Genomic DNA, 57,346 nt, shown 5'->3' with positions numbered 1-57,346 from the left:
CCGGCACACCCCGCACATGCGCTAGGACCCCACCCGTCGGACACCCCCGACCCCCTCCCCCACCTCCCGCAAATCCTGTTCATGAACACCCCATCAGAGCTGGTAGGGTTCTACCCGTCGCCGCACAAACAGCGGCAACGCCCCCGTAGCTCAGGGGATAGAGCAACGGCCTCCGGAGCCGTGTGCGCAGGTTCGAATCCTGCCGGGGGCACTCGCCACATCACCTACGAAAATCCGTATGTGACCAGGGCGGATGCCGAAAGAAAAGGGCGGGAGTCAGTCTCACTGACTCCCGCCCTTTCTCGTTGCCGGTCGCCTTTCACTTAATTGCCGGCCTGGAATACGAAGATCCACTGCCTGGCCTGGCGCCACCTGCCGACCTCTTTCCGACGGCGTCGGGTGATTCGGGATCTCGTCCCACTCGCCATGGAGTTCCGCGGTGAGCCTTGGGGCGTTGCCGACGCCCTACCGGCTGCCCAGGGCGCGGTGAGCGGCGAGGGCCCGCTTGGGGTGTGCACGCAAGAGCGAGGGCGGCCCAAGTCGTCCACCGCCTGGTCGAGTTGATCCCGACCGGCGGGACGATGGGGACGTCAGGCATCGGGGATGTCCGGCTTCGCGGCGGTGAGCAGGGGGCCGGGCCTCCAGGTTTCCACTGTCACGGAATGCCACCGGCGCGATACCGTGCGAGATCGGGCGCGGGGATTCTGCATGCGCGCCGCCCGCGGACGACGGGCAGGACGCGCCGCCGCGGCCGCCCGCGGGCGGCCGTCGAGAGCGGGCGGTGAACGGTCGGGAGGGCGGCGGCCGGGTACCCGGACCGCGGTCGTTGGCGCCGGCCCGGTTCGGTCCGGGCCGAGGGGGCGGGCCCGGGCGTCAGCCGTCCGATCCGGGCGTCAGCCGTCCAGGCGGACCGGGAGCGACTCGATGCCGTAGACGATCGACAGCTTGCGGAAGGCCAGGTCCTCCGGCTTGGCGGCAAGGCGCATGTGCGGGAAGCGGCGGACCAGGGCGGGGTAGGCGGCGCGGAGTTCCATCCGGGCGAGTTCGGCGCCCACGCAGCGGTGGATTCCGTAGCCGAAGGCCAGGTGGGACGGGACGTTGCGCGAGGGGTCGAACTGCTCCATGTCCGGACCCAGTTTGCCGTCCCGGTCGGCGCCGCTCAGGGAGCACAGCACGACGTCTCCCGCGGCGATCTGCACGCCGCCGATCTCCAGGTCCTCGCGGGCGAAGCGCGGGAAGGCGACCTGCACGACGGTCAGGTAGCGCAGCAGCTCCTCGACATAGCGGTCGACGACGTCGTCGCCGTCGTGGAGGGCCGCGAAGTGCTTCGGGTCCTGGAGGAGCACCAGGGCGCCGAGCGCCAGCATGCTGGCGGTGGTCTCGAAGCCCCCGGTCAGCACGCCGTCGGCCAGGCCCGCCAGTTCCTCGTCGCTGACCGAGTCGCCGTGCTCCTTGACGATCATGCCGAGCAGGCCGTCACCCGGATTCTCCCGCTGCTTCTTGACGATGTCCCGGAAATAGGAGAGCGATTCGGATATGGCGCCGAAGGACGCGTTCGCCCCGCTGAAAAGGTCGAAGCGGGCCGCGCTGAGGCGTTCGAAGTCGTCGCGGTCCTCGTAAGGGACGCCCAGCAGTTCGCAAATGACGAGGGAGGGGATGGGCAGGGCGAAAGAGTGGACGATGTCGACCGGGTCGCCGTTTTTCCCCGCCGCTTCCATGGCGTCGAGGCGCTCCTCGACGATCTCGTGGATGCGCGGGGTGAGCCGGCCGAGGCGGCGCATGGTGAATTCGGGGGTCAGGAGCCGGCGGAGCCGGGTGTGCACCGGCGGGTCGGCGAATCCGAGGCCCCCGGGGTTCTGTTCGACGCCGGCGCCGGCCTTGCCGACGAGGTTGGTGAAGTCCGAGCTGAAGGCATTGGCCTTTCCCAGCACCGCCTTCACCTCGTCGTATCCGGTGACCAGCCAGACGTTGGCGGCTATCGGCACCGGGAGCTTGCTGATCGGCTCCTTCTCCCGGACGGTCGCCAAATCGCCTACGGGGTCGAGCCCCTCGCGACGCAAGGGCATCAGGACAGACTCGGGCAAGAAAGACATTCGAGACAGGTCGAAGCCTTTCTTCTGTGTTCTCGCCAGATACATACGGCCGGCCCAGGCGATGATCCGGGAACGGAGAGTCGTCATGACGCTCATACTGCCTTTCGTCGAGGGGGACGGTCACCCGCACTCGGCGTCCCAAGGCGGCCGGGACAGCACGGGACCCACTCGGCGCGGACGGGTGTGTCGTACGCCATAGCCCCTCGCTTGCGGTGGTCATGGCGCGGGTCCATGCCATCAACCGGTGCCTTAGGTCGTCCGCATCAGCGTGACGAGTTCGGCCTTCTTCTATTCGGTCGGGAAGAGTTTACAAACTGCCATTGACCGCGTTCACGGAACAACCCGGGTCGCCCCTGGGAGACCCCTGAGGCGACCCTGATTCCTCCCTTGGTCCGGCGCGGAGGGCCGGGCGGCGCCCGACCCGACCGCGCTGCGCGCGCGGAGCGCGTGACGGTGCCCGACGGCCGCGCCGGATGCGGGCGGTGACCACCGTTCGTATCCGACGGGCCCGGACGTGCGCACCCGGGCGGGGGTCCGGACCGCGGGCCGGAGGGCGATCCGGACGGCGGGCCGGGCCGCGGACCGGACGGCGGGCCGAACGGCCGTGGGCGCGCTCCGCCTGCCGGGAGAGAGGTGTGTGAAGGCCACGCGGCGCTTCCGGCGGCCGGACGCACGCCGGGCCCGGTGAGTCAACCGGGCGCCCCCACGGGCGGGTTGACGCCGGGAGCGGGGGCGCTACCCCCGAGTGCGACTGCTACGTACCGTGACAAGTTGCGGACCCTTCGGAGTCTCTTTAGCGTGAGATGAGTGCGAGGTAGGCGACAGGACGCGGCGCGCGACAGAGGTCCGCAGGCACCCATCCGTCCGTCCCGTTGACGCCCGGTAAACCCCACTCGTTTTCGACTCCCCCTTTTCGCAGGACTCTCCCTTTCGCAGGAGGAAGCGCATGTTTCCGAAGCGCATGATTTTGAGGTCGAAGTCCGGCAGCTTCGCTCTGTGTGCCCTTTCCGGGGCGCTGGCCGGCGCCCTCACGGCAGGACCGGCACTGGCGGCGGGCTCCGACGGGGGTGACGGCGAGGGCTCCACCGTCCCCATGCGCATGGGTCGGGTCGTCGCCAAGGAGGGCCTCGTGGTGCGGACGGGCCCGAGCACCCATTACCGCGTCATCGGCTCGAAGCGGTACGGGGCGGTCGTGGAGATCGCCTGCCGGGTCAACGGACAGCGCGTCAAGGGCAACCCCGTCTGGTACAAGCTCGGCGACTCCTCGTACGCCTGGTCCTCGGAGCGCGACATCGTGCACGACGGGCACGAGCCCCGCTGGTGCTGAAGCGGGGCGGCCCGGCGTCGACGCCCCGAACGCCGTATCCGGCATAACGGAAATAGCGGCCGCCGCTTGCTACGTTGCCAGACATGACGGCAACGGCAGGGGCGGCCGCCACGGCGCGCCCGGCGGACACTCCCCCACCCTTGCCGCCACCGCCCGGACGGCGGGGAATCGAACTGGCCCTCCTCGTAGGCGCCGTGCTGATCAGCGTCTGCGGCTACGCCGTGGTGGGACTGGCCAGGGGGCACGCGCTCCCGGGCGGTGCGCTCCGCTACGGCGCCGGGCTCAGCGGACTCGCCCTGCTCGCGCACCTCGCGGTACGCCTGCGCGCCCCGTACGCCGACCCGCTGCTGCTGCCCACCGCCGTGCTCCTCAACGGGCTCGGGCTGGTGCTGATCTTCCGGCTCGATCTGGAGACGCCGGCCGATCACGCCGCGCCCACCCAGCTGATGTGGTCGACGGTGGGGGTCCTGCTGTTCATGGCGGTGGTGGTGCTGCTGCGCGACCACCGCACGCTGCAGCGGTACGCCTACCACTGCGCGGCGCTGGCGCTGCTCCTGATGGTCGCGCCGATCGCCTTCCCCGCCGTCAACGGGGCGAAGATCTGGATCCGTGTCGCCGGATTCTCGATTCAGCCCGGCGAGTTCGCGAAGGTGCTGATCACGGTCTTCTTCGCGGCCTATCTCGCCGCCAACCGCGGGGCGCTGGCGCGCGCCGGCCGACGGGTGGCCCGGCTCCAGCTCCCCGCCGGCCGGGTGCTCGGGCCGATCGCCGCGATCTGGCTGATCAGCGTGGCCGTGCTGGTCCTGGAGCGCGATCTGGGCACCTCGCTGCTGTTCTTCGGGATCTTCGTGGTGCTGCTGTACGTGGCGACCGGGCGGACCGGCTGGATCGCGCTCGGGCTGCTGCTGGCCGGGATCGGGGCGGCGGCCGTCGGCACGCTGGAGCCGCATGTGCACGGGCGGGTCGAGGACTGGCAGCACCCGTTCGCCGGCATCGATGCGGGCGAGGGGCCCGGTCAGCTCGCCCAGTCGCTCTTCGCCTTCGCCGCGGGCGGGATGCTCGGCACCGGCCTGGGCCAGGGCCACTCGTCCCTGATCGGCTTCGCCATGAAGTCCGACTTCATCCTCGCGACCTTCGGCGAGGAGCTGGGCCTGGCCGGGCTCACCGCGCTGTTCCTGCTGTACGCCCTGCTGGTGGCGTGCGGCTACCGGGCCGCGCTGGGGCTGGGCGACGCGTTCGGCAGCCTGCTGGCCGTCGGACTCGCGGCGCTGCCGGCCCTGCAGGTCTTCGTCATCGCGGGCGGGGTGATGGGGCTGATCCCGCTGACCGGCATGGCGATGCCGTTCCTCGCGCAGGGCGGGTCGTCCGTCGTCACGAACTGGATCATCGTCGCGCTGCTGCTGCGGATCAGCGACCGGGCACGGGCGCCCCGTCCGGAGGGGAGCGAGGTGGCGAGCGGCAGCGGCGACGGGGAGGCCGTGGGTTGAACCGCTGCATCCGGCACACCGCCGCGTTCTGCCTGCTGCTCCTGCTCGCCCTGCTGGTCAACGCCGCACGGGTGCAGATCGTCGAGGCGGAGCACTACGGCGCCAGCCCGGCCAACCGGCGGCTGCCGATCGCCCGTTACGAGAAGCCGCGCGGTGAGCTGCTCGTCGACGGCAGGCCGGTCACCGGATCCCGGGACAGCAGGGGCCGGCTGCGCTACGAGCGCACCTACACCGACGGCCCGCTCTACGCCCCGGTCACCGGCTACTCCTCGCAGACCTACGGGACCTCGCTGCTGGAGCAGGCCGAGGACGGCATCCTCTCCGGCGCCGACGCACGGCTCGCCGCCTTCCCCTGGTGGGACCAGCTGACCCGCAGCCGCCACCGGGGCGGCGATGTGCACACCACCATCAACCCCCGGATGCAGCGCGCCGCCTACGCCGGGCTGGGCGGCAAGAAGGGCGCGGTGGCCGCGATCGAACCGCGCACGGGGCGCGTCCTGGCGCTGGTCAGTACGCCGTCGTACGAACCGGGTGAGCTGTCCGGCAACGGGGCGCCGGTCAGCGAGGCCTGGCGCCGGCTCAACGCCGCCGCGCAGCGGCCGATGCTCAACCGGGCGCTGCAGCAGACCTATCCGCCCGGCTCCACCTTCAAGGTCGTCACCGCGGCGGCCGCGCTGGAGAGCGGCCTGGTCACCGACATCGAAGCCCCTACGGACTCCCCCGATCCCTATCCGCTGCCCGGCAGCTCCACGCTGCTCGGCAACGCCGCAGAGGACTGCGAGGACGCCCCCCTCGTCTACGCCTTCCGGGCCTCGTGCAACACCGTCTTCGCGCGGCTGGGGACCGCGGTCGGGCTGCGCACCATGGCGGCGACGGCCCACCGGTTCGGCTTCAACGACCGGCGGCTGCGCATCCCCTCGCCGGTCGCGCCGAGCACCTTCGACACGCGGATGGACCCCGCGCAGCTCGCGCTCTCCGCCATCGGGCAGTACGACACCGCCGCCACCCCGCTCCAGATGGCGATGGTCGCGGCGGTGGTCGCCAACGGGGGGCAGCTGACGCCGCCGTACCTCGTCGACAAGGTGACCGACGCCGGCGGTGTCATGGTCTCGGCCGGTCCGCAGCGGCCCACCCGCCAGGTGGTCGGCCCGGCCACCGCGCAGCAGCTCCAGGAGATGATGATCGACGTCGTCGAGCACGGCAGCGGCCGGCGCGCCGCCGTGGAGGGCCTGACGGTCGGCGGCAAGACGGGCACCGCCCAGCACGGTGCGCACAACGAGGGCACGCCGTACGCCTGGTTCATCTCCTGGGCGCGCGAGCGGGACAGCTACGAGCCGACGGTGGCGGTGGCCGTGGTCGTCGAGGACGCGGCCGCCGATCGCGCGGACATCAGCGGCGGGGGGAGCGCGGCGCCGATCGCCCGGGCGGTGATGGCGGCGGCGCGCTGAGGCGCGGCCCGGCTGCGGCACGGCCGCGGCGGCCGGGTCACAATGGCCGTATGGCCGACGCTCCCCCGCCCTCCTCCTCCGCCGCCGCACCGGGCCCCGTCCCGCTGCTGTCCCTGGCCGAAGTGGAGGCGCTGGCCCGGCGGGCGCACTCGGGGCAGACCGACAAGGCCGGCCGCCCGTACGCCGAGCATCTGGCGGCGGTCGCGGCGGGCGTGCGGGCGCGCGGCGGCAGCGACGAGCAGATCGCCGCGGCCTGGCTGCACGACGCGGTCGAGGACGGCGCGCTGAGCGGTGAGTGGCTGGCCGGCGCGGCGCTCGGCGAGGCGACCAAGGCGATGGTCCTGGCGGTCACCAAGCGGGCCGGTGAGCCGGTCGAGGAGTACACCGCGCGGATTCTGGCCACGCCCGGTGCGCTGCTGGTCAAGGAGTCCGATCTCGCGCACAACGCCGATCCGGCCCGGCTGGCCGTATTGGACGCGCCGACGCGGGAGCGGCTGACGGCGAAGTACGCGCGGCTGCGGGACCTGTTGGGGCTTCGCTGAGGCAGCCGCCCTCCGGGCCGCGGGTCCGCACAGCGGACGCCCGCCCGGAAGGATGCCGGGGCGTTGCTCGACGCGAACGGCGTGGGCAAGACCACCGTCCTGCGCCTCGTCGGCGCGCTGATGTTCCCCACCGTCGGCACCGTCGAGGTGCTCGGCCACCGGCTCGGCTCGGTGGACGTCCGCGAGCTGCGCGCCGTCATCGGCCTGGTCTCCGGCACGCAGAAGGTGCCGCAGGACGCGACCGGCCACACCGTCGTACCGACCGGCGCGACCGGCACCGTGCAGCCGCTGTGGCGCAAGTACGACGCCGCCACCCGCGAGCGCGCGCACGAACTGCTCGCCGAACAGGACTGCAAGGAGCCGGCGGGCCGCCCCTGCCTGCTTCGGCCGCCCGATCGAGGTGTCCCGCCACGAGGGGCGGTGGCTGGCGCGGTCGGGGCGGCGAGGCTTCGCGGACACGCCCCAGGGACAATTCCCGGTAACCGGCTCGGGCTGTGGCAACCGGCCCGTCGAGCAGGCCGGGCAGTGAGCAGGGAGGACCGCATGACCCGACCGGAGCTCCCCGATATGGGCGATCCGATCCCGCGAGAGGGGCTGCCGCCCTGGAAGCAGCGCTTCTACGAGCACGCGCTGGTGGTCATCGGGCTGCTGGCCCCGTGGGGCTTCCTCTGGGTCGCGGCGGCGAGGAATGCGGGGCTGCTGTGGATTCCGGTGCTGAATCTGCTCGGTACGTATGCGGGGCTGTACGTCATGGTCCGGGGATGGCGGGGCCGGTCCCGCCGGATGTTCGCGGTGCTGGCCGGTGTGCTGGTGTGCTGGATCGTCTGCACGGAGTTGTTCCGGCGGCTGAACTGAGGGGCCGGAAAACGGGGCGTCGTCGTCGAGGCGGGGCGTCGAAAGGGCGCGCCCCGGTCCCGGCCCCGGCCGTTCAGTCCTCCGCCTCGCCCCGCGCGATCGCCTCCGCGACCTCCGCCGTGCGGGCCTCCTCCTCGGCGGCGAAGCGCTCCGCGTCCAGCTTGTCGGCGAGCTCCTCGTCCTGGGCCATCAGCAGATCGAGGTTGGCGTCGCCCAGGTCGAAGACGCCCAGGTCCACATAGGCGCGCTGCAGGCGTTCGCCCCACAGCCCGATGTCCTTCACACAGGGCACGATCCGGCTGAAGAGCAGCTTCCGGAAGAGGTGCAGGAATTCGGAGCGCTCGGTGAATTCCGCGGCCTCCTTGGGGGGAATGCCGAAGTTCTCCAGGACTTCCAGGCCGCGCAGCCGGTCGCGCATCAAATAGCAGCCCTCGATGACGAATTCCTCGCGTTCGCGGAGTTCGGCGTCGGTGAGCTGCTTGTAGTAGTCGCGCAGGGCCATCCGGCCGAAGGCGACATGGCGGGCCTCGTCCTGCATGACGTAGGCGAGGATCTGCTTCGGCAGCGGCTTGTCGGTGGTGTCGCGGATCATCCCGAAGGCGGCCAGCGCCAGGCCCTCGATCAGCACCTGCATGCCGAGGTACGGCATGTCCCAGCGGGAGTCCTCGAGGGTGTCGGTAAGCAGCGTCTGGAGGCTGTCGTTGACCGGGTAGAGCATCCCGATCTTCTCCTGGAGGAAGCGGCTGTAGATCTCGGCGTGCCGCGCCTCGTCCATGGTCTGGGTGGCGGAGTAGAACTTCGCGTCGAGGTCGGGGACGGATTCCACGATCCGCGCCGCGCAGACCATGGCGCCCTGCTCGCCGTGCAGAAACTGGCTGAACTGCCAGGCGGTGTAGTGCCGGCGCAGATCGCCGCGGTCCTTCTCGGTCATTTTGCCCCAGTACTTGGTGCCGTACAGGGACATGGACTCGTCGGGCGTACCGAGCGGGTCCTGGGGGTCCACCTCCAGGTCCCAGTCGATCCGCAGCGTGGCGTCCCACTGCTTGTCCTTGCCCTTCTGGTACAGCGCGAGCAGCCGGTCGCGACCCTCGTCGTACTCCCAGCTGAAGCGGGCCGCACCGGAGGCGGGGACCTGCCACAGCGGGTCGCCGGGGTCCTGCACGTAGAGCTCTCGGGTCGACACGGACGCCTCCTCGGCTCGCCGAACGCCTTGCCCTGGACGGTGGTTGGCAGGCTCACACGTTTCTTACTCACGGGTCAATAACTCGCGCACAGGGGATTGACGCCCTTGCTGACAAGCAGTCTCATAAGAGCCGACCGCCGGTAACCCACTAGCGAGGTAGCCAGATGACGAGCGCGCCCACCGCCATGACCGTGACGGACACCGAAGTCCTGCGGGACGCCCTCGGCCTGCTCAAGGACCGGGAACAGGTCGCCGAGCGCCTGCTCGACTCCTCCGCCAGGCACTCCTTCGACCCCGACACCGAACTCGACTGGGAGGCGCCCCTCGAAGAGGGCAAGTGGTTCTGGCCGCCGGAGCTGGTCTCGCTCTACGACACCCCGCTGTGGCGCAAGATGTCGCTGGAGCAGCAGCAGGACCTCTCCCGGCACGAGGCCGCCTCGCTCGCCTCGTTGGGCATCTGGTTCGAGATCATCCTGATGCAGCTGCTCGTACGGCACATCTACGACAAGCCGGTCACCAGCGCGCATGTCCGCTACGCGCTCACCGAGATCGCCGACGAATGCCGGCACTCCAAGATGTTCGCCCGCATGATCCAGCGGGGCGGTGCGCCCACGTACCCCGTCTCGCGCCTCAACCACAACCTCGCCCGGATCCTCAAGACGGTCTCCACCACCCCGGGCTCGTTCGCCTGCACCCTGCTCGGCGAGGAGATCCTGGACTGGATGCAGCGGCTGACCTTCCCGGACGAGCGGGTGCAGACCCTCGTGCGCGGGGTGACCCGGATCCATGTCGTCGAAGAGGCCCGCCATGTCCGCTACGCACGCGAGGAGCTGCGCCGCCAGATGGTCACCGCGCCGCGCTGGGAGCGGGAGTTGACCCGGATCAGCTCCGGCGAGGCGGCCCGGGTCTTCTCCGTCGCCTTCGTCAACCCGGACGTCTACACCAACGTCGGACTGGACCGGCGGGAGGCCGTCGCCCAGGTGAAGGCCAGTGGCCACCGCCGCGAGGTGATGCAGTCCGGCGCCCGGCGGCTGACCGACTTCCTCGACGAGATCGGCGTGCTGCGCGGTGTGGGCCGCCGGTTGTGGCGCAGCTCGGGCCTGCTGGCCTGAAGCGCTCGGCATGCCCTGTCCGCGACCCGAGCACGTGTACGAGCCGACCCCCGGGCCGGTTACGCTGCTGTTCATGAACGGCAGCGGCACCGCCCCAGCAGTACCCCGACCCGCCTATCGCAGGCTGAGCGTCGAGCAGCGCCGCAGCCAACTGCTCGCCGCCGCGCTCGGGCTGTTCGCCCAGCGCGCGCCCGAGGACGTCTCGTTGGACGACGTCGCCACCGCCGCCGAGGTCTCGCGGCCGCTGGTCTACCGCTACTTCCCCGGCGGCAAGCAGCAGTTGTACGAGGCCGCGCTGCGCAGTGCGGCCGACATCCTGGAGCGCTGCTTCGCCGAGCCCGAGACCGGGCCGCTCACCCGGCGGCTGTCCCGCGCACTCGACCGCTACCTGGCGTTCGTCGACGAGCACGACGCCGGTTTCAGCGCGCTGCTCCAGGGCGGCAGCGTCGTGGAGACCTCCCGTACGTCCGCGATCGTCGACGAGGTGCGGCGGGCCGCGGCCGACCAGATCCTGCGGCATCTGGGCGAGCCGGAGCCGGGCGTCAGGCTGCGGATGACCGTGCGCATGTGGATCACCGCCGTCGAGGGCGCCTCGCTGATCTGGCTCGACGAGCACAAGCAGCCCGCCCTCGACGAGCTGCGGGACTGGCTGGTGGACCACTTCATCGCACTGCTGACCGCGACCGCGGCCCGCGACCCGCAGACCGCGCGGGTGACCCGGGCGGCGCTGAAGCTGGAGAGCTCCGACGGCCCGGTCGGTGATCTGTCCCGGCGCGTCCTGCCGGTCGTCAGCGACGCCGCGCACCTGCTGTGACCTGCGGTTCCGCTCCGGGGATGGAAGACTGAGGGGCGTGCGAAGCGAGAACACGCCCTTCGTCGGCGGACCCTTGGACGGCCGGGTGCTGCCGGTGCTGGTCGGGATGACCGGCCAGCCGCCGAAGACCTATGAGATCCCGGTGCCCAACGACGACGGGCGGCCGCCGACGCTGCACGTCTACCGGCGCGTCCCCGCCCGCGTGAGCCGCCTGGGCCTGCCGAGCGGCTGGAAGTACGAGTACGTCCCCGAGGGGCGGCGGGAGGTCCAGGGCCGCCGGAAGTGGCCCTGGACCAAGTAGGGCCCGCCGACGTCACCCGTGCGAGGCGAGGTACGCCCGTGCGGCGTCCGGCTCGTAGAGGAAGTTCTCGAAGTCGGACGGGTCGTCGAAGCCGTTGGCGAAGCGGTCGGCGACGGGCTGGATCTGGCCGGCCGCGCCGATGATGTCCAGTACGTGCTCCGGCGGCGGGGCCAGCATCGCGTTGGTCCACTTGGTGACGTGCCGGGCGGTGTCCCAGTAGCGGTCGAAGGTGGCGCGCATCCAGTCCTCGTCGAACGGCTCCTCGCCGCGCTCCTCGATGGCGGCGAGGTAGGACGCGGCGCACTTGGAGGCCGAGTTGGAGCCCTGGCCGGTGATCGGGTCGTTGGCGACGACCACGTCGGCGACGCCGAGGACCAGGCCGCCGGAGGGGAGCCGGCCGACGGGGTTGCGCACGGTCGGGGCGTAGCGGCCGGCCAGTGTGCCGTTGGCGTCGGTCAGTTCGACCTTGGTGGCGCGGGCGTACTCCCAGGGCAGGAACTTCTCCATCAGCTCCAGCGTCGTGGCCAGGTGCTCGTCGGGGTCCTTGACGGACTGGAAGACGTCCAGCGGGCCGCCGGGGATGCCCTCCCAGAACAGGATGTCGGCGCGGCCGGAGGTGGTGAGCGTCGGCATGACGAAGAGCTCGCCGACTCCGGGGACGAGGTTGCAGCGCACCGCGTCGAAGTGGGGGTGCTCGGGGCGCGGGCCCAGGCCGTGGACGTAGGCGACGGCCAGTGCGCGCTGGGGGGCGTCGTAGGGGGAACGCGCCGCGTCCCGGCCGAACATGGACACCAGCTCGCCCTTGCCGGCCGAGACCAGCGTCAGGTCGTAGCGGCCGGCGAAGAAGTCCAGGTCGGAGACGGCCGCGCCGTGGATGACGAGTTGGCCGCCGCGCTGCGCGAAGGTCTCCATCCAGCCGGCCATCTTGACCCGCTGGTCGACGGACTGGGCGTAGCCCTCCAGGGTGCCGACCCAGTCGACGGCGCGCTGCGAGCCGCCGGGCTCGGCGTGGCTGCCGGGCGCGGCGACCGAGACGCCCAGGCCCTCGATGCGCGGCGCCTGGCTCTCCCAGAAGTTGATCTCCAGGTCGCGCTCGTGCTGCAGGGCGGTGTCGAACATGCACTGGGTCGACATGACCCGGCCGGAGCGGATCTCGTCGGCGGTGCGGTTGGACATCAGGGTGACGTCGTAGCCCTTGGACTGGAGGCCGAGGGCGAGCTGGAGTCCGGACTGGCCGGCTCCGACGACGAGTATTTTCCGCATGGCGGCACTCTTCTCTGTTACTGCGGTGTTCGGGGGGGGAGGCGTGGGGGGTGGGGCGGGCCCGGCCCCTCGGGGGCGGGTTCCGGTCGGGCCCGGCTACTGCGGCGCTTCCTCCAGCGCATGGCCGACCAGCGCGAGCAGCGCGGCGACCACCGTGGGCCGCCGGCGCGCGTCCATGATCACGACGGGTACCCGGGGCGGCACGGTCAGCGCCTCGCGGACGTCCTCGACGGCGTACTCCTCGGTGCCCTCGAAGTGGTTGACCGCGACGATGTACGGCAGTCCGCAGCTCTCGAAGTAGTCCAGCGCCGGGAAGCAGTCCTCCAGGCGCCGGGTGTCGGCCATCACGATCGCACCGATCGCGCCGCGCACCAGGTCGTCCCACATGAACCAGAACCGCTGCTGTCCGGGCGTGCCGAACAGATACAGCACCAGGTCCTGGTCGAGGGTGATCCGGCCGAAGTCCATCGCGACCGTGGTCGTGGTCTTCTCGGGGGTGGCGGTCAGATCGTCGGTGTCCTCGCTGGCCCGGGTCATCACCGCCTCGGTCTGCAGCGGGGTGATCTCCGAGACCGAGCCGACGAAGGTGGTCTTGCCGACGCCGAAGCCGCCCGCCACCACGATCTTGGTGGCGACCGGCGCCCGCGAGCGGTCGGCCTGCCAGCTGTGCAGCCCCGCCTCGTCGGCACTCGCCACGGGCTCGGGCCGGTCCGCGGAAGGGACCGTCGCCGTCGAACCGGCCGGTGTCGTGTCAGAGCCTGTGAAGTCCACCCAGCACCCTCTCCAGCAGCTTGCGGTCGGGCCGGCCGGTGGGGTGCCCGGTGCCGTAGACGCGAATCCTTCCCTGGTCGGCGAGGTCGCTGAGCAGGACCCGGACCACGCCCAGCGGCATCTTCAAAAGCGCGGAGATCTCCGCGACCGAGCGCATCCGGCGGCACAGTTCGACGATCGCCCGCATCTCGGGCATCACCCGCTCGGCCCAGCCGCCGCCGGTCAGCTCGCGCCGTCCTTCGGGGGCCTCCAGTGCGGCCACGAACGTCTCGACGAGCAGCACGTGGCCGAAGCGGGTCCGCCCGCCGGTGAGCGAGTAGGGCCGCACCCGCGCGGGTTTGCGGTCCCCGCCGCGTATGGGGAGTTTGGGGTTGCTCACAGGGCGCTCTCCATCGACTTGCGCAGTTCGCTGCGGAGTTCGGGGGTGAGGACATGGCCGGCCCGGCCGACGAACAGCGCCATGTGGTAGGCGATGACGTTCATGTCGCAGTCCGGGGCGGCGTGCACACCGAGCAGCGAGCCGTCGCTGATCGACATGACGAACACGCTGCCCTCGTCCATGGTGATCACCGTCTGCTTGACGGCACCGCCGTCCATCAGCTTCGCGGCGCCATGGGTGAGGCTGCCGAGCCCGGACACGATGGTGGCCAGGTCCGCGCTGGACCCCCTGGGCCCGTCACCGCCGTCCGGCTGCGCCTTGGCGGCCGCGCGGTCCGGGTCGGAGCTGAGCAGCAGCAGGCCGTCGGAGGAGACCACCGCGACCGAGCGGATGCCCGGCACCTCGTCGACCAGGTTCGTCAGCAGCCAGTGCAGGTTCTGTGCCTGGCTGCTGAGTCCTTTTCCGTGAGCAGTCGGCGCTTGCGCCATCAATCGTGTGCCTCCTCGGCAATCCGGCTCTCCCCCGGGGCCCCCGCTCCGTCGGTGTCGGTCTGTGGGATGGTCTGCTCCGCCGTGCGCTCCGCGATCTCGGTCTCGACCTCGCGCCGGCCGTCCCTCGCCCCCTGCTGGAATCCGCCCAGCCGGCGCCGCAGCGCCTCGGCTCCGGCCGCGCCGCTCTTGCGCGGGGCGGCGGGCGCCGGGCGCTGCGCCACGATGTGCGGTGTGCGCTTGGGCAGTCCCTTGGCCGTCCGCGGCTTCTCCGGCGCCGCGGCGGGTGCCGGGTCGTCGGCGTCGGCTGCCGCGTCGTCGGCCTCGGGTCCCGGGGCGCTGGCTTCTGCGTCTTCGGCCGCCGCGTCCGTCGCGGGGCCGGTGTGCTGGTCCGGGCCGATGGCGTACGGATCGGCGGCCGCGGCCTCGGCGACCGGCGCCTCGGACGGTGCCGGCGGCTCGGCGGCCGGGCTCGCGTCGTCCTCGGTCCGGGTGTGCTCGTCGTCGCCGGCGCTGCCCTCGGCCGCGTCGACGGCCCGCTCGGCGGCGGCGACCAGCGGGTCGATGTCCGGGGCGGCGTCCGGGTCCTCGGTGTCCGGGTCCTCGGTGTCCGCGTCGGCGGCGGGCGCGCCGGCCGCCGGGTCCTTGCGCGGCGCCCTGGTCTGCAGGGTGTTGGAGTTCGCCTCGGCGACCGAGCCGGGCAGCGCGGGGGTGTGCACCGCCTCGTGCGGCGCCGTCGTGGAGGGCGACGGGGCCGGGCGGGTGGGCAGTATCGAGCCGGGCAGTACGACGACGGCCGTGACGCCGCCCTGCTTGGCGTCCCGCAGCTGGACCCGTACGCCGTGCCGGGCGGCCAGCCGCACCACCACGTACAGGCCCAGTCCCAGGGCCTCGTCGACGGTCTCGGAGGACGAGGCGGCCTCGGCGTCCGCGAGCCGCTCGTTGAGCTCGGCCAGCCGCTCCCCGGTCATCCCTATGCCCTCGTCCTGGACCGAGAGCATCAGCTCGCCGCTCTCCAGCAGCCAGCCGGACAGCTCGACATGGGCGTCCGGCGGTGAGAACGCGGTGGCGTTCTCCAGGAGTTCGGCGACCAGATGGCTGAGGTCGTCCGCGGCGAAGCCGGCGACCTGCGAGTGCGGCGGCAGCGACTCGATGCGTACCCGGTCGTACCGCTCGATCTCGCTGACCGCGGCACGCAGTACGTCCAGCAGCGGTACCGGGCCCTGGTGGCCGCCGCCGTGCTGTTCCGCGCCCGCCAGCACCAGCAGGTTCTCGCTGTTGCGGCGCATCCGCGCGGCGAAGTGGTCCAGTTTGAACAGCGTCTCCAGCCGCTCCGGGTCCCGCTCGCCCTCCTCCAGCGACTCGATGACGGCGAGCTGGCGCTCCACGAGGGCGAGGGTGCGCAGCGAGAGGTTGACGAACCGGCCGTGCACCCCGGTCTGCGCGGTGGCCAGCCGCTCGGTGAGATCGGCGACCTCCGCCTTGAGCGAGGCGCTCTGCTCCTGAAGCACCTCGCGCTCGGCGACCAGCCGCTGCCGGCCGCCGACCAGCCGCTTGCGCTCGCCCTCCAGCTCTGCGGTGCGCCGCGCCATGTCGCCCACCTGGGCGTGCAGTGCGTTGACGGACCCGACGACGGCGGCGAACTCGTCGTTGCGGCCCTTGTAGTCGATGGGCTCCTCCTGCGCGGGGTCACCGGCCACCCGCCTGGCGCCGATCCGCAGCGCCGCCAGGGGCTGGGTCAGGGTGCGGGCGGCCCAGACGCCGGCGCCGACGGCCAGCAGCAGGCAGAGCGCCTCCAGGCCGATGCGGATCTCCAGCTCGGTCACGTCGTCGTCGCGCAGGGCACCGAGCCGCTCGATGTCGGCGGTGGCCATGGCCGACTCCACGCCCCGCATCAGCCCGATGCGGGTGGTGAGGGTGTCGGCCACCTTCTGACGGCTGAGCCGCAGGTCCGCGGCGTCCAGGCGGGGCTGGTCGGTCAGCCGGGTCAGATAGCGCTCGGCGGCGTCGACGTCGGCGCCGGTGACGGTGCGCTCGAAGCGGTCCCGGGCGCCCTGGCCGGCGGTCTGCCGGAAGTCGCCCAGCGCGCCCTGGGCGCGGAGGTGCGCGACCTGGGCGAGGGCGGTCAGCCGGGGCTGGCCGCCGCCCGCGTTCAGCCCGGCCAGCAGCAGGGCGCGGGTGCCGGCGGCCTGGTCGGTGAGGCGGCCCAGGGCGGGCAGCGCGCGGGTGTCGGCGTCGGCGGAGTCCGCGCGGGCGGGGAGGTGGCGGGCGATAGTGTCGCCGATCGCGGCGAGCGCCTGGATGACCTCGGTATAGGCGTGGTAGACCCGCTCGGCCGATTCGGTACCGGACAGCGCCCTTTGACGGGTTTGCGGGAGGGCGGCCAGGAGCTTGGCGGCCGCCGCGTAGACCTCGGTGTCGCCCGAGGCGTCCTGGGCCTCGGTGCGCAGCTCGCCGATCTGCCGGTCGACACGGGCGCGCTGGGGCCCGGTGGCGGCGGAGGCGTCGGCGGACACGGCGGCGTCGGCTGCGGCGGTGCCGGCGGCAGCGGTGTGGGGAACGGCGGCGGTCCCCGTGCCGTTGGTGGCGGCGGCGCCGTTCCCGGTGCCGCCGACTCCCGTGCCGTCGGCTCTCGCGCCGCCGCTTCGCGCGCCGTTGGGCTGCGTGCGGTCGGCTCCGCCGGTCCGGCTGCCGTTGGCGCCGGACGCGCCGGGCTTGGCACCCGCGCGGCCGGCCGGTCGGGCGGCGCCTGCGGTCAGCGCGTCGCGCTCGTCGGCGAGGGAGTGCGCGAGGGCGATCGCCCGGGCGTTCAACTCGGCGAGGTCGACCAGCTGCTGGCTGTCGTGGGCGTTGTCGGCCGTGGTGGCGAGGCCGGGGGCACCGGCGCCCAGGACCGCGGCGGCGACCACGGCCACCGCCCCGACGAGCCGGTTGCGCACCCGCGCGGGACGCCGCCCCGAGAGGCCCTCCCCGCCCGTCGTGCCCGGACCCCTGCCCGGACCCGGGACCGAACCGGCCGGTGAACCCGGCTTCCCTGCGCCGCCCCGAAGCCGCATCTTCCGCACCGCTGCTCGCATTCCTGTCTCGCCTGCCCACGCCGTATGGCGTCGCGGACCCGGTTCGCTCGCCGCTCGCGGGGCGGACCTGCGCGCACACCGCAGCAGCACACACTTCCGCGAGGGTAAACAGTCCGGCTCTGCGCGTCGCGATGGATGTCCTGGTCCCGCCCCTTGACCGGGCAACGACCCTTCCACCGGCGTCGCACAGTGGCCCGGCAACACATGCCTGGCCACCTGAACGAGTGAACATCACTCGGAGTTTGACCATCAACTTCCCGGCGCCACCGATTTTCGCGGCAGACCCGCGCACCGCCCGGACGGGTTTGGAGATGCGTGCCGGTCCTGGAAAGATGCCCGCCCGCACACCGCTGGCCCGGTGGTCCATACCTTCTGTACGCCGCTGACCTGCCCGTACGCCGACGCCGCCGGCAGCGCCCGGTCAGCGGGGCGCCGACGGGGCCTCCGGCAGACTTGCGGCCATGCGCATCGAACTCGCCACCGAGCCGGGCGACCCCCAACGCCCAAACGAGGACTACGCATCGGTCGCCCTGCCGGCCTTTGGCCAGGGCGGAGTCCTGGTCCTGCTGGACGGTGTGACGCCGCCCGCCGAGGACTACGGATGCGTGCACACGGTGCCGTGGTTCACCGCGCGGCTCGGTGGCGCATTGCTCGAACTGTCGGTTTCACGCCGGGATATGACACTCGCTGAGGTGTTGGCCGCCGCCATCTCACGGACGGCCGAAGACCACCGCGACACCTGTGACCTTTCTCACGTCCGCACTCCGCAGGCAACCGTGGTGGCCGCGCGGTGGTCCGAGGACACCGTCGAGCATCTCGTCCTCTCCGATTCGGTCCTGCTGCTGGAGCGGGCGGACGGCTCGGTGCACCCGGTGCTGGATCCGCGGCTGGACGAACTGCCGCCCGCGGTCCGCGCCCAGCGCGCCGCCGTGCGGGCGCTGCCCCGCGGCTCGGCGGAACGGGCCGCGGCGGGCCGCGCGTACGCCCGCGCGGTCGAGGCGCTGCGCAACGCCGAGGGCGGCTTCTTCACCGCGGCCGCCGATCCGTCGGTGGCCGCCCGCGCGGTGACCGGCAGCACCCCGCGCGCCGAGGTCCGCTCACTGACCGCGCTCACCGACGGCGCGGGCCGCTGGGTGGAGGTCTTCCGGCTGGGTTCCTGGACGGACTGCGTCGAGATGGTGGCCGAGCGGGGCCCGCAGTCCCTCATCGACCGGGTCCGGGCGGCCGAGGCTGCGGACCCGGAGTGCGGGACCCATCCACGCGGCAAGGCCCGGGACGACGCAGCGGTGATCCACGTGGCGCCCTGAGCGGGGACGCCCTGGACCACGACGTCCCGAGCGGGGGCGCCCTGAGCAGGGACACCCTGCACCGCGACGTCCCGAGCAGTGCCACCCTGCACCGCGGTGCCTGCCCTGGGGAGACGTCCGGGAACAGCCCTCGCCCGCACCGCGTCCCGGAATTCCCCCACCGTCTACCCGACGCCCGGGAATACCCCCCGCCCCCACCACGTTGTGGCCCCGCAGGGGGCGTTCGCATCCCCTAAGGAATGCGTTCGACCACCCCTACCCCTCGGCCCCACACCCCTCCCCCCGCCCTACCCCTCCTCGCCCTCCTGCTCCGTGTTCAAGCGGTGCAGCAGCCGCGCCAGTTCGGCGACCTCCGCGCGGTCCCACGAGGCGAGCCGGCGCGCGTACTGGGCGCGGCGCCCGTTGCGGACGCGGGTGAAGCGGGCGCGGCCCTCGTCCGTGATGCGGACGAGGACGGCGCGGCCGTCGGCCGGGTCCGGCTCGCGGGCGACCAGCCCCAGCTTCTCCAGGGCGTGCAGCTGGCGGCTCATCGTGGCCTTGCCGACGCCGAAGAAGCCGGCGAGGTCGGTGGCGCGCTGCGCGCCGGCGTCGGCCAGCCGGAGCAGGAGCCCGTACGCGGACGGCTCCAGATCGGGATGCACCTCGCGGGCCAATTCGCCGGACGAGGCCCGGGCGCGGCGGAGGAATACCGCCAATTCCCTTTCCAGGGCGAGGAATACGTGGTCCACACCAGTCGGCTCGCCGTCCGCCGGGGTGCCGCCGGCTCCGGTGTTGTGCACGTCAGCGCCCATTCCCGCTTTCCTCATCTGAAAGTTTCCGCCCTCGGCGGCCGAAGCCGCAGCTCGGCCAGTATTTCGCAGGATTAGACCAACGGCAGCCCGGCAACCCTCTTTTGCCCCGTCGGTCTACGCGCGTATCGTTATTTATGGCATGGCCATACCAAGCGGTCCGGTCGGCGACAAAGGTTCCGCCACACGTCATGCACACCGCACCTCCGTGTCATCGCGTCTGCGTCATGCCGTCAGATCATCCCCCCTCAGGTCACCCACCGAGATCTCCGGAGACACGTATGACCGTGCTCAGATCCGGCCTCCCCCACCGCCCCGCACGCTCCCTCGCGACCATGGTCGGGGCCCTTCTCGCGATCCTCGCCCTCCTCCTCGGCCTGCCGTCCGCCGCCGGCGCCCAGGCCCCGCGGCGCGCACCCGAACCCACCCATCCCGGACAGGACTGGGCCGGTTCGCAGATCGCCAAGCACGAAGGCACCGCGGCCGGCACCGCCCCGCCGGCGTCCTCGCTCGCGGCGTCCGTCGAGGGCGTGGACGTCAGCAGCCACAACGGCAACGTCGCCTGGTCGACGCTCTGGAACAGTGGCGTCCGCTTCGCCTACGTCAAGGCGACGGAGTCCACCAGCTACACCAACCCGTACTTCGCGCAGCAGTACAACGGCTCCTACAACGTGGGCATGATCCGTGGCGCGTACCACTTCGCCACGCCCAACACCTCCAGCGGCGCCGCCCAGGCCAACTACTTCGTCGACCACGGCGGCGGCTGGTCCAGGGACGGCAGGACGCTGCCCGGCGCGCTCGACATGGAGTACAACCCCTACGGCGCGACCTGCTACGGGCTGAGCGCGGCCGGCCTGGTCAACTGGATGAAGGACTGGTTCGCCACCTACAAGGCGCGCACCGGCCGGGACGCGGTCGTCTACACCTCCACCAGTTGGTGGAAGCAGTGCACCGGCAATTCGTCCGCCTTCGGGGCCGTCAACCCGCTGTGGATTCCGCGCTACGGCTCCTCGGCCGGCGAACTCCCGGCCGGCTGGGGCTTCCACACCATCTGGCAGTACACCTCGACCGGCCCGACGGTCGGTGACCACAACCGCTTCAACGGCGCCTACGACCGGCTCCAGGCGCTGGCGAACGGCTGAGCGCACCGGGCCGACGGGTCGGGCGAGGGCGGGTAGCGCCCCGCCCACGCCCGGGCCGTACGCGCGAACGGGCCCCTGCCGCACGGTCCGTGCGGCAGGGGTCCGTCCCGTTTGCCGTCCCCGCGCGGCTCAGGCCGCGAGGGGGACCTCCGGCACGGCGCCGTGGGACGCCGGCGTCAGCGCCAGCTGGAGGACCTGGCGGACGTCCGCGACGGGGTGGACCTCAAGAGAGTCGAGGACCTCGGCCGGGACGTCGTCCAGGTCCGGCTCGTTGCGCTTGGGGATGATCACCGTCGTGATCCCGGCCCGGTGCGCCGCGAGCAGCTTCTGCTTGACGCCGCCGATCGGCAGCACCCGCCCGGTCAGCGAGATCTCCCCGGTCATCGCCACGTCCGGCCGGACCTGCCGGCCCGACAGCAGCGAGGCCAGCGCCGTCGTCATCGTCACGCCCGCGCTCGGTCCGTCCTTGGGGACGGCGCCCGCCGGTACGTGCAGATGCACTCCGCGCTCCTTGAGGTCGGCGACCGGCAGTTCCAGCTCCGCGCCATGGGAGCGCAGGAACGACAGCGCGATGTGCGCGGACTCCTTCATCACGTCGCCGAGCTGGCCGGTCAGCTGGAGCCCGGACGCACCGGTCTCCGGGTCGGCGAGCGAGGCCTCCACGTAGAGGACGTCGCCGCCGGCGCCGGTGACCGCGAGGCCGGTGACCACACCGGGTACGGCCGTCCGCCGCTCGGCCGGGTCCTGGGCGGACTCGGGGGTGTGGTGCGGCCGCCCCAGCAGCGGGCGCAGCTGGTCCACGCCGACCGTGAACGGCAGCTCCCGTTCGCCGAGTTCGTGCTGGGCGGCGACCTTGCGCAGCATCCGGGCGATGGCGCGCTCCAGATTCCGTACGCCCGCCTCGCGGGTGTACTCGCCCGCCAGCTTGCGCAGCGCGTCGTCCTGCAGCGTCACCTCGTCCTGCTCCAGGCCGGCCCGCTCCAGCTGGCGCGGCAGCAGGTGGTCCCGGGCGATGACGACCTTCTCGTCCTCGGTGTAGCCGTCGAGCCGGACCAGCTCCATCCGGTCGAGCAGCGGCTCGGGGATGGCTTCGAGGACGTTGGCGGTGGCCAGGAAGACCACGTCGCTGAGGTCGAGTTCGACCTCCAGGTAGTGGTCGCGGAAGGTGTGGTTCTGCGCCGGGTCCAGGACCTCCAGGAGGGCGGCGGCCGGGTCGCCCCGGAAGTCGGACCCCACCTTGTCGATCTCGTCGAGGAGGACGACCGGGTTCATCGAGCCGGCCTCCTTGATGGCGCGGACGATGCGGCCGGGCAGCGCGCCGACGTACGTACGGCGGTGGCCGCGGATCTCCGCCTCGTCGCGGACGCCGCCGAGCGCGACCCGGACGAAGGAGCGGCCCATGGCGCGGGCGACGGACTCGCCCAGCGAGGTCTTGCCCACACCGGGCGGGCCGACGAGCGCGAGCACGGCGCCGCCCGCCCGTCGTCCGCCGCCGCCCTTGCCGGAACCATCGTGCGAGGCCCCCTTCGCCCCGCCGCCGACCAGCCCCAGGCCGCGCTCGGCCCGCCGCTTCCTGACGGCCAGGTATTCGGTGATCCGCTCCTTGACCTCCTCCAGGCCGGAGTGGTCGGCGTCCAGCACCTGCTTGGCACCGGCGATGTCGTAGGCGTCCTCGGTCCGTTCGTTCCACGGCAGTTCGAGGACGGTGTCCAGCCAGGTGCGGATCCACGATCCCTCGGGGCTCTGGTCGCTGGCCCGCTCCAGCTTGTCGACCTCCTTGAGGGCGGCCTTGCGGACGTCGGCGGGCAGATCGGCGGCCTCGACCCGGGCGCGGTAGTCGTCGCCCTCGTCCTCCGGATCGCCGTTGAGCCCGGCGAGTTCCTTGCGGACCGCCTCCAGCTGCCGCCGCAGCAGGAACTCGCGCTGCTGCTTGTCGACACCCTCCTGGACGTCCTTGGCGATGGACTCGGCGACGTCCTGTTCGGCGAGGTGGTCGCGCAGCGCCTCGGTGGCGAACTTCAGGCGGGCGACCGGGTCGGTGGTCTCCAGCAGCCGGACCTTCTGCTCGGTGGTCAGGAAGGGCGAGTAGCCGGAGTTGTCGGCCAGCGCCGGCACGTCCTCGATCTGCTGGACGCGGTCGACGACCTGCCAGGCGCCGCGCTTGCGCAGCCAGCTGGTGGCCAGCGCCTTGTACTCCGTGACGAGTTCGGCGACGGCCCCGGGCAGCGGATCGGGGACCTGTTCGTCGACGGTCGTGCCCTCCACCCACAGCGCGGCGCCGGGCCCGGTCGTGCCGGAACCGATCCGCACCCGGCCCAGGCCCCGGATCAGCGCTCCGGGGTCGCCGTCGGACAGCCGCCCGACCTGCTCGATCCGCCCGAGCGTGCCGATTCCCGCGTAGGTGCCGTCGATGCGGGGCACAAGCAGCACCCGCGGTTTGTTACCCGAAGTGGCGGCGGCCTGTGCGGCCTCCACCGCGGCGCGGACGTCCGCGTCGGACAGGTCCAGCGGCACCACCATGCCGGGGAGCACGACCTCATCGTCGAGCGGCAGCACGGGCAGGGTGAGCGATGTGGACGTCGAAGCCATGATCTCCCCTTCGGCAATCAAGTTGAGCTTTACCCACTCAATGCAGGGGGGCGGGGAGTTGTTCCCCCGCGCGCGTTCGCTGTGAGCGATCGGGACGGGGGTGCCGGGGAGCGCCCGTCGCCGGTCGATGCGCGGGACGGGGTGCCCGGGGAGCGCCCGGCTACCAGTGCGCGGGGCGGGTCAGCGTCTCGGGCAGCTTGGTGGCGGCGTTCCCCCGGGCCGCGTTCAGCTGGGACTGGGTCAGGAAGAGGGCGCCGGTGAGGTCGGCACCGCTCAGGTCGGCGTCGCGCAGATCGGCGCCGATCACATCCGCCCGGCGCAGATCGGCGCCCTTGAGGTCGGCGGCGATGAGGTAGGCGCCGCGGAGGTTGGCGCCCTGGAGGTCGGCGCCCTTGAGGCGGGCCCCCATGAGGTCGGCGCCCCGCCGCTCCTTCTTGCGGCCCGGGACCTTGGCCCGTACGAGCTCGCTGGTGCGCAGCAGCAGGGCGTTGACCTCGCCCCGGTGGGCCGGCACGTCCAGCGCGGCGAGGTCCTCGGCGCTGCCGCGGGTGAGGCGTTCGGTCTTCTCCAGCGCGGCCCGCAGGTCGGCGTGCAGGGGGCGGGCGGCCCGCAGGGTGAGCGCCTCGGCCAGGTACCAGAGCAGTTCGTGCAGCTGCCGCATGACGGGGAACACGTCGAACATCTGCCGGGCGGTGCCCGGAGCCTGCCGCCAGTCCCGCCCGCCGAAGGTGACCTGGGAGACCTTCTGCCCGGCGCCGAAGCAGTCGAAGACGGTGCAGCCGGAGAAGCCGCGCTTGCGCAGATCGGTGTGGATGCCGCAGCGGAAGTCGGTCTGCAGGTTGGGGCAGGGCCGGCCGGCCTCCTTGTCGAGGGCGAAGTCCGCGGAGGCCGCGAACGGCAGCGCGACGCAGCACAGCCCGAAGCAGCTGCCGCAGTCGGACTGCAGGCCCAGCTCGACAGTGTCCGGATTCGATTGCTTGCGCTCGGGCGCGCGGTCTGGGGACACGGTGCGGATACTCCTGCGGCCGGTGCGCGCCGCACGGGGCGGCGCCTGGAAAGGACGTCCATTCTCCCAGGCCCGGACGGGTGGCGCGGCCGGCCGGTTTCGCTCGCCGCGAGCGGCCGGCGGACCGTCAACGCGGCGCCGGCCGCCGGGCGTTGTCAGTGGTCGCCCCTAGCCTCGGGTCCATGAGCATGATCGGACAGTACGCATGTGTCACACCCGCCGAATTCGACCGCGCCCTCGGCGACCCGGAGTGGGCGTTGAAGCTGGTCATCGGGCGGATGGAAGCGGAGGCCGGACAGCCGGCGGAGCCGGCCGCCGCGCGCTGCCTGGACGTCGACAAGGCCTGGGACGCCCTCGGGTTCCTGCTGCGCCGGGCGGCCTTCCCGGTGGACATCGTGCACGGCGAGGGGGACATCCCGGCGGCGGAGGACTGGGGCTACGGCCCGCCTCGCTACCTCACCGCCGAGCGGGTGCGGGTCGCCGCCGAGGTGCTCGCGGGGATATCCGGCGCGGATCTGACGGCCGGTGTCGGCCCCGAGGACCTCGCCGAGGCGGAGGTGTATCCGTCGATCGTGTGGGAGCGCGGCGAGTCCCTGGACTACGTGCGCGAGCACTACGACGCGCTGCGCCCGTTCTTCCGTGCGGCGGCGGACCGGGGGGAGGCGGTGCTGGTCTGGCTCGGCTAGGGCAGGGCCTTTCCGACCCTGACTCATCGGACAGGCCCTGGCCCGGCGCGCCGGGGGTCAGTAGGTACGCACGCCCCGCAGCGCCGGATGCCCCAGGTCGCCGAGGAGCGGCCGGGGGCCGGTGCGGCGGGCGCGCCAGCGGCGCAGCAGGGGCCAGCAGGCCACACCCAGGGCGAGGGACAGCAGATGCCCCCAGTCGGTCATCGGGTCCAGGTAGGCGAGCAGATCGGTCAGCGCCAGGTAGCCGACCCCGGTCAGCAGGGGCAAGCGCGCCCAGGTCGGCAGCAGGCCCGCGAGGGCTCCGGTGCAGGTCATGACGCCGAAGCTGATGCCGTAGTCGAGGCGGTGCAGGGAGCTCTCGGGCAGCTGTCCGGCGGCGACGGAGAAGGCCACCGGCACCTCGGTGGCGAGGGTGGCCAGCGCATGGCCGCCGAAGAAGACCGCGGCGGTGCGCAGGCCGCCGATGCGCCGCTCCAGTGCCGTCAGGACCAGGAGGAAGGCGAGGGCGTAGCCGGAGGTCACTCCGCCGGCTATCCACAGCGCGCTGGCGGCCAGGACCAGCAGCGGGGCCTTGGTCAGGTGGACGACGTCCGTGCTGGAGCCCCGCAGCAGTTCAGAGACCAGCCGCGGGTCGGCATGTTCGGCGAAGAGGGAGGTGGCGACGAGCAGGAGGGCGTAGCCGAAGGTGAAGGGGGTGGCAGTGGGGGTGGGGAAGAGCCGCCACACCCGTCGGCGCAGCCGCTCGAAGGCCGGTCCGGTGCTCGCTGTGCGCAGCCGCTCGGCGGCCGGCCCCGCGACGGCTCCCGCAGCGTCGCCCGGGGCCCGGTCGGCCCGTGTCCCTCCGGCGGTTCCCAGCCAGCTCACTTGGCGGTCCCTCCCGTCCATGGCTCATCCGGTGAGCCACGCCCCATCTCCCCCCGGGCGGTGCGTGCTCGTTCTGCTGTGCACAACGTCGCGGACCACCCTGCCTGCTCAATCCATGAGGAAGCTGTGAGAGTGATATGCCTCACACAAGGCAACTGTCGTCGCGGCCTCCGCGTCAGGGTTTCCGGCGCCTCGCCCGGCCCCGTAACCCGTTGCTCGGCGCGACCCGGATTGGCCACCATGGGCGCCATGGCATCCGTTACTCCGCCGCAGACGACGGCCGGCCCCTCAGCAGCCCCCCGCACGCTCGACCGGCGCGAGGGCCCGTACGGCGAGGTGGTGCTGCGGCAGCGGGCCGGGTCCCCCGCCGGACCGGATGCACCGGCGGCCCCGGTGATCTACGAGATCATCGCCAACGGCTGCTTCCTGATGGACACCTCCGACGGCCGGTCCGAGCGGCTGCTGATCGACGCCGCGTTGGAGGGGCTCCCCGCCGATCGCGAGCGCCCCTCGGTGCTGATCGGCGGCCTGGGCGTCGGCTTCTCCCTGGCCAGGGCGGCCGAGCAGCCCCGGTGGGGCCGGATCACCGTCGTCGAGCGCGAGGTGGCGGTCATCGACTGGCACCGCACCGGCCCGCTGTCGGCCGTCTCGGCGGCCGCGCTGGCCGACCCGCGCTGCACCGTCCTGCACACCGACCTCGTCGCCCACCTGCGCGGCGGGACCGGCCCCCGGTCCACCTACGACGCGCTGTGCCTGGACATCGACAACGGCCCCGACTGGACCGTCACCGACGACAACGGCAGCCTCTACTCCCCCACCGGACTCGCCGCCTGCCGCGACCGGCTCTCCCCCGGCGGAGTGCTCGCCGTATGGTCCGCGCAACCCTCGCCGGCCTTCGAAGCGGCCCTGCGAAATGCCGGATTCAGCGAGGTACGTACGGAAGAGATCCCCGTTGTCCGAGGCGTCCCCGACGTGGTCCACCTCGCGCGGAAGGGCGCGTAGCCGACAGTCACACCATGCCCGTACGCTGCTGCCCAGCAGTACGCGACCACGCAGGGACATGCAGGGGCGGGCGATGGACCAGACTCAGACAACGCAGGGCGGCGCCGCCGCTGCCACGCCGGGCGCCCAGCGCCGGGTACTGGTCGTGGAGGACGACCCGACGATCGTCGACGCCATCGCGGCCCGGCTGCGCGCCGAGGGCTTCCAGGTGCAGACGGCCACCGACGGCCCGGCCGCCGTCGACACCGCCGAGGCCTGGCAGCCCGATCTGCTGGTCCTCGACGTGATGCTGCCGGGCTTCGACGGCCTGGAGGTGTGCCGCCGCGTCCAGGCCCAGCGCCCGGTGCCGGTGATGATGCTCACCGCCCGGGACGACGAGACCGACATGCTGGTCGGCCTCGGCGTCGGCGCCGACGACTACATGACCAAGCCGTTCTCGATGCGCGAGCTGGCCGCCCGGGTGCACGTCCTGCTGCGCCGGGTGGAGCGCGCCGCGCTGGCCGCCCACACCCCCCGCAGCGGCATCCTGCGGCTGGGCGAGCTGGAGATCGACCACGCCCAGCGCCGGGTCCGGGTGCGCGGCACGGACGTCCATCTGACGCCCACCGAGTTCGATCTGCTGGTGTGCCTGGCGAACACGCCGCGCGCGGTGCTCTCCCGCGAGCAGCTGCTGGCCGAGGTGTGGGACTGGGCGGACGCCTCCGGGACCCGTACGGTCGACAGCCACATCAAGGCGCTGCGCCGCAAGATCGGCGCCGAGCGCATCCGCACGGTCCACGGTGTCGGCTACGCGCTGGAGACTCCGCCCGCATGAAGCGGTGGCAGCAGCCCCTGCGCGGGCTGTGGCAGCAGGTCTGGGAAGCGCTGCGGCCGCTGGATCCGTACCGCTCCGTCAAGGCGGCGCTCGGTGCGCTGGTCAGCGTTTCGGTGATCATCACCACCCTGCTGGTGTTCGTCGCGATGCACTCGGCGACCGAGCTGCGGGTGATCACGATCTTCTCGATCATCGCCTCGCTGCTGCTCACCCAGTTCGTGGCGAACAGTCTGACCGCCCCGCTCGGGGAGATGACGGACGTCACCCGCTCGATGGCGCACGGTGACTACAGCCGCCGGGTGCGCTCGGCCCGCCGCGACGAGTTCGGCGACCTGGCGAACGCCTTCAACAGGATGGCGGCCGACCTGGAGGCGGTGGACACCCACCGCAAGGAGCTGGTCGCCAATGTCTCGCACGAGCTGCGCACCCCCATCGCGGCGCTGCGCGCGGTCCTGGAGAACGTCGTCGACGGGGTCTGCGAGCCCGATCCGGAGACGATGCGGACGGCGCTGAAGCAGACCGAGCGGCTGGGCCGCCTGGTCGAGCACCTGCTGGACCTGTCCCGGCTGGACAACGGCGTGGTGCCGCTGCACGCCCGGCGCTTCGAGGTCTGGCCGTATCTGTCCGGGGTGCTCAAGGAGGCCAACATGAGCCGGGGCGCCTCCACGCTGGCCGGCTCCGGCACCCACACCCGAACGGACGTCCATCTCCACCTCGACGTCTCGCCGCCGGAGCTGACCGCGCACGCCGACGCCGAGCGGCTCCACCAGGTCGTGGCGAATCTCATCGACAACGCGATCAAGCACAGCCCGCGCCACGGCCGGGTCACGGTGCACGCCCGGCGCGGCGAGGGCCCCGAGAGCCTGGAGCTGGAGGTGCAGGACGAGGGGCCCGGCATCCCCGAGTCGGAGCGCTACCGGGTCTTCGAGCGGTTCAACCGCGGCGGCCCGGCCCCCTCGGGCCCCGGCAGCGACGGCGGTACGGGCCTGGGCCTGGCGATCGCGCGCTGGGCGGTGGATCTGCACGGCGGACGGATCGGCGTGGCCGAATCCGCGCGGGGTTGCCGGATCCGGGTCACTCTTCCGGGGCTGGAGTCGGCGCGCAGCTGACGCCCACGTTGACGTTCGGTGACGTAGGGTCGGTGGTAGGAGCACTCATCCCATGGGTGCGACGGCGGTGAGTCCTACCCGCAGACGGGCAAACTCCGTGTGTTTCCCGCCAAGTCATGCCCCGAAACCCCTTCGGGAATGTGACGTGCGCGACGAGTGGCCCTCCCGGACTGCACCAAAGGTCACAAGAGGCGTAGCCTTTATTCCCGCTGTCCACCACCTTAGGAAGCGGAAGAGGGCGGTTGCCGCCGTGTCGCTACAGTCCCCCAACAGCTCGAGCATCTCGACCGACCAAGAGGGGCAGGGCAAGAGCCCTGCTGCTGCGTTCGGTCCCAATGAGTGGCTCGTCGACGAGATCTACCAGCAGTACCTCCAGGACCCGAACTCGGTAGACCGAGCCTGGTGGGACTTCTTCGCCGACTACAAGCCGGGCGGTGCCACCGCGCCGAGCAAGCCCGCGGAGGCCGCCGCCCCCGCGCAGGCCGCCCCGGCGCCGGCTGCCCCGGTCACGCCGCCGGCCCCCGCCGCGGCCGAGCCGAAGCCCGCAGCCGCCAAGCCGGCCACCCCGGCGAAGCCGGCCGCGAGCGCTCCGGCCCCCGTCAAGCCGGCCCCGGCCAAGGCGGCCCCCGCCAAGGCCGCCGCGAAGCCGGCCGCCAAGCAGGCCGCCGACGGCGAGGCCCCGGCCGGGCCCGAGTACGTCCAGCTGCGCGGCCCCTCGGCCGCCGTCGCGAAGAACATGAACGCCTCCCTGGAGCTGCCGACGGCCACGTCCGTCCGCGCCGTCCCGGTGAAGCTGCTGTTCGACAACCGCATCGTCATCAACAACCACCTCAAGCGCGCCCGGGGCGGGAAGGTCTCCTTCACCCACCTGATCGGGTACGCGATGGTGCAGGCCCTCAAGGCCATGCCGTCGATGAACTACTCCTTCGCGGAGAAGGACGGCAAGCCGACGCTGGTCAAGCCGCCGCACATCAACCTCGGCCTGGCCATCGACCTGGTGAAGCCCAGCGGTGAGCGCCAGCTCGTCGTCGCCGCCATCAAGAAGGCCGAGACGCTCTCGTTCTTCGAGTTCTGGCAGGCCTACGAGGACATCGTCCGCCGGGCCCGCGACAACAAGCTGACGATGGACGACTTCACCGGAGTCACCGCGTCGCTGACGAACCCCGGCGGCATCGGCACCGTCCACTCGGTGCCCCGTCTGATGCCCGGCCAGTCCATGATCATGGGCGTCGGCGCGATGGACTACCCCGCGGAGTTCCAGGGCACCTCCCAGGACGCCCTGAACAAGCTGGGCGTCTCCAAGGTCATGACGCTGACCAGCACCTACGACCACCGGGTGATCCAGGGCGCCGCCTCCGGCGAGTTCCTGCGCGTCATGAGCCAGCTGCTGCTCGGCGAGAACGAGTTCTTCGACGACATCTTCAAGTCGCTGCGGATCCCCTACGAGCCGGTCCGCTGGCTGCGGGACATCGACGCCTCGCACGACGACGACGTCACCAAGGCCGCCCGGGTCTTCGAGCTGATCCACTCCTACCGGGTCCGCGGCCACGTCATGGCCGACACCGACCCGCTGGAGTACCACCAGCGCAAGCACCCCGACCTCGACATCACCGAGCACGGGCTCACCCTGTGGGACCTGGAGCGCGAGTTCGCCGTCGGCGGCTTCTCCGGCCGGTCGATGATGAAGCTGCGCGACATCCTGGGCGTGCTGCGCGACTCGTACTGCCGCACCACCGGCATCGAGTTCATGCACATCCAGGACCCCAAGCAGCGCCAGTGGATCCAGGACCGGGTCGAGCGCTCGCACAAGTCGCCGGAGCGCGACGAGCAGCTGCGCATCCTGCGCCGGCTGAACTCCGCCGAGGCGTTCGAGACGTTCCTGCAGACCAAGTACGTCGGCCAGAAGCGCTTCTCGCTGGAGGGCGGCGAGTCCGTCATCCCGCTGCTGGACGCGGTCATCGACTCCGCGGCCGAGTCGCGCCTGGACGAGGTCGTCATCGGCATGGCCCACCGCGGCCGGCTCAACGTGCTCGCCAACATCGTCGGCAAGTCCTACGCGCAGATCTTCCGCGAGTTCGAGGGCAACCTCGACCCGAAGTCGATGCACGGCTCCGGCGACGTGAAGTACCACCTGGGCGCCGAGGGCACCTTCACCGGCCTGGACGGCGAGCAGATCAAGGTCTCGCTCACCGCCAACCCCTCCCACCTGGAGGCCGTGGACCCGGTCGTCGAGGGTGTCGCACGCGCCAAGCAGGACATCATCAACAAGGGCGGCACGGACTTCACCGTCCTGCCGATCCAGCTGCACGGCGACGCCGCGTTCGCCGGCCAGGGCGTGGTCGCCGAGACGCTGAACATGTCCCAGCTGCGCGGCTACCGCACCGGCGGCACGGTGCACGTCGTCATCAACAACCAGGTCGGCTTCACCGCCGCCCCGGAGTCGTCGCGTTCGTCGATGTACGCCACCGACGTGGCCCGCATGATCGAGGCGCCGATCTTCCACGTCAACGGCGACGACCCCGAGGCCGTCGTCCGCGTCGCCCGTCTGGCCTTCGAGTTCCGCCAGGCGTTCAACAAGGACGTGGTCATCGACCTGATCTGCTACCGCCGCCGCGGTCACAACGAGTCGGACAACCCGGCCTTCACCCAGCCGCTGATGTACGACCTGATCGACAAGAAGCGCTCGGTGCGCAAGCTCTACACCGAGTCCCTCATCGGTCGCGGCGACATCACGCTGGAAGAGGCCGAGCAGGCGCTCCAGGACTTCCAGGGCCAGCTGGAGAAGGTCTTCACCGAGGTCCGCGACGCCACGACCGCCCCGGCCGTCCCCGAGGTGCCGCAGCCCAAGGCCGAGTTCCCGGTCTTCGTGGACACCGCGATCTCCCAGGAGGTCGTCAAGCGGATCGCCGAGTCCCAGGTCAACATCCCCGACCACATCACCGTCCACCCGCGTCTGCTGCCCCAGCTGCAGCGCCGCGCGGCACAGGTCGAGGACAACACCATCGACTGGGGCATGGGCGAGACCCTCGCCGTCGGCTCGCTGCTGATGGAGGGCACCCCGGTCCGGCTCGCCGGCCAGGACTCCCGCCGCGGCACGTTCGGCCAGCGTCACGCGGTCCTCATCGACCGCGAGACGGGCGAGGACTACACCCCGCTGCTCTACCTCTCCGAGGACCAGGCCCGCTTCAACGTCTACGACTCGCTGCTGAGCGAGTACGCGGCGATGGGCTTCGAGTACGGCTACTCGCTGGCCCGCCCGGAGGCGCTGGTCATGTGGGAGGCCCAGTTCGGTGACTTCGTCAACGGCGCCCAGACGGTCGTCGACGAGTTCATCTCCTCGGCGGAGCAGAAGTGGGGCCAGACCTCCGGCGTCACCCTGCTCCTCCCGCACGGCTACGAGGGCCAGGGCCCGGACCACTCCTCGGCCCGGATCGAGCGCTTCCTGCAGCTGTGCGCCCAGAACAACATGACCGTCGCCATGCCGACGCTCCCCTCCAACTACTTCCACCTGCTGCGCTGGCAGGTGCACAACCCGCACCACAAGCCGCTGGTCGTCTTCACCCCGAAGTCGATGCTGCGTCTGAAGGCCGCGGCGTCGAAGACGGAGGAGTTCACCACGGGCGGCTTCCGCCCCGTCATCGGCGACACCCAGGTCGCCTCCGGCGCGGTGGACGCGAGCGCCGTCCGCAAGGTGGTCTTCTGCTCCGGCAAGGTCTACTACGACCTGGAGGCCGAGCGCGCCAAGCGCGGTGCGAACGACGCGGATGCTGCCAGCACGGCGATTGTCCGCATCGAGCGCCTCTACCCGCTCCCCGGCAAGGAACTCCAGGCGGAGATCGCCAAGTTCCCCAACGCCGAGAAGTACCTGTGGGCGCAGGAGGAGCCGGCGAACCAGGGTGCCTGGCCGTTCCTCGGTCTCAACCTGATCGACCACCTCGACCTGGCCGTCGGCGCCGACGTGCCGCACGGCGAGCGTCTGCGCCGCATCTCGCGGCCGCACTCCTCGTCCCCGGCCGTCGGCTCCGCCAAGCGCCACCAGGCGGAGCAGGCCCAGCTGGTCGCGGAGGTCTTCGACGCGTAGGCGTCGCCGGCCGCCGGACCCACCGGTGACACAGTGGAAGGGCCCGTCCCCTCGGGGGCGGGCCCTTCCGCGTACCTCCTAGACGGGCTGGGGTTCGAAGTCCCAGTACGGGCGGCGGCGGCGCCGGGCGGACAGGGTGTGCGGGTGCTCGGCGCCCAGCGTCTCGGAGAGCTGCTGGATCGCCTCCTGCTCCAGCTTCGCCGCCTCCTGGCCGCGGCGGCGCAGCGCGCGCAGGTCCTCGGCCAGTGCCGTCTTCGCGGAGAGGGTCATCGGGTGGGTGTCGCCCAGCGTCGCCTTGGCCCGCTCCAGGGTGTCGCGGCCCAGTTCCACCGCGCCGTCCTCGTCGTCGGCCCGGCTGCGGGCGGCGCCGGCGTTCAGCGCGCAGCCCAGCGTCCAGGGGTGGTCGGGGCCCATCACCCGGGTCATGCCGTGCAGCGCCCGTTCCGCGATGTCCAGCGCATCTGCCGTCTCCCCGAACTCCCCGCGGACCAGCCCGACGTTCCCGAGGGTGCCGACGGTGTACGGGTGGCGCTCGCCGGCCAGTGCCTGATAGCGCTCGGCGACCTCCTCGGCCAGGTCGCGGGCCTGGCCGAGGTCGCCGTGCTCGCGCAGGAAGGTGGCGTGGTCGGCGCGGACCATCAGCGTCTCGGGGTGGCGCGGGCCCTGCACCCGGCGGGAGCGTTCGACGAGGTCGGCCATCAGGGCGCCGGCCCGGGCCACCTCGCCGGTGCGCCGCAGGCACAGCGCGAGGTTGTGCTCGGCGCGCAGGGTCTGCGGGGTGTGCGCGCCCATGACCTGCAGATGCAGCCGGGCGTTGAGCTCCTGACCGGAGGTGGCGTCGCGGTAGCGGCCGAGCAGGCGCAGGGTGCGGGCGTGCGCGGTGCCCGCGTTGAGGGTGAGGTGGTGCCGTGCGCGCAGCTCGCGTTCCCGGAAGGCGAGCACCTCGCGGTGGGTGACCAGCGCCTCCTCGTAGCGGCCGAGCAGCGCGAGGACGTTTCCGAGGTTGTGCCGCGAGGAGAGGGTGCGGGGTGCCTCGGGGCCGAGCAGCTCGGTGTAGGCCCGCCAGACGGCGTCGAAGAGTGCGTGGGCCTGCTCGTACGAGCCCAGCGCGATCAGCGTGCCCGCGAGGCCGTCCTGCGCGCGCAGCAGGTCGGCGTCGGAGGCGTCCCGCTCGGCGGAGAGCTGGTCGACGACCGAGCCGCCGACCGCCTCGGCCTCGCGGTAGCGGCCGAGGCGACGCAGCATGTTGGCATGCTGGTGGGTGAGCACGAGCATGGTGCGCTGGGTGGGTTCGAGGCGGGTGCGCCAGCGGGACATGAACTGCTCGCACAGCCGCAGGCCGATGCGGTACTCGCCGCGGACCCGCAGGTATTCGATGCAGTTGAGCAGCAGCTGCTGGACGGCGGCGTCGGGGCTGTCGAGGACGCCGGCCGGCTCCAGATGCGGGATGAGTTCGGCGTAGCGCTCCCAGTAGCGGGTGTCGGAGGGGTTCTGCGGGTCGGCGGTGACCAGCACCCGGCAGGCGGTCGCGGCCATCAGGTCGCGCTCGTCCTCGGTCATGTCGCTGCGCAGGAACCGGTGGTAGAGCCGGTGCATCTGCGCGGTCTCCACGGCCGGGTCGGAGTCCTGGGAGACCTGGTAGTCCAGGCGTACGGCGGTGGATTCGGTCAGCCGGCGCAGCGCGGTGTTCCAGCTGATCGGCTCGGCGGCCAGATCGGCGAGGTGTTCGGGCAGGTCGCCGCGGCGGGCCTTGGCGAGCATCGGGACGGGGATGGCGTCCGGGGCGAAGAAGGCGAACAGCTTGAGGAGTTCGACCGCCGCGGGGCTGCGCTCGCGCAGGGTGTTGAGAGTTATGGCCCAGCTGGTCTGGAAGGCCATGGGGTAGTCGGAGGAGATCCGGATGCCGACGAGGCTGGGCTCGCCGCGCCGGATCAGTTCGATGTACTCCTTGGGGGACATCGGGTTGGCGTCGAGCCAGGCGGCGGTCTGGGCGAGCAGCAGCGGCAGGTCCTGGACGGCTTCGGAGAGCATGTCGGCCTCGACCGGTGTGAGCCGTGGGGCGCGGCGCCGGGCGTAGGCGACGGACTCGATGCGGGTGAAGGGCAGCACCTCGATCTCCTGGGCGCTGCCGGAGCCCGACCAGTCGCGGGTGAGGGTGGTGATCAGGACGTGGCCGCGGCCGTCGGGGATCAGGTCCTCGATCTGCTCCATGTCGTCGGCGCTGTCGAAGATCAGCAGCCAGCGGCGGTAGGGGCGGCCGACGCGCAGCGCTTCGTGGACGGCGCGGATGCGGTCGCCCAGTTCCCTGCCGACGGGCAGGCCGAGCCGGGTGGCGAGTTCGGCGAGCTGTTCGCGGGCGGCGCCGCGGTTGGTGGCGCTGATCCACCACACCACGTCGTAGTCGTTGCCGAAGCGGTGGGCGTACTCGGCGGCGATCTGGCTCTTGCCGACGCCGGAGGTGCCGTAGAGCGCGATCCGGGTCTCCAGCGGCGGGGCCGAGCCCACCCCGGGGCCGGCGAGCTTGCCGTGCAGCTCTTCGAGTACGTGGTCGCGGCCGGTGAAGCGGTTGTTGCGGCGGGGGATGTTCCAGACCTCGGGCGGGTTGTTCGGGAAGCGGGGCTCGCCGGGGGCGTCCTCGTCCACGGTCCGGGCGGGCGCGGTGATGCCCAGCCGGTGCAGCACCCGGCGGTTGGCCTCGCGGGCGTCGAGGTCGCGCAGGTCGGCGGGGCGCAGCAGGGAGGCGGTGGCCGGCAGGCTCTGGGTGGCCACGCTCACCGCGGCGAACCGGTCGGCGTGCGGGGGCACCACCTCGCGCAGCGCGGCCGTCCACTCCTCCTGTGTCTTGGGGCCCAGCCGGAAGTACCAGTCGTCGAGCACGATCAGCAGCCGGCCCTCGGCCTCCAGCAGCCCCGACAGCTCCGCGGCCAGTGCCGTGTCCACCTGCGGGTCCCAGCGGAGCAGGGTCGTGCCGTGGCCCTGCTGCTCCAGCTGGTGGGAGATCCATGCGGCCCACGGTCGGGCGAACCCCGCGTAGCTGATGGTGATGTGCTCGCGGGAGCCGACGGAAGGGGACCGACCAGAAGTGCCAGCAGAACCAGAAGAACCAGAAGAAATGGACTGATCGACCATGCGACCGTCTCCCTGAGATGCGATGGTGCGCGCGTGCGGAGGCTGATTCATCGGGCACGCCCTGGCTCTTTCGCACGATAGCCCAAGTATCGCTCCAGATGACGACAGTGCGTCAGGTCATGTCATCGGCAGGCCAGTTGGGTGAAACGGCGGCGTCCAGGCGGGCGGCGACATGCCGTATCAGGCGTTCCAGGTCGGCGCAGTAGACGGACGGGTTGGCGAATCCGCCGGTGTCCGCGCGATAGCGGTGGGCGTAGTTGCCGCCGCCGCACACCTCCACCAGGGCGCAGGCCCGGCACTGTGCGGCGAGCCCGTCCCGGCCGCGCTGGCGGGCGGTCATGCCGGGGTGCGCCAGGGCCTGGTCGAAGGTGTGGTGGAAGACGTCGAGGCCGGTCGCGGCGGCGCCCTCGTAGGTGGACTTGAGCGAGTCGACCTGTTCGATGGCGCCGTCGGTGTCGACCACCAGGGCGACGACCGGCGAGAGGCCGACCGCCTCGCTGGAGCTGGGGCGGCCCAGGAGCAGGCCCAGGATCTCGGTGAACACCCGCACCCGGGGGCCGGGCCCGCCGTCCCACCACAGGTCGAAGACCGCGCACAGCCAGTCGCCGTACGGGGTGCGGCCGGCGGGGCCCAGGGGGGCGGGGGGAGGGCTGGACCAGTTGGCGTGCGGCAGCAGGAAGTCGAGCGCGGGCGGGTCCAGTGCCCGCAGCGAGCCGTAGACCTCGGCGGGGTCGGCGGTGACGTCGATGGTGCACAGGATGCCGGCGAAGACGTCGGGCCGTTCGTGGAGCAGGCGCACGGCCCGGGCGGCCGCGGGCCAGGAGGGCCGTCCGGCCTGGTCGAGGCGGCGGCGGTTGAGGCCGGGGGTGCCGCCGTCGAGGCTGAGGCCGATCCGGATGCCCGCGGTGCCGAGCGCCTCGATCGTGTTCCGGGTGAGCAGTGTGCCGTTGGTCTGCACGCCGAACCCGGCGGTGCAGCCGGCGGGCAGCGCGGCGCGGAGGGTGGCGGCCTGCGCCAGGAGCGGGCCGGGGCCGGTGAGCAGCGGCTCCCCGCCGTGCAGGTCGATGCGCACCTCGCGCAGCCGGTGGGTGCGGGCGTGCTCGGCGATGCGCAGGGCGGTCTGCCGTACGGTGGTGTCGGCGACGGTCCGCGGGCGCTCGCGCCAGCTGTGGTCGGGGCCGGTGTAGAGGTAGCAGTAGGTGCAGGCGAGATTGCAGCGGCTGTGGATCTTCAGCACGAACTGCCGGAAGGGCACGGCAGCACTACGGCCGGTCTGCTCCCCCGCCACGGCGTCGCCCCCTGCCCCCGTCGGCCTCCGTCGAGGTACGGTCGGCGGCTTCCGATCGCCCGCTTCCGCCCGTTGTCTGATTACTTGGCTCTGCGATCGATCGGGAACCGAAATGCCTCGACAACTGGCCGGTTTCCTTGCGCGTTTGCCCAAAAACCACCTCCGCCACGGCTGAACGATGCGGGGAATCCCCCCGCCCGTCACCGCAGGAGCGCGCCCGGTCCGTCCTCGTAATAGGCCACGGCGTCCTTGCCCGTGGGCCAGTTGCGCAGCAGCAGCGCCGCCACCTCTCCCAGCACCGCGTGGTCCGTCCGGGCCGCCAGGGCGCCCACATCGATCCCGGAGAAATCCGGCAGCGGCTCGGCCGACGGCCCGAACGGGGCGGCCGCAGCCGGTTCGGTGCGGGGGGTAGTCGCCACGCTGCTCTCCTCTGGCCTGCTGGACGGTGGTGTTCCCGAACTGCTGTCCACAGAAACACGTCGGGCGGTGGACGGCCGGACGACCGGCCGGGGTGGCGCCACCGGGCGCTCAGGCCGGGTCGGCCAGGGCGCGCATCCGGGCGCGGGTGCGCTGGGCCTCGGGGCCGGCGGACTCGGCGGCCCGCTGCCACAGCTCCCAGCTCTCGCGGTAGGCGTGCAGCGCGGAACGGGGGCCCGCGGTGACCTCCAGGACCTCGCCGCGGCGGTGGTGGGCGCGGGCGGCCAGCAGGGCGCTGCCGGCCCGGCCGGCGGCCGCGGCGGCGCGGCGGTAGCAGGCGGCGGCCCGGTCGTGCCGCTCCCGTGAGTCGAAGCGGCGGTCCAACAGCAGCTGGACATCGCCCACTTCGAGCCAGGCCTCGGCGCAGACGGCGTCCGGCACGTCCGCACCCCGGGCGGCCAGCTCCAGGATCCAGTCCGCCTCGTGCAGATCGGCGAGCGAGGGCTGGCGTTCGTGGCGCAGCCGCAGGGCCCGGCCGAACAGCAGCCGGTGGTTGCCGAGGTCGGGATCCTGCGGCGCGACCCTGGCCAGCGCCTCGCGCAGCACATGGACCGCCTCGTTGGCCAGCCGCTTGCCGGGCTCGTCGGCCGGCTCCAGCCGGGCGCGCAGCAGCAGCGCCGCGCCGCGTTCTGCCAGCAGCGCACTGTGCTCGGGCGAATCGGGGGCGGTCAGACGCAGCGCGGCCGCCAGCGCGGCGATCGCGGCGTCCAGGGCGGCCGGCGCGCCGGTACGGGCGTGGACGGCACGCTGGGCGGCGGCCGTCCGGCGCAGGCTGTCGGCCTCCAGGGCCTCGTCGCCCAGTGCGTGGGCCAACTCGCGGGCGCGTTCGAGGGTGGGCAGCACGGACGGCAGGCCCGCGCGGCCGTTGAGCTGGCGGGCCGCCGCCAGGTCGAGCAGGGTCTCGCAGACCAGTCGGTCGGCTCCGTCGCCGCGGCGGCGGAGCAGGACGGTGGCGGTGTCGAGGTCGTCGGCGGCGCGGACCGCGAGCGCGTCGGCGGGGCGTGCCCCCTCGGGGTCGTCGGCGGCCCGGCGGGCCTGGTCGAGCAGCACCCCGCCGCGGGCGGCGTAGACCTCGCCGGGGACCTGCTCGCCGCTGGGCCACTGGTCCAGCAGCGTGGTCAGGGAGCGTTCCGCCGTATCGAGGGGATCGTCGGACGCGGGCTCCGCCTCGTCCACGGGGCTGCCGGGGACCTCGGGCAGGGCCGCCAGGCGGCGCAGGACTTCGGTGCGCAGCACCATGCTCTCCAGGACGCGGGGATCGAGCAGGCTCATCAGCCCGCCGGCGGTGTGCAGACGGTGGGCGGCGTCGGTGAGCGCGGCGCGTTCGCCGACCGGGTCACCGGCCAGGCGGCGTTCGCGGGCGCGGGCGTGGGCGACCCGGCCGAGCACGATCAGCGCCCGGGTGCGCTCGGCCTCCGCGGCGTCGTCGTCGCCGTCGCCCGCCCCTTCCGCCGCTCGGGCGGCCCGCTCGGCCTCCTCCAGGGCGTCCGGCTGGCGCCACTTCGCCCAGGCGTGCAGCAGGGCGCGGGCGAGGTCGGTGCCGGCCTGCGGCCGGCGTTCGGCGGCGGCGCGCAGCAGGCGGACGGCCTCGACCAGATCGCGGACGGCGCGGTCGTGTTCGTAGCGCTCCAGGAGGGCGGCGCCTTGCGCGGCCGGGCCGTCGGGGACGTACGGCCGCCGGTCGGTCGGGCGCAGCGCGGGTTCGAAGCGGCGCAGTACGCGTTCGGAGACCCGGGCGAAGGGTTCGGGCACGGCGCGCTGGCCGGTCTCCGGCTCGCGGCCGCTGCCGGAGAGCATGGCGACCGCGACGGCCGGGAAGTTGCGGGCGCTGCGGCCGAAGGTGCGCTCGATGTAGAGCGAGCAGTGCTTGAGGACCAGGGCGGCTTCGCCCGCGCTGAGCCGGCCGAGCAGCTCGTCGCGTACGCCGGGCACGAAGTCGTACCACGGACCGCCGGCGGCCTGCTCCCCCGAGGGCAGCTGTTCCGGCGCGAGTTGCGTCACCAGGCCGCTGAGCAGCACCTCCGCCAGCTCCGCCGGCCCGGTCTGCGGCAGCATCGCGCGCTGGACGAGCTGGATGACGGGCAGGGCGAGCGGTACGGCCGAGAGGTGGACGGCCAGCAGCCGGGCGGCCGGCGAGGCCTGCCGTTCGAACTCGCCGACCATGCGGGAGGGGGCGCCCCGCTCGGGCGCCGGCGGTGGTCCGGCCGGGGGCTCGGCGCCGTGGTCGGCACGGACGACACAGGCCGCGCCGCGCAGCGACAGTCCGGCGTCGGCGGCGGCGAGCCGGGCCCAGGAGCCGAGGGCGGAGGGGGTGGCGGACAGGACGGGGACGACGCGTTCGCGGGGCGCCGCGGACGGCGCGCCCGGTGCGGCGGCGGGCCGCCGGCGCCGTCGGGCGGGGGTGAAGTCGAGGGCCTGGTAGGGGCCTTGGCGGCGGACGAGGGTCCCGGCGACGGCGGGCAGCAGGGTGCGCCCCCACATCCGCTGGGGCAGCGGCTGGACGACGGCGAGCGGGGCGTCGGCCGCCCAGCGGTAGAGCAGCCGCTGCATCCGGCCGTCGCGCCACAGGGGGCCGGCGCAGTCGCTGAGGACGAGGGTGAGGTGGTGGCCGGTGGGGTCGTGCAACTGGTCGGCGGGGCGCAGCCGCCGGCCGGGGCCGGGGGCCGCGGCGACGCCCACGTCCGGGCCGTGCGGGTGCAGGTAGTGCACCGTGACGTCCCGGAAGGCGCCCACCCGCTCACAGACCTGGCGCAGGTCGTGCAGCATCTGCTCCCAGACGGCCATCGAGGAGGAGCCGTCCATCAGCAGCCGCAGGGCGGCGGTGCGGCGGTGCACCCCGCGCAGCACCGGGATGATCATTTCGGCGTGGGCGGAGAGCTCGGCGGTGGCGGGCTCGTCCAGCCTGCGGCGCAGGGGGGCGGCCGGCGGGCGGTAGCGCTGGACGGGCCGCAGTGCGCGCTGGAGGGGCAGCAGCCCGGGGAACGCGGAGGCGATCGGGACGGCGACCTCACCGAGGCGCCGGCGGTCGGGGTCCGGCGGGCTGCCCCACTGCCCCAGGAACGTGGGTGGTTCCCCCGTCTCCTGAGGGGGCCGCAGCTCCGCGACGCGCTGCCGGGCGGCTTGGCCCGCGTCCCCGGTCGGCACCGCGAGACCGTCCGCCGGCGACTGCGCGCCGCCGTCCGCCGCGGAGGGCGTCGATCCGGCCGGTCCCACCCGGAAAGTGGCCGGATCTGTACGGTCGGGGTGGTCCGTGCGGTCGGCGCCGGCCTCGTCCCGGCCCTCGGCCGGTGCCTCGTCCGGGGTGATCCACTGGGCGAGCCAGAGCGCGTCGGCCATCTGGCGGGCATCGGCGGGCAGCCCCGCCGTGGTCAGCCGGGCGACGAGTTCGTCGAGGGGACCTGGGCCGGGCTCCCCGAGGGGCACCGCACTCACCTCGTCCGATCGAGAGGCCGCATCAGCTCCGCCGTCAGGCGCCGTCGGGTCTCCTCCTCGTCCTGGTCCGTCCAGCCGGCCTGCTGTGTGAGGTGGATGGCGTTGAAGAGCTGGTCGACGGCGCGGACGTCGCCGGGCTCACGGTCCAGGAAGCGGTCGATGACCGCTTCGTAGCGCTCGGCGGCGCCCTCGCCGAAGTGGGCCCGCACCATGGCGGCGAGCCGCTCCTTGTCGGGGACCGGGATGTGGAGGTGGATGCAGCGCCGCAACAGGGGTGCGGGGAAGTCCCGTTCGCCGTTGCTGGTGAGGACGATGAACGGGAAGGCGCGGCAGCGCACCCGCCCGTCGCGCACCGTCACCCGCGCGCCGTCGTCGCTGAGCACCTGCACCTCGGGGGCGGATCCGGCCAGCCGCTCCAGCTCCGGGATCCTGAACTCCCCTTCCTCCAGGACGTTCAGGAGGTCGTTGGGCAGATCGATATCGCTCTTGTCGAGCTCGTCGACGAGCAGGACGCGGGGCCGGTCGGCGGGCAGCAGGGCCGTACCCAGCGGGCCGAGGCGGATATAGCGGCCGATACCGCCGCCGGGTTCTTCATCATTGACAGCAACCGACAACGCCTCCGGCTCGGCCAGGGTCTGCCGAGCTATCTGGAGGTCCTGCAGGCGGCCGATGGCGTCGTAGTCGTACAGGCCGTCGCGGAGCGTGCTGCGGCTGACCACCGGCCAGCTGAGCACCCGGCCGAGGCCGAGTTCGTAGGCGACCGAATGGGCCAGGGTGCTCTTGCCGCTGCCCGGCGCGCCGGTCACCAGCAGCGGCCTGCGCAGATAGAGCGCGGCGTTGACCAGCTCGCGCTCGGTCTCGCCGGGGCGGTGGTGACTGGCTTCCCGATGCTGTACGCCCAGCCTGCGCTCGGAGGCGGGATCGAGGGCCGCGGGCGGCGCCACGGGAGGGCCGCCGTCGAAATCGCGCCATGGGGGTGGCGGCGGAAGGTGCTCGATTCCGTCGTGCGGTGCCCCCGCGCCCCGGTAGATGAGCCAGTCGCTCACGTCGGAACTCCTCGTCGCCGGCTCGGCATCGGTCAGGAGCGAGGGGCAGGGAGGACCACCGGAGACGTCGGCATCCGCCCCGGCCTCACCCCGCGTCCGCCACGCACACTCACGCCATCACGTCTTCACGAACAAGTCTTCCACGACGCTATGACAGTACCCCTCCGTACGGAAGCGCACGGGGCGGTTTCCGGTCTCACGCTGGTGCGTCGGGGGGCGCCAAGTGCCACGTACAGGGCGGGACTTGCGGCCACCGCCGCCAACGGGCCGACGCGTGGCGACGCGAGCGGGGGCGCCGGGGGCGGGCGCCCGGCGCGTGCGCGGCGCACGCGCCGCACGGAGCCTCGCGGCGCGGCCCGGCATCGGCTCATCGCGGCGACGTCTGGGGCCGGTCGGTGAACAGTTGCGGTATCGGGTCCTCCGGATCGTCGTAGAGGAGCACCAGGTCCCGGGCCCAGTGCGCGCCCTCCTCGGCGGCCTCCGCGGCCTTCGCGCGCAGCTGCCTGACGAGCTCGGGGAGGCGGGCCACTCCACCCGACCCCTGGAGCAACTCCCGTACTCCGCGGTGGAATTCCTCGCAGGAGGCATCGCACTCCCGCTCCTGTCCGTGGCCGCGGGCCGGCCACAGCCCGGCCGGGAAGCCGGTGTCCAGGGCGACGCCGACCGCGTCCCGCCCGACCCCGTCGGCGACCGTGTGGCACAGCGCGGGCAGCGCGCGGTCGTCCGCGGTCTCCAGCAGCCGCCAGACCGCCTCGGCGGAGCCGGCACCGGGGCGCGCGCCGGCGGCCGTGGGCGGCGGGACGCGCAGCGCCCGCAGTTCGGCGGCGGCGGTGATGCCCTGCCAGCGGCGCAGCCAGGCCGGGTCGACCTGCTCGCGCCGCCCCTGGTCGCGCAGGATGACCGCGCGCCCGGGGCCGACCGGCCGCAGCCGGGCGGTGCGCCGGGTGGAGGCGGCGACCTCCCACTGACCGACGGCGGTGTGCCAGCGGCCCTCGGGGACGGCGACCTCCAGGCGTACGCGGGCGCCCGGTCCGGCGTCGCCGTCGGCGCGCAGCAGCCGCCCGCCGAGCCGGCGCAGCACCTGCTCCCGGGCCTGCTCGAAGGGCACTCCGCCGGCCGACTCCTGCACGTCCACGCGCAGCCACTGCCCCTGGCCGTAGCCCTCGCTGACCGACCAGTTGTACAGCTCGTGGCCACCCTCGCCGTAGAAGAGCGGCTCGAACTCGACGAGTACGGAGCGCGGGCGGCGGCGCACCGGCCCGATCCGCCTGCGGTCCTGCGGCTGCAGCACCACCGCCTTGGCCTGGACGAACTCCGCGAGCCTGACCGCCTCTTCGCGTACCGCGGCGGCCTGCTCGCCGGGCACCTCGCGCACCTCGTCGGCGGTCAGCTGGGCCACGATCCGCAGATAGTGCACGAAGGCGCGCAGCTCCGTGTACGGGTCGCTGCCCTGGTAGAGCGCGCCGTGGCCGTCCCGCCAGGTACGCAGCGACCAGGCGCCGGGCCGCTCGCCGCGCTCCAGGACCTCGCCGACCGCAGTCTCCACGACCAGCGGGTCGCGCGGTGCGGGCAGCCGGGCGAGCAGGTCCAGCGCCTGCAGCCGCTCCTGCACGCCCCACAGCCGGCCGCGGCCCGCCATGATCGCGTGCTGGGCGTCGAACCAGGTGGGCCCCGCGCCGGCCCGGCCGAGGTCCTGGCCGGCCCAGTGCCACCGGTCGTGCAGGCCCATCAGCGCGTGGTACGGGTCGGGGCCCAGCCCCTCGGCGCCCGGGGCCAGATGCTCAGGTCCCAGCCCGCGCAGGGCGGTGACCGGCACCGCGAGCCCGACGTGGTCGTGCTGATGGCGGCCCTTGACGATGCCGACCACCTCGCCGCGGTCGCAGTCGAGCAGCGGCCCGCCGGAGGCACCGGGGGTGACCCGGACATCGCTGCCGAACTGCAGGCCGCGGGCGTCACGGGCGCCGAAGCGGACGGCGATGAAGGGGTCCACGGGGCCGGCGGCGGGGGCGCCCCGGGGGCCGGCCTCCCCGTCGGCGCCGGACCCGCCGGCCGAGTCGCGTACTACGCGTTCGCCGGTCCGGTCCGGGGCCGGCTGCTCGTGCCCGCGGAAGATGTACGCGTCCTCCAGGAGCGTCGCCGGCTGATCGCTCAACCAGGCGCAGGGGTGCTCCGCCTCGCCCTCCAGGAGCCGGACCAGGGCGAGGTCGGCGCGGGGCGCGGCGGGCCCGGCCGCCGGGTCGGGGCGGCTCATGTCGTACACCAGGCGCGCGGGCGACACCCGGCCGCCGAACGCGACGCCGAAGACCCCGTCCGGTCCGGTCTCGCGGCGCCGGCCGTCGCCGGCCGCGAGCACATGGGCGCAGGTCAGCACCCATCCCGGCGCGATCAGCACACCGCTGCCCCACAGCCGGGCCGCGCTCGCGCCGGGCGCGGCACGCAGCCCTACGGTGGTGCGTCCGGCGTGGTCGAGGAGCTGGGCGTAGCGGGCACGGTCACCGCGGCCGCCGGCGGGCGGCTCGGGGGGCGCCATCAGCGGCCCGAATCGTCCGGCTCCCGGCGGTCGGCCGCCTGCGTTCGGTGCCGCTGCCGCGGTGACGGCGCCCCGCCGTCGTGCCGCCAGGTGAGGGTGACCGAGAGATTGGTCTTGGCCTCGCCGTCCGCGAGCAGGGCGACGGCCTTGCCGGGCTTGGCCGACAGCTCCACGCCGAAGGTCACGCTGGTCTCGTCCGGCGCGACCCGCTCGGCGGCCTGGCGGACGCTGCTCGCGACCCCGCCGATCACCTCGCGCAGCCCCTCGACCCGGGCGCCGAGCGCGTCCCAGGCGCCGACGTCCTCGAAGTCCTCGTCCGCTTCCTCCCCGCCGTCGAGCCCGGGTGCGTCCAGCCGGGAGACCCGGGCCCAGACCTCCGTGCCATCGGGCAGTTCGATGCGCTGTGCGCGATCTTGCATCACGGCCTCCTGCTCCCCCTGGACGGCAATTCCCCAATTGCCGCAGGACCGTTGACAGGTGATCAGGCTAGCCCTCGGTCGCCTGTGGCGCGAGAGGTCCGTGGGCCTGCCTATCCTGGCCGGGAATGTCCCATGACCCCTGGTGGAGAGCGCGTGTATTTCACTGACCGTGGCATCGAGGAGCTGGAGAACCGGCGCGGCGAGGAGGAGGTCACCCTCGGCTGGGTGGCCGAGCAGCTGCGCACGTTCGTCGATCTGAACCCGGACTTCGAGGTGCCGGTGGAGCGGCTGGCCACCTGGCTGGCACGGCTGGACGACGAAGAGGACGAGTAGGTCGAGGAGGACGAGTAGCCGACGGGAGGGCCGCGCGGGGCCGCACCCAGGGGCGATACCCAGGGGACGCGACGCGTCGTATCAGGGTGACGTCAGGGTCGGCACTCCTTGACTTCCGCAAGCCGCGATATATCGTGTCTGGTGAGGACGCGATATGTTGCGTTGCACGGCTATCCAGGGGAGGCCAGGAATGTCAGCCCGGACCGAGTGGTCGCAGAATCCGATGCAGGTGGCCGAACCACGCACACTGGAGATCGCGGAGCCCCTCGACGCGCTCAACGTGCGCGTGGTCGGCGGCGCGGTCAACGTGGTCGGCACCTCCGACGGCAGCCCCGCCCGCCTGGAGGTCAGCGAGCTGCACGGCCCGCCGCTGACCGTCTCCTACCGCGACGGCACCCTGACCATCGCGTACGAGGACCTCCCCTGGAAGGGCTTTTTGAAGTTCCTGGAGCGCAAGGGGTGGCACCGCCGCGCGGTGGTGTCGGTGACGGTGCCGTCCGCCACCCGCGTCGAGGTCGGTGTGGTCGGCGCCGACGCGGTGGTCTCCGGCATCTCGGCGCGTACGGACGTGCGCGGCGTCTCCGGCAACAGCACGCTCGTCGGACTCTCCGGCGAGGTGCGGGCCGACACCGTCTCCGGCAAGGTCGAGGTGCAGTCGCTCACCGGCGATCTGCGGTTCAACTCCGTCTCGGGCGATCTGACGGTCATCGACGGCGCGGGCGGCGGGGTGCACGCCGACTCCGTCAGCGGCGACATGGTCCTCGACCTCGATCCCGTCAAGGGCGCCGACATCCATCTGACGACCGTCTCCGGCGAGGTCGCCATCCGGCTGCCCGACCCGGCCGACGCCAGGGTCGAGGCGAACACCACGTCGGGCACGGTCTCCAACGCCTTCGACGATCTGCGGGTCAGCGGCCAGTGGGGCGCGAAGAAGATCACCGGCTCGCTGGGCGAGGGCACCGGCACGCTCAAGGTCACCACCATCTCCGGCGGCCTGGCCCTGCTGCGCCGCCCCGTCTTCGAGGACTCCCCCACCGACCCGCCCGCAACGAAGGAGGCGCGCTGACATGCCCCCCGTCTTCGCCCATGGCCGCCTCCGGCTCTACCTCCTCAAGCTCCTCGACGAGGCGCCCCGGCACGGCTACGAGATCATCCGCCTGCTGGAGGAGCGCTTCCAGGGCCTGTACGCCCCCTCCGCCGGCACGGTCTACCCCCGGCTGGCCAAGCTGGAGACCGAGGGCCTGGTGACGCATGCGACCGAGGGCGGCCGCAAGGTCTACTCGATCACCGACGCCGGCCGGGCCGAACTCGCCGACCGCGGTGGCGAGCTGGCCGATCTGGAGCTGGAGATCAGGGAGTCGGTCGCGGCGCTCGCCTCGGACATCCGCGAGGACGTGAGCGGTTCGGCGCGGGACCTGCGCCGCGAGGTCCGGGCGGCCGCCCAGCAGGCCCGTGCCCAGGCCGGCGCGGCCGGGAAGGCCGGGCGCGACGGCGACGGGAAGAAGGGCTCCGCGGACGGCGGCACCGGCCGGCCGTTCTCGGAGGCCGCCGACTACTTCGACGGCGCGTTCGGCGACAAGGAGGCCTGGCGGCAGGCGAAGGAGGAGTTCCGGCGCGCCAAGGAGGAGTGGAAGGAGCAGGCGCGGCGGGCCAAGGAGGAGAGCAAGCGGGCCAAGCAGGACGCCCAGCGGGCCCGTAAGCAGGCCAGGGACGCGCAGGTGTTCGCGCGCGAGGAGGTCCAGCGGGTCATCCGGCGCGTACAGGACCAGACCCAGGAGGCGGTGCGGTCCGGCGACTGGTCGGGCGCGGTGCGCGAGGCGCTGGCCGAGGTGTCCCGCGAGGTCGGCCGCTTCACCGGCGACCGGTCCGGTGAGCCTGCCGGCTCCGGGTCCGGTGGCGGCACGGACGAGACGGCCCGGGTGACGGTCGAGCGCGTCGACCTGGCCGAGGAGCACGGCGGGCGGGCCGCGTCCGCCGGGGCGCCGCCGGCCCCGGAATGGGCGAAGGAGCCGACCAGCGGCGACCCGGCCCGCGACTTCGACCGGCTGCTGGACCGCTTCCGCGACGATCTGCGGGACGCGGCGCGCGATCACGGCGTCACGGCCGAGCAGCTCGGGGAGTCCCGCCGGCGGCTGGGCACGGCCGCCGCGCACATCGGCGCGCTGCTGCGCCATCCCGAGCAGTACACCCCGCCCCGCAGGGACCCGGACGCGTAGGGCAGGACGGCGGGCGCGGGCAGACCGGGCCCGCGCGCCCGGCCCTCCGTAGGCCCCGGCCCGCGGAGGCCGGGCGCCGGTGACGCTGCGCGCAGGGGGCGCCCGTCCGGCACCGCGCGACCCGGCCCCGCCCTCCCCCGACGGGCGGCCGAAACCCACTCCGCCCCCAACGAACCCCCAACTACACAGAGTTGTCATCTTCGGGCTGGATTCACGCGGCGTAATCGGGGAAGGCAGTATTTCGCACGGCTTTTCGTCCGGCACCGGGTTCCAGGGAGCCCCAGCTGCCCGATTCCGCGGACCGACGGCCGTGTTCCGGACTACGCCCCCCTCTCCCTGTCTGCGCACGCATCGTGAAGGCCATGAGGTAAAGCGATGTCGGAATACCACGCGGTCGCCCGCCGGATGTGGCACGTGCTGGAGCCACTGCACGCCGCGCTGTACTTCGCCCCCGAGGCCCGCCAGGTAGCCGCCGACCTCGGCTACGACGTCGGCTCCCGCTGGCCCAGCTACTTCGCCTGGCGTACCGCTCCGCTGGGCGCGGCCGGTCCCGAGCTGGTGGCCGCGACGTTCTACACCTTCAGCCCGCGCATGATCGCGCGGTACGTCCCGCAGATCTGGACGGTCGCGGAGCCGGCCAAGGTGCTCGACGCACGGCTGCTGGCCGTGGACCGGGCGCTGACCGCCCTCATCGGCCGCCGGCTGAGCGGCGCACAGCTCGCCGAGGCGGCCCGGCTCGCGCGCCAGGCCGCCGAGAACGCCGGCCCGGCCGCCCGGCCGCTGGCCGCCGCCAACCTCGACCTGCCCTGGCCGGACGCCCCCCATCTCACGCTCTGGCAGGCCGCGACGGTGCTGCGCGAACACCGCGGCGACGGCCATCTGGCAGCGCTGCTGACCTGCGGACTCGATCCGTGCGAGGCCCTGGTGTCGTTCGCCGCGATCGGTGCCGCGCCGGCCTCGGACTTCGCCGGGCGCGGCTGGAGCGGACAGGAGTGGAGCGAGGCCCGCCGCCGCCTGGCCGCCCGCGGCTGGATCGGCCCGGACGGCGGCGCCACCGAGCGCGCCCGCGAGGAGCGCCAGGTGATCGAGCGGATGACGGACCGTCTGGCGGCAGGCCCCTGGCGGGCGCTGGGCCACTCCCGTGCCGAGCGGCTGGCGCAGCTGCTCAACCCCGTACTCGGCGCGATCTTCGAGGCGGGCTATCTGCCGCGCCACAACACCCTGGGCATCGGCGCGCTGAAGGTGGCCTACCCGTAGGCCCCGGCCGGGTGTCCCCGGTGGCCGTCCCGGGGAGCGAAGACCGCGTGGCACCCAACTCGGTCTACCGGCGCGGCCACTTGGGCATCCACCGGGCTCACACGGCTCGCCGGGCACGCCCCGGAAGGCCTCGACGGGCCACCGCCCAGCGGTTTCTGACGCCGTATAACCCCGTACGACACCTCATGACCCCATACGAGGCCCTATAACACTGTACGGCGACTTATGACGCCGTATGCAGTACCCGGACGTGCGGGGCGCGCGGATGCGGGGTGCGATCGAGACGTACCCGCGAGCCCCACCCGATGGGAGATCATCATGCGTGTCCGTACCCTCGCCGCGGCAGTGGCCCTGGCCGGCGTGGCCGTTCTGGGCGGTGCCCCCCTCGCCGCCGCCGACGGCGAGTCCCCCCGCGACCCCTTCAGCGCGATCCGAGGGCACCAGTCCCCGCCGGCCCAGACCTGCCTGGCCGACATCTCCTTCCTCGTCGACGCCGGGGCCCTTCGCTGCGCCCAGCAGTGAGACATGCCGCCGCCCCGGCCCCGCCTCGGGGCGCCGGGGCGGCGTCCGCTTTCAGGGCACTACCTCAGGGCGCCCCTTCGCCACCGGACAGCGAGATCACCGCCGCCACACCGTCCGTCCGCAGCCCGACCGGCATCTGAGCGTCCGTCAGCGGCGCGGTCAGCAGGGCGGCGTCGAAGCGCTCCAGCGTCGCCGCGGGGCCGGTGCCCAGCTCGGTGCGCCCCTCCAGGGCGACCACCATGACGGCGTGAGGGCCACCGGCGCCGTGGTCCGGCGGCCGGCCCGAAGCCACCGTCCGACCCGCCCGCACCATCTCCACCGTCGCCGCCGCGCGCCCGTCCCGGAGCATCACATTGAGGTTGACGACCGGGCCGGACAGCAGCCGGCAGTCGGTGTCGGCCCCGCCGGGGAAGGAGAACGGGCGGTAGCGGCCCGGGAGGTGGTGTGCGGTGCCGTCCACCGTCAGCTCCAGACCCGCGCCGTCGACGACGGTCAGGATCCGCCGGACGCCGGGCAGCGGTGAGTACGGGCCGTCTCCGGTGACGTCGGCCAGGCTGACGCGCCAGGCGAAGGCGTCCCAGCCGGCGCCGGGCGGATGGGCGGCGATCTCGCGGGTCACCCCGCCGCCGTTGCTCCACGCCGCGGCCCGGCGCCCTCGCGCCCGCAGGATCCGCACGTCGGTCGGCAACCGTCAGACCGTCAGCACGATCTTGCCGAACAGGTCGCCCTGGGCCATCTTCGCGAAGCCCTCGCGCGCCCGGTCCAGCGGCAGCGTCGAGTCGATGACCGGGCGGATCCCCTTGGCGGCGCAGAAGCTGAGCAGCCCGGCCAGCTCCTCCTTGGTGCCCATCGTGGAGCCGACGACCTTCAGCTCCAGGAAGAAGATCCGGTTGAGCTCCCCGCTCTTGGGGGTGAAACCGCTGGTGGCGCCCGAGATGACCAGGGTGCCTCCGGGCCGGAGCGACTTGACGGAGTGCGACCAGGTGGCCGCGCCGACGGTCTCGATCACCGCGTCCACCCGCTGCGGCAGCCGCTCCCCGCTGGCGTACACCGCCTCGGCGCCCAGCTCCAGTGCGCGCTTGCGCTTGGTCTCGTCCCGGCTGGTGGCGAAGACCCGCAGGCCCGCGGCGGCACCGAGCACGATGGCCGCGGTCGCGACACCGCCGCCGGCGCCCTGCACCAGGACGCTGTCCCCGGGCCGTACGCCCCCGTTGGTGAACAGCATCCGGTACGCGGTCAGCCAGGCGGTCGGCAGACAGGCGGCCTCCGCGAAGGACAGCTCCTTCGGCTTGGGCAGGACGTTCCAGGCCGGGACGGTGACCCGCTCGGCGAAGGTGCCCTGGTAGCGCTCGGTGAGGATGGAGGGCTTCTCCTTGGGGCCGACGCCGTGTCCGGTCTGGCCGATGACGGAGTGCAGGACGACCTCGTTGCCGTCCTCGTCGATCCCGGCGGCGTCGCAGCCGAGGATCATCGGCAGCGACTCCTCGCTGATGCCGACCCCGCGCAACGACCACAGGTCGTGGTGGTTGAGGGAGGCGGCCTTGACGTTGACGGTCGTCCAGCCGGGGCGTACGTCGGGGGCCGGGCGCTCCCCCAATTCGAGGCCGTTCAGCGGCTGGTCACGGTCGATGCGGGCGGCATAGGCGGCAAACATGATCCCAACGTAGGCCGCGGCCGCGCGCTGCGGTACCACGCACGGGTGTGACACGCACCGCGCCGGGGCGGCCGCGGACAGGTACCCCGCCACGGCGCGGGCGCCGCCGTCACAGCGGCGCCACCAGCGCGACGGGCCGGGCCCGCACCCTCTCAGGGTGCGGGCCCGGCCCGTTGGCGTACGACGGAAGCGCTCAGCGGCGCGCCACGCCCTCGGCGCGGGCCGCGGCCGCGACGGCGGCGGTGACGGCCGGGGCGACCCGCTCGTCGAACGGCGAGGGGATGACCCGGTCGGCGCTGAGTTCGTCGGCGACGACGGCGGCCAGCGCCTCGGCGGCGGCGAGCTTCATGCCCTCGGTGATCCGCGAGGCGCGCACCTGCATGGCGCCGGCGAAGATGCCGGGGAAGGCCAGCACGTTGTTGATCTGGTTGGGGAAGTCGCTGCGCCCGGTGGCGACCACGGCCGCGTACTTGTGCGCGACGTCGGGGTGGATCTCCGGGGTGGGGTTGGCCATCGCGAAGATCAGCGAGTTCTTCGCCATCTTCGCCACCGCCTCCTCGGGCACCGTGCCGCCGGAGACGCCGATGAAGACGTCGGCGCCGTCCAGCGCCTGCTCCAGCGAACCGGTCAGCTGCGCCTTGTTGGTGAAGCCGGCCACCTCGCGCTTGACGTCCGTGAGGTCGCCGCGGTCCGTGGAGACCACGCCCTTGCGGTCGCAGACCGCGACATCGCCGATGCCCGCCTCGATGAGGATCTTGGCGATGGCGACCCCGGCCGCACCGGCGCCGGAGATGACCGCCCGCAGCTGGCCGAGCGAGCGGTCGGTGAGCTTGGCGGCGTTGCGCAGCGCGGCCAGCGTGACCACGGCCGTGCCGTGCTGGTCGTCGTGGAAGACCGGGATGTCCAGCGCCTCCTGGAGGCGGCGCTCGATCTCGAAGCACCGGGGCGCCGAGATGTCCTCCAGGTTGACGCCGCCGAAGGACGGCGCGAGCCGGACGACGGTCTCCACGATCTCGTCGGTGTCGGTGGTGGCGAGCGCGATCGGCACCGCGTCCACACCGCCGAACTGCTTGAAGAGGATGGCCTTGCCCTCCATCACGGGGAGGGAGGCCTCCGGGCCGATGTCGCCCAGGCCCAGCACCGCGGTGCCGTCCGTGACGACGGCGACGACCTGGGACTTCCATGTGTAGTCGTGCACGAGCTCGGGCTGCTCGGCGATGGCGCTGCACACCTTGGCGACGCCCGGCGTGTACGCGAGGGACAGGTCGTCCTTGTCGCGGACCGGCACGGTCGCCTGGATGGCCATCTTGCCGCCGCGATGCAGCGCGAAGGCGGGATCGAAGGTTCCGTCGGGCGCCGTGCCCGTGCCTTCGTCCGCGCCCGTATTTCCGTCGCTGCGAGGATTGACGATCTCCGCTGCCACTTGTCTTACCCCTTTATTCGTAAATCTGCTGAGGGTGGCCACTCCCTGGTTGAGGAGTGGGCGGGCACCGCGTCCGCGCCCTGTGGGGACGGATGGCCGCCCCGCAGGGGGAGGTACGGACGCCGGGCGCGCCGCACACGCGCCCTGAGCCCCGGATGAGGGGTGTAACGAACATTTCTACCGGACGGGCGCGGGCCTCGACGAGTCAGATTCATTACCCTCGGGTTCAAGGTTCCGACAATAACGGCGAAGTGCTGGAAAACGGCCGAAGTGCTCTCGCCCCGCTGTCCGGAATCCGAGACGTCCGGAGTGCGCCGAACGCCCCCCGCGCCCCGTTGGAGGCAACTCCCCCTTGCGACACAAGGGCGCCACCTCCCCTTCCCCGTCCGTTATCCGATTTTGACCTGAACGGCAGTCCGAATACCGGAGTCCGGATGGCAGGATTCCGTCACCAACCGAGGTCGCGACGCTCGAAGGGGTGTCCCCCGGCCCTTTTGTCACGTCTCCGCCACGTCGGCTTCTCCATCCGCAGGAGGAACAGCATGACCGCAAGCACCACCCGTCGCAGGGCCGCCGGCAGGTCGCGTACAGCCGTGGCCGCCGCGGCGGCGGTCACCGCCTCGCTGATGCTCCTCAGCGCCTGCGGCGACCAGACGGACGCGGCCGTCGCCAAGCGAGAGGCGCAGAAGAACCGCAACGTCCACGCGCCGCTGTTCAAGCTGCTGCCCAAGGACGTGCAGGAGATCGGCCTGCTCCAGGTCGGCTCGGACATCACGTACAAGCCGGTGGAGTTCCGTACGAACGGCAAGGTCACCGGCATCGACCCGGACCTCGCCGCGGCGATGGAGAAGGCCCTGGGCATCAAGCTCAACTTCAACAACGCCACCTTCGACACCCTCATGGGCGGCCTGAAGTCCCAGCGCTACGACATCGCGATGTCGGCGATGACGGACACCAAGGAGCGCCAGGAGGGCATCGACAGCAACACCGGCAAGAAGATCGGCCAGGGTGTCGACTTCATCGACTACCTCAACGTCGGCGTCTCGCTCTACACCCAGAAGGGCAAGACCAAGGGCATCGACGGCTGGGAAACGCTGTGCGGCAAGAAGCTCGCGGTACAGCGCGGCACCGTCTCGCACGACCTGGCCAAGGACAAGTCGAAGGCCTGCGAGAAGAACGACGAGGAGCCGATCGCCATCGAGGCGTTCGACAACGACTCCGAGGCCCAGACCCGGCTGCGCACCGGCGGCGTGGACGCCGTCTCCAGCGACTACCCGGTCGCGGCGTACGCGGTGAAGGTCTCCGGGGGCGGCAAGGACTTCCAGATGGTCGGCGGCGCCCCGCTCAAGGCGGCCCCGTACGGCATCGCGGTCCCCAAGGGCCAGGAGAAGCTGCGCGACGCCCTCAAGGCCGCGGTGGAACTCACGATCAAGAACGGCTCGTACGCCAAGGTCCTGGACAAGTGGGACGTCAAGGACGCGGCGGTCAAGGAAGTGAAGCTCAACAGCGGCACCTGAGCCGCGGCAGCCGTCCCGTCCCCTCCGGCCACCCCGCCGAACGCTGAAAGGCAACATCCGTGTCAGTTGACGTCGACAAGTCGGCCCAGCCGCCGGCGGACGCTCCGCCGCCCCAGCCCGAGCCCATCAAAGCCATCCCGGTCCGCCATTACGGCCGCTGGGTCGCGGCGATCGTCGTCATCGGAGTGCTCGCCCTGCTCGTGCGGGCCTTCGCCTCCGGGAACGTCAACTGGGGCGCGATCCCGGAGTACATGTTCAACGCGGACATCCTCAAGGGTCTGCGCAACACCCTGCTGATCACCGTGCTCTCGATGGTCATCGGCATCGTGCTCGGTGTGATCCTGGCCGTGATGCGCCAGTCCAAGAACCCGGTGACCTCGACCGTCTCGTGGTTCTACATCTGGTTCTTCCGCGGTACGCCGGTCTACGTCCAGCTGTTCCTGTGGTTCAACCTGGGCCTGGTCTTCCAGTACATCGACATCATGCCGATCTACAAGGACGAGTGGTCGGACTTCATGACCCCGTTCCTGTGCGCGCTGCTGGGCCTCGGCCTGAACGAGGCGGCGTACATGGCGGAGATCTGCCGGGCCGGTCTGAACGCCGTCGACGAGGGCCAGACCGAGGCGGCGCACGCGCTGGGCATGAGCCACGGCAAGACGCTGCGCCGGATCATCGTGCCGCAGGCGATGCGGGTGATCGTGCCGCCGACCGGCAACGAGGTCATCAACATGCTGAAGACCTCGTCGCTGGTGATCGCGGTCCAGTACTACGACCTGCTCCAGGCCGCCCAGAACGTCGGCCGGGACTCCGGTGTGGTGGTCGAGATGCTGATCCTCGCCGCCGCCTGGTACCTGATCGCCACTACGGTGCTGAGCATCGGGCAGTACTACCTTGAGCGCTACTACGCCCGCGGCTCCAGCCGCCAGCTCCCGCCCACTCCGCTCCAGCGCGCCAAGGCGAAGCTGGCCGGCGGCCTCAACCGCTCCGCCGGAGGTGTCGGATGACCAGCAAGACCACCACGAGCAAGACCGGGGGCACCAGCGGCGGCCCCATGGTCCTGGCCGAGGGCGTCCACAAGTCCTACGGCGCGGCCCACATCCTCAAGGGCATCGACCTGGAGGTCGCGCCCCGGGAGGTCTTCTGCCTGATCGGCCCGTCCGGCTCCGGCAAGTCGACGTTCCTGCGCTGCATCAACCACCTGGAGAAGGTCAACGCCGGCCGGCTGTCCGTCGACGGCGAACTGGTCGGCTACCGCGAGCACAACGGCAAGCTCTACGAGCTGCGCGACCGCGAGGTCGCCGCCCGCCGCCGCGACATCGGCATGGTCTTCCAGCGCTTCAACCTCTTCCCGCACATGACCGCGGTGGAGAACATCATGGAGGCGCCGATCCAGGTCAAGGGCGAGTCCAAGGCGACCGCCCGCGAGCGCGCGACCAAGCTGCTGGACCGCGTCGGCCTGGCCGACAAGGCGGGGAACTACCCCTCGCAGCTCTCCGGCGGCCAGCAGCAGCGCGTCGCCATCGCCCGTGCGCTGGCGATGGAGCCCAAGCTGATGCTCTTCGACGAGCCGACCTCGGCCCTCGACCCGGAGCTGGTCGGTGACGTCCTGGACGTCATGAAGGACCTGGCGGCGGACGGTATGACGATGGTCGTCGTGACCCATGAGATGGGCTTCGCCCGCGAGGTCGGCGACTCGCTGGTCTTCATGGACAACGGAGTGGTGGTCGAATCCGGCCACCCGCGCGAGGTGCTCGGCAACCCGCAGCACGAGCGGACGAAGTCGTTCCTGTCGAAGGTGCTGTAGTCGACGGTGCTGTAGTCGACGGTCCTGTAACGGGTCCTGCACCGGTGCCCGCCGTCGCGGCGCGAGTCTTCGCCGCGACGGCGGGCACCGCTGTTCCCCGGCCCGCCTCGTCGGCGTCCCGCCGGGCTACTTCAGGCCCAGGACCAGGGCGTCCGTGGGCGAGGCCCACACCGCCCGGGCCTCCGCGAAGCCCGACTCGCGCAGGACCTGGGCGTGCCAGGCCACCGACGGCGTGTCCCCGTCCGCGTGCTCGCCGTAGATCGCGAAGCGCTCGGCGGTCGGCTCGGCCAGCCGCGGGTCGGCGGCGGCCAGCTGCCACCACTCGGCCCAGTCGACCGCGCCGGCCGCCTTCGCCGCGTCCATCCGCGCGTGCCTGAAGGCCCGCTCGGCGGCGTTGATCCGCGGGGTGGACTCCTCGGGCATGTGGTCGGCGTTCAGGAAGACCCCGCCGTCCCGGACGAGCCGGCCGAGCTGCCCGTACAGCCCGCGCAGGTCCTCGGTGTGCAGCCAGTGCAGCGCGGTGGCGGTCAGCACCGCGTCGTAGGTGTCGTGCGGCAGCTTCGCCGTCCAGTGCGGGTCCTTCAGATCGGCTCGTACGAAGCGGACCCGGGGCTCGCCCTCGAAGTACCCTTCCGCGATGGCCAGCAGCGCGGGATCCAGATCGACGCCCACACTCTCGGCCTTCGGGAACCGCTTCAGGAGCCGGTCGGAGATACTGCCCGTACCGCACGCCAGGTCCAGGACCCGGGGCTCGGGGCCCACCAGCGCCTCGACCATGTCCAGCATCACCCGGAACCGCTCCTCGCGATCGGGGAGGTACCACTCCTGCTGGCGGTCCCAACTGTTCTGCCACGCCTGCCAATCGGCGCCGGCGACGGTCTCGGTCATCGCTTCCCCTCCAGGCCGTAATACCCTCGTAGTATCAACGCCCATTACAACGAGCGAACACCCGCACCCTAACCCCCGCCCGTAAGGACCACAAGTGGAACTGGCCTATTACTCGGACTACGCCGTGCGACTGGTCAACAGCGAGCAGCCCGAGCGCGGCGGTGACAGCCTCACCTCGGTGGAGGCCGTACGCGAGCTCTTCGGCCCGGCCCAGCAGTCCGCCCGGCGCGCGACCGACAGCGACGTCACCCGGCTGCGCACGGTCCGCGCCCGGCTGCGCGCCGTCTTCGAGGCCGCCGACGCCGGCGACGAGGTCCTGGCCGTGGACCTGCTCAACGCCCTGATGATGGAGTTCCCGGTCAGCCCGCAGGTCTCCGGCCATGAGTACCGGGACGACGACGGGCGCCCCAAGTGGCACATGCACATCGCCGACCACGCGGCCAACGCCACGGCCGGCTTCACCGCGACCGCCTGCATGGGCCTGGCCTTCCACCTCACCGAGCTGGGCGTGGACCGGCTCGGCATCTGCGAGGCGCGGCCCTGCCGCAACGTCTACGTGGACACCTCGACCAACCGCTCGCGGCGCTACTGCTCCGACCGCTGCGCCACCCGCGCCAACGTCGCCGCCTACCGCGCCCGCAAGCGCCTGGAGAGCGAACGCTCGGCCCTCACGGGACGGACCGCGGACACCGCCCAGGACAGCACTCCGGCCACCGACCGCTGAATCCCCCGCGGCGAGCGGAGGCGCACCCAGGCGCGGGCGACGACCAGTTCGTCCGGGACCGCACCGAATTCCCGGCTGTCGTTCTCGACGAACGGATTGTCCCCCTGGACCCACCAGCCGCCGTCGCACCGCCGCACGGCGCGCTTGACGATCAGCAGG

46 protein-coding genes, 1 tRNA gene and 1 pseudogene (1 of these 48 running past the window's edge) are annotated in these 57,346 nt (G+C 72.6%); 25 read left to right on the top strand and 23 right to left on the bottom strand.

Annotated features, from left to right (window positions below; genetic code table 11):
- Positions 1–139: 139 nt before the first annotated feature.
- A tRNA-Arg gene (locus ACFWZH_RS22880) sits at positions 140–211 on the top strand.
- Between the two features lie 682 nt (positions 212–893).
- Here ACFWZH_RS22880 and ACFWZH_RS22875 read toward each other — a convergent pair.
- Entirely contained in the window at positions 894–2,189 is a 1,296-nt protein-coding gene (locus ACFWZH_RS22875) for a cytochrome P450 (RefSeq protein ID WP_384434100.1), read from the bottom strand.
- A gap of 850 nt (positions 2,190–3,039) precedes the next feature.
- Here ACFWZH_RS22875 and ACFWZH_RS22870 point away from each other — a divergent pair.
- The 5 genes and pseudogenes from ACFWZH_RS22870 to ACFWZH_RS22850 form a co-directional block, all read left to right on the top strand.
- A complete protein-coding gene (locus ACFWZH_RS22870; protein ID WP_384434097.1) occupies positions 3,040–3,420 on the top strand; it encodes an SH3 domain-containing protein in 381 nt (126 codons plus the stop codon).
- Between the two features lie 83 nt (positions 3,421–3,503).
- Positions 3,504–4,907 (top strand): FtsW/RodA/SpoVE family cell cycle protein, encoded by a 1,404-nt coding sequence (locus ACFWZH_RS22865; protein WP_384434095.1) that lies wholly within the window; start codon positions 3,504–3,506, stop codon positions 4,905–4,907.
- The gene (locus ACFWZH_RS22860; RefSeq protein WP_384434093.1) at positions 4,904–6,355 is read left to right on the top strand and encodes a penicillin-binding transpeptidase domain-containing protein; all 1,452 of its coding nucleotides are present in this window, start codon (positions 4,904–4,906) and stop codon (positions 6,353–6,355) included. Before ACFWZH_RS22865 ends, ACFWZH_RS22860 begins: the two co-directional genes overlap by 4 nt.
- 50 nt (positions 6,356–6,405) lie before the next feature.
- Positions 6,406–6,897 (top strand): HD domain-containing protein, encoded by a 492-nt coding sequence (locus ACFWZH_RS22855; RefSeq protein WP_384434090.1) that lies wholly within the window; start codon positions 6,406–6,408, stop codon positions 6,895–6,897.
- 60 nt (positions 6,898–6,957) lie between these two features.
- Positions 6,958–7,272, top strand: a pseudogene (locus tag ACFWZH_RS22850) (ATP-binding cassette domain-containing protein); the annotation flags it as partial.
- 553 nt (positions 7,273–7,825) lie between these two features.
- On the opposite strand, the gene ACFWZH_RS22845 reads toward ACFWZH_RS22850, so the two are convergent.
- A complete protein-coding gene (locus tag ACFWZH_RS22845; RefSeq protein ID WP_384434087.1) occupies positions 7,826–8,935 on the bottom strand; it encodes a ferritin-like domain-containing protein in 1,110 nt (369 codons plus the stop codon).
- A gap of 164 nt (positions 8,936–9,099) precedes the next feature.
- On the opposite strand from ACFWZH_RS22845, the gene ACFWZH_RS22840 reads away from it, so the two are divergent.
- The 3 genes from ACFWZH_RS22840 to ACFWZH_RS22830 all read left to right on the top strand — a co-directional run bounded on the left by ACFWZH_RS22840 (position 9,100) and on the right by ACFWZH_RS22830 (position 11,162).
- Complete coding sequence (locus tag ACFWZH_RS22840) at positions 9,100–10,047, top strand: diiron oxygenase (RefSeq protein ID WP_384434084.1); 948 nt, start codon at positions 9,100–9,102, stop codon at positions 10,045–10,047.
- Positions 10,048–10,120: 73 nt separating this feature from the next.
- Complete coding sequence (locus tag ACFWZH_RS22835; RefSeq protein ID WP_384434081.1) at positions 10,121–10,861, top strand: TetR/AcrR family transcriptional regulator; 741 nt, start codon at positions 10,121–10,123, stop codon at positions 10,859–10,861.
- 37 nt (positions 10,862–10,898) lie between these two features.
- On the top strand, positions 10,899–11,162 hold the full coding sequence (locus ACFWZH_RS22830; RefSeq protein WP_384434079.1) for a hypothetical protein: 264 nt from the start codon (positions 10,899–10,901) through the stop codon (positions 11,160–11,162).
- Positions 11,163–11,174: 12 nt separating this feature from the next.
- Here ACFWZH_RS22830 and ACFWZH_RS22825 read toward each other — a convergent pair whose 3' ends face one another.
- The 5 genes from ACFWZH_RS22825 to ACFWZH_RS22805 all read right to left on the bottom strand — a co-directional run bounded on the left by ACFWZH_RS22825 (position 11,175) and on the right by ACFWZH_RS22805 (position 17,002).
- The gene (locus ACFWZH_RS22825; RefSeq protein ID WP_384434076.1) at positions 11,175–12,425 is read right to left on the bottom strand and encodes a styrene monooxygenase/indole monooxygenase family protein; all 1,251 of its coding nucleotides are present in this window, start codon (positions 12,423–12,425) and stop codon (positions 11,175–11,177) included.
- Between the two features lie 96 nt (positions 12,426–12,521).
- Positions 12,522–13,121, bottom strand: a complete 600-nt coding sequence (locus ACFWZH_RS22820) for an ATP/GTP-binding protein (RefSeq protein WP_384434215.1) — start codon at positions 13,119–13,121, stop codon at positions 12,522–12,524.
- Positions 13,122–13,176: 55 nt separating this feature from the next.
- A complete protein-coding gene (locus tag ACFWZH_RS22815; RefSeq protein ID WP_384434073.1) occupies positions 13,177–13,575 on the bottom strand; it encodes a DUF742 domain-containing protein in 399 nt (132 codons plus the stop codon).
- Complete coding sequence (locus ACFWZH_RS22810; protein ID WP_384434071.1) at positions 13,572–14,063, bottom strand: roadblock/LC7 domain-containing protein; 492 nt, start codon at positions 14,061–14,063, stop codon at positions 13,572–13,574. The genes ACFWZH_RS22815 and ACFWZH_RS22810 overlap by 4 nt, the downstream gene beginning before the upstream one ends.
- Entirely contained in the window at positions 14,063–17,002 is a 2,940-nt protein-coding gene (locus ACFWZH_RS22805; RefSeq protein ID WP_384434069.1) for a nitrate- and nitrite sensing domain-containing protein, read from the bottom strand. The genes ACFWZH_RS22810 and ACFWZH_RS22805 overlap by 1 nt, the downstream gene beginning before the upstream one ends.
- A gap of 599 nt (positions 17,003–17,601) precedes the next feature.
- Here ACFWZH_RS22805 and ACFWZH_RS22800 point away from each other — a divergent pair.
- Positions 17,602–18,447, top strand: a complete 846-nt coding sequence (locus ACFWZH_RS22800; protein WP_384434066.1) for a hypothetical protein — start codon at positions 17,602–17,604, stop codon at positions 18,445–18,447.
- A 287-nt stretch (positions 18,448–18,734) separates the two neighbouring features.
- Here ACFWZH_RS22800 and ACFWZH_RS22795 read toward each other — a convergent pair whose 3' ends face one another.
- Positions 18,735–19,238, bottom strand: coding sequence for a MarR family winged helix-turn-helix transcriptional regulator (locus ACFWZH_RS22795; protein ID WP_384434063.1), 504 nt, complete (start codon positions 19,236–19,238; stop codon positions 18,735–18,737).
- Positions 19,239–19,516: 278 nt separating this feature from the next.
- On the opposite strand from ACFWZH_RS22795, the gene ACFWZH_RS22790 reads away from it, so the two are divergent.
- A complete protein-coding gene (locus ACFWZH_RS22790) occupies positions 19,517–20,377 on the top strand; it encodes a lysozyme (RefSeq protein ID WP_384434060.1) in 861 nt (286 codons plus the stop codon).
- A 129-nt stretch (positions 20,378–20,506) separates the two neighbouring features.
- Here the strand turns inward: ACFWZH_RS22790 and lon are convergent, their stop codons facing one another.
- Positions 20,507–22,966: an endopeptidase La gene (gene lon / locus ACFWZH_RS22785; protein WP_384434057.1), complete on the bottom strand. Its 2,460-nt coding sequence runs from the start codon at positions 22,964–22,966 to the stop codon at positions 20,507–20,509.
- Positions 22,967–23,126: 160 nt separating this feature from the next.
- Positions 23,127–23,972, bottom strand: a complete 846-nt coding sequence (locus ACFWZH_RS22780; protein WP_384434054.1) for a pentapeptide repeat-containing protein — start codon at positions 23,970–23,972, stop codon at positions 23,127–23,129.
- 182 nt (positions 23,973–24,154) lie between these two features.
- On the opposite strand from ACFWZH_RS22780, the gene ACFWZH_RS22775 reads away from it, so the two are divergent.
- Positions 24,155–24,658: a YfbM family protein gene (locus ACFWZH_RS22775; RefSeq protein WP_384434051.1), complete on the top strand. Its 504-nt coding sequence runs from the start codon at positions 24,155–24,157 to the stop codon at positions 24,656–24,658.
- Positions 24,659–24,715: 57 nt separating this feature from the next.
- Here ACFWZH_RS22775 and ACFWZH_RS22770 read toward each other — a convergent pair whose 3' ends face one another.
- The gene (locus tag ACFWZH_RS22770; protein ID WP_384434048.1) at positions 24,716–25,522 is read right to left on the bottom strand and encodes a rhomboid-like protein; all 807 of its coding nucleotides are present in this window, start codon (positions 25,520–25,522) and stop codon (positions 24,716–24,718) included.
- Between the two features lie 249 nt (positions 25,523–25,771).
- Between ACFWZH_RS22770 and ACFWZH_RS22765 the strand changes: the two genes are divergently transcribed.
- The 4 genes from ACFWZH_RS22765 (at position 25,772) to ACFWZH_RS22750 (ending at position 32,528) form a co-directional block, all read left to right on the top strand.
- Complete coding sequence (locus ACFWZH_RS22765) at positions 25,772–26,524, top strand: spermidine synthase (RefSeq protein ID WP_384434045.1); 753 nt, start codon at positions 25,772–25,774, stop codon at positions 26,522–26,524.
- 73 nt (positions 26,525–26,597) lie between these two features.
- Complete coding sequence (locus tag ACFWZH_RS22760; RefSeq protein WP_238575264.1) at positions 26,598–27,338, top strand: response regulator transcription factor; 741 nt, start codon at positions 26,598–26,600, stop codon at positions 27,336–27,338.
- Positions 27,335–28,447, top strand: a complete 1,113-nt coding sequence (locus tag ACFWZH_RS22755; protein WP_384434042.1) for a sensor histidine kinase — start codon at positions 27,335–27,337, stop codon at positions 28,445–28,447. Before ACFWZH_RS22760 ends, ACFWZH_RS22755 begins: the two co-directional genes overlap by 4 nt.
- A 250-nt stretch (positions 28,448–28,697) precedes the next feature.
- The gene (locus ACFWZH_RS22750; RefSeq protein WP_384434039.1) at positions 28,698–32,528 is read left to right on the top strand and encodes a multifunctional oxoglutarate decarboxylase/oxoglutarate dehydrogenase thiamine pyrophosphate-binding subunit/dihydrolipoyllysine-residue succinyltransferase subunit; all 3,831 of its coding nucleotides are present in this window, start codon (positions 28,698–28,700) and stop codon (positions 32,526–32,528) included.
- A 78-nt stretch (positions 32,529–32,606) separates the two neighbouring features.
- On the opposite strand, the gene fxsT is transcribed toward ACFWZH_RS22750, so the two are convergent.
- The 7 genes from fxsT to ACFWZH_RS22715 form a co-directional block, all read right to left on the bottom strand.
- On the bottom strand, positions 32,607–35,657 hold the full coding sequence (gene fxsT / locus ACFWZH_RS22745; RefSeq protein WP_384434036.1) for an FxSxx-COOH system tetratricopeptide repeat protein: 3,051 nt from the start codon (positions 35,655–35,657) through the stop codon (positions 32,607–32,609).
- Between the two features lie 112 nt (positions 35,658–35,769).
- A complete protein-coding gene (locus ACFWZH_RS22740; RefSeq protein ID WP_384434033.1) occupies positions 35,770–36,945 on the bottom strand; it encodes an FxsB family cyclophane-forming radical SAM/SPASM peptide maturase in 1,176 nt (391 codons plus the stop codon).
- A 200-nt stretch (positions 36,946–37,145) separates the two neighbouring features.
- Entirely contained in the window at positions 37,146–37,364 is a 219-nt protein-coding gene (locus ACFWZH_RS22735) for a YxD-tail cyclophane-containing RiPP peptide (protein ID WP_384434030.1), read from the bottom strand.
- A 109-nt stretch (positions 37,365–37,473) separates the two neighbouring features.
- Positions 37,474–40,845, bottom strand: coding sequence for an SAV_2336 N-terminal domain-related protein (locus ACFWZH_RS22730; RefSeq protein ID WP_384434027.1), 3,372 nt, complete (start codon positions 40,843–40,845; stop codon positions 37,474–37,476).
- A gap of 5 nt (positions 40,846–40,850) precedes the next feature.
- Positions 40,851–41,900: an AAA family ATPase gene (locus ACFWZH_RS22725; protein ID WP_384434024.1), complete on the bottom strand. Its 1,050-nt coding sequence runs from the start codon at positions 41,898–41,900 to the stop codon at positions 40,851–40,853.
- Between the two features lie 367 nt (positions 41,901–42,267).
- Positions 42,268–44,430 carry a trypsin-like peptidase domain-containing protein gene (locus tag ACFWZH_RS22720; protein ID WP_384434022.1) on the bottom strand — a complete coding sequence of 721 codons (2,163 nt, stop codon included), beginning with the start codon at positions 44,428–44,430 and terminating at the stop codon, positions 42,268–42,270.
- The gene (locus ACFWZH_RS22715) at positions 44,430–44,849 is read right to left on the bottom strand and encodes a CU044_2847 family protein (RefSeq protein ID WP_384434019.1); all 420 of its coding nucleotides are present in this window, start codon (positions 44,847–44,849) and stop codon (positions 44,430–44,432) included. Before ACFWZH_RS22715 ends, ACFWZH_RS22720 begins: the two co-directional genes overlap by 1 nt.
- Before the next feature lie 153 nt (positions 44,850–45,002).
- On the opposite strand from ACFWZH_RS22715, the gene ACFWZH_RS22710 reads away from it, so the two are divergent.
- The 5 genes from ACFWZH_RS22710 (at position 45,003) to ACFWZH_RS22690 (ending at position 49,177) form a co-directional block, all read left to right on the top strand.
- Positions 45,003–45,182 carry a DUF6104 family protein gene (locus ACFWZH_RS22710; protein WP_384434017.1) on the top strand — a complete coding sequence of 60 codons (180 nt, stop codon included), beginning with the start codon at positions 45,003–45,005 and terminating at the stop codon, positions 45,180–45,182.
- Positions 45,183–45,372: 190 nt separating this feature from the next.
- Positions 45,373–46,248 carry a DUF4097 domain-containing protein gene (locus tag ACFWZH_RS22705; RefSeq protein WP_384434014.1) on the top strand — a complete coding sequence of 292 codons (876 nt, stop codon included), beginning with the start codon at positions 45,373–45,375 and terminating at the stop codon, positions 46,246–46,248.
- Position 46,249: 1 nt separating this feature from the next.
- Positions 46,250–47,398: a helix-turn-helix transcriptional regulator gene (locus ACFWZH_RS22700; RefSeq protein ID WP_384434012.1), complete on the top strand. Its 1,149-nt coding sequence runs from the start codon at positions 46,250–46,252 to the stop codon at positions 47,396–47,398.
- Positions 47,399–47,773: 375 nt separating this feature from the next.
- A complete protein-coding gene (locus tag ACFWZH_RS22695) occupies positions 47,774–48,655 on the top strand; it encodes a hypothetical protein (RefSeq protein WP_384434009.1) in 882 nt (293 codons plus the stop codon).
- 318 nt (positions 48,656–48,973) lie between these two features.
- Entirely contained in the window at positions 48,974–49,177 is a 204-nt protein-coding gene (locus ACFWZH_RS22690) for a hypothetical protein (RefSeq protein ID WP_384434007.1), read from the top strand.
- A gap of 64 nt (positions 49,178–49,241) precedes the next feature.
- Here the strand turns inward: ACFWZH_RS22690 and ACFWZH_RS22685 are convergent, their stop codons facing one another.
- The 3 genes from ACFWZH_RS22685 to ACFWZH_RS22675 all read right to left on the bottom strand — a co-directional run bounded on the left by ACFWZH_RS22685 (position 49,242) and on the right by ACFWZH_RS22675 (position 52,254).
- On the bottom strand, positions 49,242–49,865 hold the full coding sequence (locus tag ACFWZH_RS22685; protein WP_384434005.1) for a HutD family protein: 624 nt from the start codon (positions 49,863–49,865) through the stop codon (positions 49,242–49,244).
- 3 nt (positions 49,866–49,868) lie between these two features.
- On the bottom strand, positions 49,869–50,831 hold the full coding sequence (locus ACFWZH_RS22680; RefSeq protein ID WP_384434002.1) for a zinc-binding dehydrogenase: 963 nt from the start codon (positions 50,829–50,831) through the stop codon (positions 49,869–49,871).
- 193 nt (positions 50,832–51,024) lie between these two features.
- Positions 51,025–52,254, bottom strand: a complete 1,230-nt coding sequence (locus ACFWZH_RS22675; RefSeq protein ID WP_384434000.1) for an NADP-dependent malic enzyme — start codon at positions 52,252–52,254, stop codon at positions 51,025–51,027.
- Positions 52,255–52,796: 542 nt separating this feature from the next.
- On the opposite strand from ACFWZH_RS22675, the gene ACFWZH_RS22670 reads away from it, so the two are divergent.
- From ACFWZH_RS22670 to ACFWZH_RS22660, 3 genes are read left to right on the top strand one after another with little or no spacing between them, the layout of a single operon-like run.
- Positions 52,797–53,771: an ABC transporter substrate-binding protein gene (locus tag ACFWZH_RS22670; protein WP_384433997.1), complete on the top strand. Its 975-nt coding sequence runs from the start codon at positions 52,797–52,799 to the stop codon at positions 53,769–53,771.
- Between the two features lie 59 nt (positions 53,772–53,830).
- The gene (locus tag ACFWZH_RS22665) at positions 53,831–54,775 is read left to right on the top strand and encodes an amino acid ABC transporter permease (protein WP_384433994.1); all 945 of its coding nucleotides are present in this window, start codon (positions 53,831–53,833) and stop codon (positions 54,773–54,775) included.
- A gap of 47 nt (positions 54,776–54,822) precedes the next feature.
- Positions 54,823–55,575 carry an amino acid ABC transporter ATP-binding protein gene (locus ACFWZH_RS22660; protein ID WP_384434212.1) on the top strand — a complete coding sequence of 251 codons (753 nt, stop codon included), beginning with the start codon at positions 54,823–54,825 and terminating at the stop codon, positions 55,573–55,575.
- Between the two features lie 126 nt (positions 55,576–55,701).
- On the opposite strand, the gene ACFWZH_RS22655 is transcribed toward ACFWZH_RS22660, so the two are convergent.
- Positions 55,702–56,463 carry a class I SAM-dependent methyltransferase gene (locus ACFWZH_RS22655; protein WP_384433991.1) on the bottom strand — a complete coding sequence of 254 codons (762 nt, stop codon included), beginning with the start codon at positions 56,461–56,463 and terminating at the stop codon, positions 55,702–55,704.
- Positions 56,464–56,557: 94 nt separating this feature from the next.
- Here ACFWZH_RS22655 and ACFWZH_RS22650 point away from each other — a divergent pair, with 94 nt between their 5' ends.
- A complete protein-coding gene (locus ACFWZH_RS22650) occupies positions 56,558–57,187 on the top strand; it encodes a CGNR zinc finger domain-containing protein (RefSeq protein ID WP_384433988.1) in 630 nt (209 codons plus the stop codon).
- Here ACFWZH_RS22650 and sodX read toward each other — a convergent pair.
- On the bottom strand, positions 57,091–57,346 hold the 3' portion of the coding sequence (gene sodX / locus ACFWZH_RS22645; RefSeq protein WP_384434209.1) for a nickel-type superoxide dismutase maturation protease. Its footprint extends 215 nt past the window's final position; the window shows 256 of its 471 coding nt (coding positions 216–471); its start codon lies off the right edge, out of view — the gene reads right to left on this strand; the stop codon is at positions 57,091–57,093. The two genes, ACFWZH_RS22650 and sodX, sit on opposite strands and share 97 nt — an antisense overlap.

The organism is Streptomyces sp. NPDC059008 (assembly GCF_042749045.1).
In the GTDB taxonomy this organism is placed as follows: domain Bacteria; phylum Actinomycetota; class Actinomycetes; order Streptomycetales; family Streptomycetaceae; genus Streptomyces.
The sequence above is the reverse complement of the archived record's forward strand: the minus strand, read 5'-3'. Positions and strand labels throughout refer to the sequence as shown.

Excerpts from the sequence above, each read along its gene's own strand:
- ACFWZH_RS22875 (WP_384434100.1), bottom strand. The coding sequence starts at position 2,189 with ATGAGCGTCATGACGACTCTCCGTTCCCGGATCATCGCCTGGGCCGGC.
- ACFWZH_RS22870 (WP_384434097.1), top strand. The coding sequence starts at position 3,040 with ATGTTTCCGAAGCGCATGATTTTGAGGTCGAAGTCCGGCAGCTTCGCT.
- ACFWZH_RS22865 (WP_384434095.1), top strand. The coding sequence starts at position 3,504 with ATGACGGCAACGGCAGGGGCGGCCGCCACGGCGCGCCCGGCGGACACT.
- ACFWZH_RS22855 (WP_384434090.1), top strand. The coding sequence starts at position 6,406 with ATGGCCGACGCTCCCCCGCCCTCCTCCTCCGCCGCCGCACCGGGCCCC.
- ACFWZH_RS22840 (WP_384434084.1), top strand. The coding sequence starts at position 9,100 with ATGACGAGCGCGCCCACCGCCATGACCGTGACGGACACCGAAGTCCTG.
- ACFWZH_RS22835 (WP_384434081.1), top strand. The coding sequence starts at position 10,121 with ATGAACGGCAGCGGCACCGCCCCAGCAGTACCCCGACCCGCCTATCGC.
- ACFWZH_RS22825 (WP_384434076.1), bottom strand. The coding sequence starts at position 12,425 with ATGCGGAAAATACTCGTCGTCGGAGCCGGCCAGTCCGGACTCCAGCTC.
- ACFWZH_RS22810 (WP_384434071.1), bottom strand. The coding sequence starts at position 14,063 with ATGGCGCAAGCGCCGACTGCTCACGGAAAAGGACTCAGCAGCCAGGCA.
- ACFWZH_RS22800 (WP_384434066.1), top strand. The coding sequence starts at position 17,602 with ATGCGCATCGAACTCGCCACCGAGCCGGGCGACCCCCAACGCCCAAAC.
- ACFWZH_RS22795 (WP_384434063.1), bottom strand. The coding sequence starts at position 19,238 with ATGGGCGCTGACGTGCACAACACCGGAGCCGGCGGCACCCCGGCGGAC.
- ACFWZH_RS22790 (WP_384434060.1), top strand. The coding sequence starts at position 19,517 with ATGACCGTGCTCAGATCCGGCCTCCCCCACCGCCCCGCACGCTCCCTC.
- lon (WP_384434057.1), bottom strand. The coding sequence starts at position 22,966 with ATGGCTTCGACGTCCACATCGCTCACCCTGCCCGTGCTGCCGCTCGAC.
- ACFWZH_RS22775 (WP_384434051.1), top strand. The coding sequence starts at position 24,155 with ATGAGCATGATCGGACAGTACGCATGTGTCACACCCGCCGAATTCGAC.
- ACFWZH_RS22765 (WP_384434045.1), top strand. The coding sequence starts at position 25,772 with ATGGCATCCGTTACTCCGCCGCAGACGACGGCCGGCCCCTCAGCAGCC.
- ACFWZH_RS22760 (WP_238575264.1), top strand. The coding sequence starts at position 26,598 with ATGGACCAGACTCAGACAACGCAGGGCGGCGCCGCCGCTGCCACGCCG.
- ACFWZH_RS22755 (WP_384434042.1), top strand. The coding sequence starts at position 27,335 with ATGAAGCGGTGGCAGCAGCCCCTGCGCGGGCTGTGGCAGCAGGTCTGG.
- fxsT (WP_384434036.1), bottom strand. The coding sequence starts at position 35,657 with ATGGTCGATCAGTCCATTTCTTCTGGTTCTTCTGGTTCTGCTGGCACT.
- ACFWZH_RS22720 (WP_384434022.1), bottom strand. The coding sequence starts at position 44,430 with ATGGCGCCCCCCGAGCCGCCCGCCGGCGGCCGCGGTGACCGTGCCCGC.
- ACFWZH_RS22715 (WP_384434019.1), bottom strand. The coding sequence starts at position 44,849 with ATGCAAGATCGCGCACAGCGCATCGAACTGCCCGATGGCACGGAGGTC.
- ACFWZH_RS22705 (WP_384434014.1), top strand. The coding sequence starts at position 45,373 with ATGTCAGCCCGGACCGAGTGGTCGCAGAATCCGATGCAGGTGGCCGAA.
- ACFWZH_RS22700 (WP_384434012.1), top strand. The coding sequence starts at position 46,250 with ATGCCCCCCGTCTTCGCCCATGGCCGCCTCCGGCTCTACCTCCTCAAG.
- ACFWZH_RS22695 (WP_384434009.1), top strand. The coding sequence starts at position 47,774 with ATGTCGGAATACCACGCGGTCGCCCGCCGGATGTGGCACGTGCTGGAG.
- ACFWZH_RS22690 (WP_384434007.1), top strand. The coding sequence starts at position 48,974 with ATGCGTGTCCGTACCCTCGCCGCGGCAGTGGCCCTGGCCGGCGTGGCC.
- ACFWZH_RS22680 (WP_384434002.1), bottom strand. The coding sequence starts at position 50,831 with ATGTTTGCCGCCTATGCCGCCCGCATCGACCGTGACCAGCCGCTGAAC.
- ACFWZH_RS22670 (WP_384433997.1), top strand. The coding sequence starts at position 52,797 with ATGACCGCAAGCACCACCCGTCGCAGGGCCGCCGGCAGGTCGCGTACA.
- ACFWZH_RS22660 (WP_384434212.1), top strand. The coding sequence starts at position 54,823 with ATGGTCCTGGCCGAGGGCGTCCACAAGTCCTACGGCGCGGCCCACATC.
- ACFWZH_RS22655 (WP_384433991.1), bottom strand. The coding sequence starts at position 56,463 with ATGACCGAGACCGTCGCCGGCGCCGATTGGCAGGCGTGGCAGAACAGT.